Source organism: Bradyrhizobium sp. B124, from assembly GCF_038967635.1.
Taxonomy (GTDB): domain Bacteria; phylum Pseudomonadota; class Alphaproteobacteria; order Rhizobiales; family Xanthobacteraceae; genus Bradyrhizobium.
Map to the genome: position 1 here is coordinate 1,196,189 of NZ_CP152413.1, position 56,200 is coordinate 1,252,388.

General features: G+C 65.4%; 55 protein-coding genes (2 of these 55 cut by a window edge). 24 read left to right on the forward strand and 31 right to left on the reverse strand.

Going from position 1 to position 56,200, the window contains the following annotated elements:
• Positions 1-579, reverse strand: partial view of a 3-deoxy-8-phosphooctulonate synthase gene (gene kdsA / locus AAFG13_RS05495; RefSeq protein WP_342711364.1) — the 5' portion only. Its footprint begins 279 nt before the window's first position; only the first 579 of its 858 coding nucleotides appear in the window; the start codon lies at positions 577-579; its stop codon lies beyond the left edge, outside the window.
• Positions 580-745: 166 nt separating this feature from the next.
• On the opposite strand from kdsA, the gene AAFG13_RS05500 reads away from it, so the two are divergent.
• Entirely contained in the window at positions 746-1,081 is a 336-nt protein-coding gene (locus AAFG13_RS05500; RefSeq protein WP_342711365.1) for a PAAR domain-containing protein, read from the forward strand.
• A gap of 56 nt (positions 1,082-1,137) precedes the next feature.
• On the opposite strand, the gene AAFG13_RS05505 is transcribed toward AAFG13_RS05500, so the two are convergent.
• Positions 1,138-1,464, reverse strand: a complete 327-nt coding sequence (locus AAFG13_RS05505; RefSeq protein ID WP_212314741.1) for an NIPSNAP family protein — start codon at positions 1,462-1,464, stop codon at positions 1,138-1,140.
• A 255-nt stretch (positions 1,465-1,719) separates the two neighbouring features.
• On the opposite strand from AAFG13_RS05505, the gene AAFG13_RS05510 reads away from it, so the two are divergent.
• From AAFG13_RS05510 to AAFG13_RS05520, 3 genes are all read left to right on the forward strand, one after another.
• Positions 1,720-2,394 carry a response regulator transcription factor gene (locus AAFG13_RS05510; protein ID WP_342711366.1) on the forward strand — a complete coding sequence of 225 codons (675 nt, stop codon included), beginning with the start codon at positions 1,720-1,722 and terminating at the stop codon, positions 2,392-2,394.
• Positions 2,391-3,770, forward strand: coding sequence for a HAMP domain-containing sensor histidine kinase (locus AAFG13_RS05515; protein ID WP_342711367.1), 1,380 nt, complete (start codon positions 2,391-2,393; stop codon positions 3,768-3,770). The genes AAFG13_RS05510 and AAFG13_RS05515 overlap by 4 nt, the downstream gene beginning before the upstream one ends.
• Positions 3,771-3,873: 103 nt before the next feature.
• The gene (locus AAFG13_RS05520; RefSeq protein ID WP_212314744.1) at positions 3,874-4,536 is read left to right on the forward strand and encodes an rRNA adenine N-6-methyltransferase family protein; all 663 of its coding nucleotides are present in this window, start codon (positions 3,874-3,876) and stop codon (positions 4,534-4,536) included.
• A gap of 19 nt (positions 4,537-4,555) precedes the next feature.
• Here the strand turns inward: AAFG13_RS05520 and AAFG13_RS05525 are convergent, their stop codons facing one another.
• On the reverse strand, positions 4,556-6,187 hold the full coding sequence (locus AAFG13_RS05525) for a CTP synthase (RefSeq protein ID WP_097676323.1): 1,632 nt from the start codon (positions 6,185-6,187) through the stop codon (positions 4,556-4,558).
• A gap of 167 nt (positions 6,188-6,354) precedes the next feature.
• Positions 6,355-6,744: a preprotein translocase subunit SecG gene (gene secG / locus AAFG13_RS05530; RefSeq protein ID WP_092114570.1), complete on the reverse strand. Its 390-nt coding sequence runs from the start codon at positions 6,742-6,744 to the stop codon at positions 6,355-6,357.
• A gap of 204 nt (positions 6,745-6,948) precedes the next feature.
• On the opposite strand from secG, the gene AAFG13_RS05535 reads away from it, so the two are divergent.
• The gene (locus AAFG13_RS05535) at positions 6,949-7,515 is read left to right on the forward strand and encodes an XRE family transcriptional regulator (RefSeq protein ID WP_342711368.1); all 567 of its coding nucleotides are present in this window, start codon (positions 6,949-6,951) and stop codon (positions 7,513-7,515) included.
• 3 nt (positions 7,516-7,518) lie between these two features.
• Positions 7,519-8,058, forward strand: coding sequence for a GNAT family N-acetyltransferase (locus AAFG13_RS05540; RefSeq protein ID WP_342711369.1), 540 nt, complete (start codon positions 7,519-7,521; stop codon positions 8,056-8,058).
• Between the two features lie 138 nt (positions 8,059-8,196).
• Here AAFG13_RS05540 and tpiA read toward each other — a convergent pair whose 3' ends face one another.
• On the reverse strand, positions 8,197-8,949 hold the full coding sequence (gene tpiA / locus AAFG13_RS05545) for a triose-phosphate isomerase (RefSeq protein WP_342711370.1): 753 nt from the start codon (positions 8,947-8,949) through the stop codon (positions 8,197-8,199).
• A 240-nt stretch (positions 8,950-9,189) separates the two neighbouring features.
• Between tpiA and AAFG13_RS05550 the strand changes: the two genes are divergently transcribed.
• From AAFG13_RS05550 to AAFG13_RS05570, 5 genes are all read left to right on the forward strand, one after another.
• Complete coding sequence (locus AAFG13_RS05550) at positions 9,190-11,091, forward strand: SurA N-terminal domain-containing protein (protein WP_342711371.1); 1,902 nt, start codon at positions 9,190-9,192, stop codon at positions 11,089-11,091.
• Between the two features lie 70 nt (positions 11,092-11,161).
• Positions 11,162-12,175, forward strand: a complete 1,014-nt coding sequence (gene trpD / locus AAFG13_RS05555; protein ID WP_212314753.1) for an anthranilate phosphoribosyltransferase — start codon at positions 11,162-11,164, stop codon at positions 12,173-12,175.
• Between the two features lie 11 nt (positions 12,176-12,186).
• Positions 12,187-13,008 carry an indole-3-glycerol phosphate synthase TrpC gene (gene trpC / locus AAFG13_RS05560; RefSeq protein ID WP_342711372.1) on the forward strand — a complete coding sequence of 274 codons (822 nt, stop codon included), beginning with the start codon at positions 12,187-12,189 and terminating at the stop codon, positions 13,006-13,008.
• A gap of 4 nt (positions 13,009-13,012) precedes the next feature.
• Positions 13,013-13,528 carry a cyclic pyranopterin monophosphate synthase MoaC gene (gene moaC, locus AAFG13_RS05565; RefSeq protein WP_342711373.1) on the forward strand — a complete coding sequence of 172 codons (516 nt, stop codon included), beginning with the start codon at positions 13,013-13,015 and terminating at the stop codon, positions 13,526-13,528.
• Positions 13,529-13,687: 159 nt separating this feature from the next.
• A complete protein-coding gene (locus AAFG13_RS05570) occupies positions 13,688-16,420 on the forward strand; it encodes an EAL domain-containing protein (RefSeq protein WP_342711374.1) in 2,733 nt (910 codons plus the stop codon).
• Between the two features lie 178 nt (positions 16,421-16,598).
• On the opposite strand, the gene AAFG13_RS05575 is transcribed toward AAFG13_RS05570, so the two are convergent.
• The 4 genes from AAFG13_RS05575 to AAFG13_RS05590 all read right to left on the reverse strand — a co-directional run bounded on the left by AAFG13_RS05575 (position 16,599) and on the right by AAFG13_RS05590 (position 20,921).
• A complete protein-coding gene (locus tag AAFG13_RS05575; RefSeq protein WP_092114580.1) occupies positions 16,599-17,948 on the reverse strand; it encodes a S41 family peptidase in 1,350 nt (449 codons plus the stop codon).
• Positions 17,949-18,134: 186 nt separating this feature from the next.
• Complete coding sequence (locus tag AAFG13_RS05580; RefSeq protein ID WP_342711375.1) at positions 18,135-19,322, reverse strand: NADH:flavin oxidoreductase/NADH oxidase; 1,188 nt, start codon at positions 19,320-19,322, stop codon at positions 18,135-18,137.
• Positions 19,323-19,458: 136 nt separating this feature from the next.
• Positions 19,459-19,731, reverse strand: coding sequence for a hypothetical protein (locus AAFG13_RS05585; RefSeq protein ID WP_342711376.1), 273 nt, complete (start codon positions 19,729-19,731; stop codon positions 19,459-19,461).
• 173 nt (positions 19,732-19,904) lie between these two features.
• The gene (locus AAFG13_RS05590; RefSeq protein WP_342711377.1) at positions 19,905-20,921 is read right to left on the reverse strand and encodes an ABC transporter substrate-binding protein; all 1,017 of its coding nucleotides are present in this window, start codon (positions 20,919-20,921) and stop codon (positions 19,905-19,907) included.
• 57 nt (positions 20,922-20,978) lie between these two features.
• Between AAFG13_RS05590 and AAFG13_RS05595 the strand changes: the two genes are divergently transcribed.
• Positions 20,979-21,131 (forward strand): hypothetical protein, encoded by a 153-nt coding sequence (locus AAFG13_RS05595; protein WP_342711378.1) that lies wholly within the window; start codon positions 20,979-20,981, stop codon positions 21,129-21,131.
• A 42-nt stretch (positions 21,132-21,173) separates the two neighbouring features.
• Here AAFG13_RS05595 and AAFG13_RS05600 read toward each other — a convergent pair whose 3' ends face one another.
• Together AAFG13_RS05600 and AAFG13_RS05605 are read right to left on the reverse strand one after the other, a co-directional pair.
• Complete coding sequence (locus AAFG13_RS05600; protein ID WP_342711379.1) at positions 21,174-22,085, reverse strand: amino acid ABC transporter substrate-binding protein; 912 nt, start codon at positions 22,083-22,085, stop codon at positions 21,174-21,176.
• Positions 22,086-22,192: 107 nt separating this feature from the next.
• Positions 22,193-23,128: a DUF2380 domain-containing protein gene (locus AAFG13_RS05605; protein ID WP_342711380.1), complete on the reverse strand. Its 936-nt coding sequence runs from the start codon at positions 23,126-23,128 to the stop codon at positions 22,193-22,195.
• Positions 23,129-23,349: 221 nt separating this feature from the next.
• On the opposite strand from AAFG13_RS05605, the gene AAFG13_RS05610 reads away from it, so the two are divergent.
• From AAFG13_RS05610 to AAFG13_RS05650, 9 genes are all read left to right on the forward strand, one after another.
• A complete protein-coding gene (locus tag AAFG13_RS05610) occupies positions 23,350-24,759 on the forward strand; it encodes a histidine kinase (RefSeq protein WP_342711381.1) in 1,410 nt (469 codons plus the stop codon).
• Positions 24,756-25,418 (forward strand): response regulator transcription factor, encoded by a 663-nt coding sequence (locus AAFG13_RS05615; protein ID WP_342711382.1) that lies wholly within the window; start codon positions 24,756-24,758, stop codon positions 25,416-25,418. The genes AAFG13_RS05610 and AAFG13_RS05615 overlap by 4 nt, the downstream gene beginning before the upstream one ends.
• 265 nt (positions 25,419-25,683) lie before the next feature.
• Complete coding sequence (gene thrS / locus AAFG13_RS05620; protein WP_342711383.1) at positions 25,684-26,616, forward strand: threonine--tRNA ligase; 933 nt, start codon at positions 25,684-25,686, stop codon at positions 26,614-26,616.
• Positions 26,555-26,884, forward strand: coding sequence for a His/Gly/Thr/Pro-type tRNA ligase C-terminal domain-containing protein (locus AAFG13_RS05625; RefSeq protein ID WP_342713553.1), 330 nt, complete (start codon positions 26,555-26,557; stop codon positions 26,882-26,884). The genes thrS and AAFG13_RS05625 overlap by 62 nt, the downstream gene beginning before the upstream one ends.
• A 1,147-nt stretch (positions 26,885-28,031) precedes the next feature.
• Positions 28,032-28,670, forward strand: coding sequence for an HAD family phosphatase (locus AAFG13_RS05630; RefSeq protein WP_342713555.1), 639 nt, complete (start codon positions 28,032-28,034; stop codon positions 28,668-28,670).
• Positions 28,671-28,683: 13 nt separating this feature from the next.
• Entirely contained in the window at positions 28,684-29,895 is a 1,212-nt protein-coding gene (glp, locus tag AAFG13_RS05635) for a gephyrin-like molybdotransferase Glp (protein ID WP_342711384.1), read from the forward strand.
• Positions 29,896-30,126: 231 nt separating this feature from the next.
• Entirely contained in the window at positions 30,127-30,831 is a 705-nt protein-coding gene (gene lexA / locus AAFG13_RS05640; RefSeq protein ID WP_021079225.1) for a transcriptional repressor LexA, read from the forward strand.
• A gap of 256 nt (positions 30,832-31,087) precedes the next feature.
• Positions 31,088-31,516, forward strand: coding sequence for a hypothetical protein (locus tag AAFG13_RS05645; RefSeq protein WP_092114590.1), 429 nt, complete (start codon positions 31,088-31,090; stop codon positions 31,514-31,516).
• Positions 31,517-31,661: 145 nt separating this feature from the next.
• Positions 31,662-31,889: a hypothetical protein gene (locus AAFG13_RS05650; RefSeq protein WP_342713556.1), complete on the forward strand. Its 228-nt coding sequence runs from the start codon at positions 31,662-31,664 to the stop codon at positions 31,887-31,889.
• Here AAFG13_RS05650 and AAFG13_RS05655 read toward each other — a convergent pair.
• The 3 genes from AAFG13_RS05655 to AAFG13_RS05665 form a co-directional block, all read right to left on the reverse strand.
• Entirely contained in the window at positions 31,886-34,171 is a 2,286-nt protein-coding gene (locus tag AAFG13_RS05655) for a ComEC/Rec2 family competence protein (protein ID WP_342711386.1), read from the reverse strand. The genes AAFG13_RS05650 and AAFG13_RS05655 overlap by 4 nt on opposite strands.
• Positions 34,172-34,318: 147 nt before the next feature.
• Positions 34,319-34,705, reverse strand: a complete 387-nt coding sequence (locus AAFG13_RS05660) for a nuclear transport factor 2 family protein (RefSeq protein ID WP_342711387.1) — start codon at positions 34,703-34,705, stop codon at positions 34,319-34,321.
• A 35-nt stretch (positions 34,706-34,740) separates the two neighbouring features.
• Positions 34,741-36,420, reverse strand: a complete 1,680-nt coding sequence (locus tag AAFG13_RS05665) for a glutamine--tRNA ligase/YqeY domain fusion protein (RefSeq protein ID WP_342711388.1) — start codon at positions 36,418-36,420, stop codon at positions 34,741-34,743.
• Between the two features lie 154 nt (positions 36,421-36,574).
• Between AAFG13_RS05665 and gltX the strand changes: the two genes are divergently transcribed.
• Both gltX and gltA read left to right on the forward strand, forming a co-directional pair.
• Complete coding sequence (gltX, locus tag AAFG13_RS05670) at positions 36,575-37,996, forward strand: glutamate--tRNA ligase (RefSeq protein ID WP_212314785.1); 1,422 nt, start codon at positions 36,575-36,577, stop codon at positions 37,994-37,996.
• Positions 37,997-38,156: 160 nt separating this feature from the next.
• Positions 38,157-39,458 (forward strand): citrate synthase, encoded by a 1,302-nt coding sequence (gene gltA, locus AAFG13_RS05675; protein WP_212314787.1) that lies wholly within the window; start codon positions 38,157-38,159, stop codon positions 39,456-39,458.
• 32 nt (positions 39,459-39,490) lie between these two features.
• Here gltA and AAFG13_RS05680 read toward each other — a convergent pair whose 3' ends face one another.
• From AAFG13_RS05680 to lpxA, 6 genes are all read right to left on the reverse strand, one after another.
• Positions 39,491-39,826 carry a metalloregulator ArsR/SmtB family transcription factor gene (locus tag AAFG13_RS05680; RefSeq protein ID WP_173642821.1) on the reverse strand — a complete coding sequence of 112 codons (336 nt, stop codon included), beginning with the start codon at positions 39,824-39,826 and terminating at the stop codon, positions 39,491-39,493.
• A 5-nt stretch (positions 39,827-39,831) separates the two neighbouring features.
• The gene (locus AAFG13_RS05685; protein ID WP_342711389.1) at positions 39,832-40,491 is read right to left on the reverse strand and encodes an SRPBCC family protein; all 660 of its coding nucleotides are present in this window, start codon (positions 40,489-40,491) and stop codon (positions 39,832-39,834) included.
• A 258-nt stretch (positions 40,492-40,749) separates the two neighbouring features.
• Entirely contained in the window at positions 40,750-41,121 is a 372-nt protein-coding gene (locus tag AAFG13_RS05690; RefSeq protein WP_342711390.1) for a DUF1330 domain-containing protein, read from the reverse strand.
• Positions 41,122-41,291: 170 nt separating this feature from the next.
• A complete protein-coding gene (gene lpxB, locus AAFG13_RS05695) occupies positions 41,292-42,470 on the reverse strand; it encodes a lipid-A-disaccharide synthase (protein ID WP_212314795.1) in 1,179 nt (392 codons plus the stop codon).
• On the reverse strand, positions 42,470-43,327 hold the full coding sequence (gene lpxI, locus AAFG13_RS05700; RefSeq protein ID WP_342711391.1) for a UDP-2,3-diacylglucosamine diphosphatase LpxI: 858 nt from the start codon (positions 43,325-43,327) through the stop codon (positions 42,470-42,472). Before lpxI ends, lpxB begins: the two co-directional genes overlap by 1 nt.
• Before the next feature lie 19 nt (positions 43,328-43,346).
• Positions 43,347-44,141, reverse strand: a complete 795-nt coding sequence (gene lpxA, locus AAFG13_RS05705) for an acyl-ACP--UDP-N-acetylglucosamine O-acyltransferase (RefSeq protein WP_342711392.1) — start codon at positions 44,139-44,141, stop codon at positions 43,347-43,349.
• 149 nt (positions 44,142-44,290) lie between these two features.
• Here lpxA and AAFG13_RS05710 point away from each other — a divergent pair, with 149 nt between their 5' ends.
• Entirely contained in the window at positions 44,291-44,614 is a 324-nt protein-coding gene (locus AAFG13_RS05710) for a KTSC domain-containing protein (RefSeq protein WP_212314799.1), read from the forward strand.
• A gap of 75 nt (positions 44,615-44,689) precedes the next feature.
• Here AAFG13_RS05710 and fabZ read toward each other — a convergent pair whose 3' ends face one another.
• From fabZ to AAFG13_RS05765, 11 genes are all read right to left on the reverse strand, one after another.
• Entirely contained in the window at positions 44,690-45,148 is a 459-nt protein-coding gene (gene fabZ, locus AAFG13_RS05715) for a 3-hydroxyacyl-ACP dehydratase FabZ (RefSeq protein WP_016841580.1), read from the reverse strand.
• Positions 45,148-46,209: a UDP-3-O-(3-hydroxymyristoyl)glucosamine N-acyltransferase gene (lpxD, locus tag AAFG13_RS05720; RefSeq protein WP_342711393.1), complete on the reverse strand. Its 1,062-nt coding sequence runs from the start codon at positions 46,207-46,209 to the stop codon at positions 45,148-45,150. Before lpxD ends, fabZ begins: the two co-directional genes overlap by 1 nt.
• Positions 46,210-46,241: 32 nt before the next feature.
• Positions 46,242-48,785 (reverse strand): outer membrane protein assembly factor BamA, encoded by a 2,544-nt coding sequence (bamA, locus tag AAFG13_RS05725; RefSeq protein ID WP_212314801.1) that lies wholly within the window; start codon positions 48,783-48,785, stop codon positions 46,242-46,244.
• Positions 48,786-48,962: 177 nt separating this feature from the next.
• Positions 48,963-50,114 (reverse strand): RIP metalloprotease RseP, encoded by a 1,152-nt coding sequence (gene rseP, locus AAFG13_RS05730; protein WP_342711394.1) that lies wholly within the window; start codon positions 50,112-50,114, stop codon positions 48,963-48,965.
• A gap of 44 nt (positions 50,115-50,158) precedes the next feature.
• Positions 50,159-51,385: a 1-deoxy-D-xylulose-5-phosphate reductoisomerase gene (dxr, locus tag AAFG13_RS05735; protein WP_342711395.1), complete on the reverse strand. Its 1,227-nt coding sequence runs from the start codon at positions 51,383-51,385 to the stop codon at positions 50,159-50,161.
• A 4-nt stretch (positions 51,386-51,389) separates the two neighbouring features.
• Positions 51,390-52,178 carry a phosphatidate cytidylyltransferase gene (locus AAFG13_RS05740; RefSeq protein WP_249132462.1) on the reverse strand — a complete coding sequence of 263 codons (789 nt, stop codon included), beginning with the start codon at positions 52,176-52,178 and terminating at the stop codon, positions 51,390-51,392.
• Between the two features lie 80 nt (positions 52,179-52,258).
• Positions 52,259-53,017 carry an isoprenyl transferase gene (locus AAFG13_RS05745; RefSeq protein ID WP_229170547.1) on the reverse strand — a complete coding sequence of 253 codons (759 nt, stop codon included), beginning with the start codon at positions 53,015-53,017 and terminating at the stop codon, positions 52,259-52,261.
• Between the two features lie 21 nt (positions 53,018-53,038).
• Positions 53,039-53,602, reverse strand: a complete 564-nt coding sequence (gene frr, locus AAFG13_RS05750) for a ribosome recycling factor (RefSeq protein ID WP_028334007.1) — start codon at positions 53,600-53,602, stop codon at positions 53,039-53,041.
• A gap of 73 nt (positions 53,603-53,675) precedes the next feature.
• Entirely contained in the window at positions 53,676-54,392 is a 717-nt protein-coding gene (pyrH, locus tag AAFG13_RS05755; protein WP_212314809.1) for a UMP kinase, read from the reverse strand.
• Positions 54,393-54,461: 69 nt separating this feature from the next.
• The gene (gene tsf, locus AAFG13_RS05760; RefSeq protein WP_212314810.1) at positions 54,462-55,385 is read right to left on the reverse strand and encodes a translation elongation factor Ts; all 924 of its coding nucleotides are present in this window, start codon (positions 55,383-55,385) and stop codon (positions 54,462-54,464) included.
• 127 nt (positions 55,386-55,512) lie between these two features.
• Positions 55,513-56,200 carry the 3' portion of a 30S ribosomal protein S2 gene (locus AAFG13_RS05765; RefSeq protein WP_092114613.1) on the reverse strand. It continues 305 nt past the right edge of the window, so only the last 688 of its 993 coding nucleotides appear in the window; its start codon lies beyond the right edge, outside the window; it ends in the stop codon at positions 55,513-55,515.

Sequence of the window (56,200 nt, forward strand, 5' to 3'; positions counted from 1 at the left end):
CGGCAGCGCGCGCATGTCTGACACCAGCGTGTTGTAGCCGAACGACGCGCCGCGCTCGGTGACCAGCACATTGGCATTGCCGGCGCCGGTGATCTTGCTGACCACATTGGTCATGTCCCATGGCGCCAGGAACTGGCCCTTCTTGACGTTGACGACCTTGCCGGTCGCAGCCGCAGCCAGCAGCAGATCGGTCTGCCGGCACAGGAAGGCCGGGATCTGCAGCACATCGACCGCCTGCGCCGCTTCAGCGCACTGGTCGGGCTCATGCACGTCGGTCAGCACCGGCAGCCCGAGCGAGGAACGGATCTCGGCAAAGATCGGCAGCGCCTGCTTCAGCCCGATGCCGCGCGCGGCCGACGCGCTGGTCCGGTTCGCCTTGTCGAACGAGGTCTTGTACACCAGACCGATCTTGAGCCTGGCCGCGATCTCCTTCAGCGCGGACGCCACTTCAAGCGCGTGTGCGCGGCTCTCGAGCTGGCAGGGACCAGCGATGATCGAGATCGGCAAGGCATTGCCGAATTTGGCCGATCCGACGGCAACGATCGGCGCGGCGGCTGGCGCGGAAACCTGATTGGTCAAATGCTGCATCCTTTTGCCGGCGACCATGCAATCCCGCGCCGGATGGATCAAGCCATCCGGCACGATGAGGGGGTTGCGCTGACGCCGTGGGTGCGCCGTGCTATCACAATCCTGCCCCAACCGCCCCTATAGACTGGTGCGGAACAGATTCCCAATGAGGAACGAAATGCGTATCCCGCTGACGATCGGAGCTGTCGCCGCCCTGTCGGCAATGTCTGGCCTGGCCTACGGCCAAACCGGCAGCCAGCCCGGGGTCGTCACCGGCGGCGCCACCAGCGTCACCGTCAACGGCAAGCCGGCCGCGCGCAGCGGCGACACCACCAGCAATGGCGGTGCGCTGGTCGAGGGCGTGCCCAACGTCCTGATCAACGGCAAGCCGGCCGTGGTGATGGGCGACCGCACGCATTGCGGCGGCAAGACGACCTCAGGCAGCCACGGCGTCTTCATCAACGGCAAGCCGATGGTGACCCAGGGCGATCAGACCTCGGGCTGCCCGCAGTAACTGCCCGGTGACCGGGCGCGACGAGGCCTCGTCATCGCGCCCCGGTCGCTACCGCATCACTTGACCGCTGAGAACGACGTCGGCACCAATAGCTGGTTGACAATGTTGAGAACGATCTGGCCGTCCTCCTCGGTCTTGGCGCGCGCGGTGATCCATTCCGGATCGGTCGCGAACGCGGTCCACTTCTTCTCGCGCTCGGCAAGCGATTCCCAGGCCAGCAGATAGGTCAGTTCCTGGTTGGATTCGCCGACCAGCGTCGTGAAGAAGCCGGCTTGCCTGATACCGTGCTTGTCCCAGAGCTTCAGCGTGATGGTCTCGAAGCGCTTCAGCAGCGCCGGCAGCCGGCCCGGCAGGCAGCGATAGACGCGGGTCTCGTAGATCATTGGCAGTCCTCCCAGATCCAGTTGTGCGGGCGGTTATAGCCAGCGGGTTCCAGACTGTCTTGAGGGGGCGACAACATGGCACCCCTGCTCGTCGGTAGCGGCCATTTCCGCAATGTTGTTGCAATGTTACTTGCCCAAAGCATGCCCAGGAAAAGTGCGAAGCGGTTTTCCGAAATGGGGATGCTCAAGCAAAAGGCTAAAGCGCGCCTCATAGGGGCTTAGCACCGGCCGTACGGGATCTGGACCCAAAAGCACATGCGGATACTGCTGGTTGAAGACGAGGCCGAAATGGCGGCGGCGCTGGCGCAGGCGCTGAAGGGCTACGACATGGTCGTCGATCATGTGCCGACGCTTGCCGAGGCCGAGGAAGCGATTTCCGCCGACGTACATGGCGCGGTCCTGCTCGACCGCCAGCTTCCCGACGGCGACGGCCTCATGCTGATCCCGAAGCTGCGCGCCAAGGCCGCCGGAGTGCCGATCATCGTGCTGACCGCGCGCGGCGACCTCGCCGACCGCATCACCGGCCTCGACAGTGGCGCCGACGACTATCTCGCCAAGCCGTTCGCGGTCGAGGAGCTGTTGGCGCGGCTGCGCGCCGTGCTGCGCCGTCCCGCCGGCGTGCAGTTCGAGATCATCAAGGCCGGCCGCATGGCGTTCGATTGCAGCCATCGCGAGGCCAGCGTCAATGGCCGGCCGCTCGAGCTGCCGCGGCGCGAGCTGCTGGTGCTGGAGACGCTGCTGCGCCGGATGGGCCGCACCGTGCTGCGCGGGACGCTCGAGGAAGCCGTCTACAATTTCGAGGACGAGATTCAGTCGAACGCGCTCGACGCTCACGTCTCGCGGCTGCGGCGCAAGCTCGCCGACTCCGATGCCGGCGTCGAAATCCACAGCATCCGGGGCGTGGGCTACCTGCTGAAGCAGGTATCATGAACGAACCCGCCGATCACTATTGCCTGCACTCGCAACTGAGCTGGCGCCTGGTTGCACTGCAGGCTGCCCTGCTGACCGGACTCGTGCTCACGGTGCTTGGCGCACTGTGGGCCTCGGGCTTCCTGCTGGTCAATCGGGATGAAGATCGCGTCATCGACGTCGTGCAATCGGCCGTCGCGCGCGACGCGCGGGGCGAACTCGTGCTGCGCCCGACCGACGATCTCAGCAAACTGCGCGCCGAGATTCCCGATCTCTGGTTCGCGGTGCGGGACCGCGACGGACACACGCTCTCCGAAGGCGACGTGCCCTCCGATTTCGAACGGATCGGCAATGCCCTCGATCATATCAGCCAGGCGCGGCTCGGTTACCAGATGCTGGAGGACAGCCCGAGCAAGCCCGCGGCGCGGCTGAAGCGCGTCAACACCGATGCCGGAAACGTCCAGATTCTGACCGCGACGCAAGGCCGGATGACCGGAACCAAGGCGCTGCTGGTGATGGCGGCGACGTGCCTGGGCTCTACCCTGCCCGGCCTGTTGCTGATGGCGTGCGCCACCTTCATCGCGACGCCGATGGTGGTGCGGCGCGCCTTCGCCGGCATCGAGTCCGCGTCCGACGAGGCCCGCCGGATCGATTTCCGCCAGCGCGGCAGCCGGCTATCGGCTGACCATTTGCCGCTCGAAGTCGCGCCGCTTGTGAGCGCCGTCAACGATGCGCTGAAGCGGCTCGACGACGGCTATTCGCGCCATCAGCGCTTCGTCGCGGATGCCGCGCATGAATTGCGCACGCCGATCGCGATCCTCAACACGCGGCTGGAGTCGCTGCCGCCGGGACCCGAGAAAACCCGCCTGCTCGAGGACTCGGCGCGGCTTGCGACGCTCGCCGAGCAGCTGCTCGACATCCAGCGCTTCGACCAGTGCCGCAATCCGTTCGGCCGCGTCGATCTCGTCGCGGTCGCGCGCAGCGTCGCCGCCGACCTCGCGCCGCTCGCGATCGCGGCCGGTTACGAATTGTCGCTCGACACCGCAACCGGTCGGGTCGAGACGCTGGGCGACCGCGCTGCGCTCGAGCGTGCGCTGACCAATCTCGTGCAGAACGCCATCCAGCATGGCGGCCGCCGCGGCACCATCACCATCCATGTCGGTAGCGCCGCGACGATCGACGTGTCAGATGAAGGCAACGGCATTCCGAAGGATGAGCGCACGCGGATCTTCGATCCGTTCTATCGGCTTGCGCCGCTCGACCGCGGCGCCGGCCTCGGACTCAACATGGTGCGCGAGATCGCAAGACTGCATGGCGGTCACGTCTCGGTGCTTGACGGACCGAAGGGCGGCGCGAGCTTCCGTCTCACGTTACCGCCGGCACCGTTCGCGTCGTAACACACGCAACATCGCGCAATGTTGTCGCAATGCAGACCCCGCAAAGAAGAGATCGCGCCGCGCAATCGAGTCGCGGCGTTGCGACACTTTGCTGGGAATCCAAATGGCACATGATCTCCTGTCTTTCTTCACGGCGTGGATGGCAGCCCCCGGCCGCGTCGGCGCCATCGCGCCCTCGGGCACAGCGCTCGCCGAACTGATCACGCGCGACATCAGCGCCAACACCGGTCCGGTGCTGGAGCTCGGTCCTGGAACGGGCGCCTTCACCTATCAACTGTTGAAGCGCGGCGTGCGCCAGCAGGATCTCACGCTGATCGAATACGGTTCGGATTTCATGCGGCTGCTGCAGCTCCGCTTTCCCGGCGCGCGCGTGCTGTGGATGGACGCTGCGCGGCTGGCTTCGGAACGGCTGTATGAGGGCGCGCCGGTCGGCGCCGTCGTCAGCGGACTGCCGCTGCTCAACATGTCGCCGCGCAAGGTGATCTCGATCGTCAGCGGCGCCTTCAGCTACATGCGTCCCAATGGCGCGTTCTATCAATTCACCTACGGCATGCGCTGCCCGATACCGCGGCCGATCCTCGACCGGCTCGGTCTGCGCGCCACGCTGGTCGATCGCGCCATCCTCAACGTGCCGCCTGCCGCGGTCTACCGGCTGACGCGACGCCCGCAATACAAGCTGATCACGCGCGACGTCAGCCCTGCGGCCGATGCAGGCGTCTCACCGGTCAAGAAGGAACGCCGGGCCAGCGAGGACTGCGCCGTCTGACGGCGCAGTCGATGGCGGCTTACATCAGCCGGCTCTGCTTCGCTGCCGCCTCGATGAACGACGCGAACAGCGGATGCGGCTCAAAGGGCCGCGACTTCAGCTCCGGGTGGAACTGGACGCCGATGAACCAGGGATGGTCCTCGTACTCGACGATCTCCGGCAGCACGCCGTCGGGTGACATGCCGGAGAAACGCAGGCCGTGCTGTTCGAGGCGATCCTTGTAGGCGGTGTTCACCTCATAGCGATGGCGGTGCCGCTCGGATATCTCGGTCGCGCCGCCATAGACCTGCGAGACGCGGCTGCCGCGGTTCAGCGCCGCGGGATAGGCCCCTAGCCGCATGGTGCCGCCGAGGTCGCCGCTCTGCGAGCGCTTCTCGAGCTCGTTGCCGCGCAGCCATTCCGTCATCAGACCGACCAGCGGCTCCTTGGTCGGGCCGAACTCGGTCGAGTTGGCCTCCTCGATGCCGACCAGATTGCGCGCCGCCTCGATCACGGCCATCTGCATGCCGAAGCAGATGCCGAAATACGGCACGTCACGCTCGCGCGCGAACTGCGCCGCACGGATCTTGCCCTCGGCGCCGCGCTGGCCGAAGCCGCCGGGCACCAGGATGCCGTTGACGTGCTCGAGGAACGGCGCCGGGTCCTCGTTCTCGAACACCTCGCTCTCGATCCAGTCGAGATTGACCTTCACCTTGTTGGCGATGCCGCCATGCGAGAGCGCCTCGATCAGCGATTTGTAGGCGTCCTTCATGCCGGTGTACTTGCCGACGATCGCGATCGTCACCGCGCCTTCCGGATTGCGGACGCGCTCGTTGATGACGTTCCAGCTCTGCAGCGCCGGCGGAATCTTCGCCGTGATGCCGAACGCGGCCAGCACCTCGTCGTCGAGGCCGGCGGCGTGATAGGCCTCCGGCACGGCGTAGATGTTGTCGACGTCGCGCGCCTCGATCACGGCGCTCTCGCGCACGTTACAGAACAGGCCGAGCTTGCGCCGCTCTTCCTTCGGGATTTCACGGTCGGTGCGGCACAGCAGGATGTCCGGCTGGATGCCGATCGAGCGCAGCTCCTTGACCGAGTGCTGCGTCGGTTTTGTCTTGAGCTCGCCGGCACTTGGAATGTACGGCAAAAGCGTCAGGTGAATGTAGACGGCGTGCTCGCGCGGCAGCTCGTTCTTGAGCTGGCGGATCGCCTCGAAGAACGGCAGGCCCTCGATGTCGCCGACCGTGCCGCCGATCTCGACCAGCACGAAATCGTACTCGTCGTTGCCCGACAGCACGAATTCCTTGATCGCGTTGGTGACGTGCGGGACCACCTGGATGGTGGCGCCGAGATAGTCGCCGCGGCGCTCCTTGGTGATGATGTCCTGGTAGATGCGCCCGGTCGTGATGTTGTCGGCCTTGGTGGCCGGACGACCGGTGAAACGCTCGTAATGGCCGAGATCGAGATCGGTCTCGGCGCCGTCGTCGGTCACGAACACTTCGCCGTGCTGATACGGCGACATCGTTCCGGGATCGAGGTTGAGATAGGGATCGAGCTTGCGAAGGCGGACTTTGTAGCCTCGAGCCTGCAGCAGAGCGCCGAGCGCCGCCGATGCCAGACCCTTTCCGAGCGAGGAGACCACGCCGCCGGTGATGAATATGTACCGCGCCATGGGACTTTACCTTTAAGCCGACTCCAGCGATTCGCAAAACGAATCGGCTGTTCCCGGCAAACAATCCACCGGGCTGTGGGTTACATTAAATTGGAAGCGATTTCAGAGCATTGATGGGGATTTCTGATGCAGGATGCCAGCGCTGCATCCTGCATGGCGCCCCTGCTTTATTGCGACCGTGGTGCCTGCGGGCCGCTCGGAGCCTGCTGCCCCTGCTGCTCGTCGGTCTTCTTCAGCGAATCGAGGATGCCGCCGGAGGTCGGTGCAGTGATCGGCGCGCCGCTGGCCGGCTGGGTCTGCGCCGGCGCGCCGGTGCCGATGATCGAGCTCGGCTTGCGGTCGTAGCCCGCATACCAGGACAGGAACAGGCTGGTGAGGAAGAAGCCGGCCGCGAGGATCGCGGTGGTCCGCGACAGCAGATTCGCGGTGCCGCGGCTCGACATGAAGCCGGCGCCGCCGCCCATGCCAAGGCCGCCGCCTTCGGATTTCTGCAACAAAACAGCGCCGATCATGACGGCGACGATCATGAGATGGATAATGATAACGACAGTCTGCATCGCAAGCCTTCCGTCACAAGCCGCCAAGCGGCCAGACAAACGGCGCTATCGGCTTTGCGGTTTTTCGTGAAGTCGCGCCCTGTTACACGATTGGACCGGGCATTGTCACCCCCGAGATAGTCGCAATGGCGGACATCTCAAGCGGCGCCGATTGCATCGGCCCGAGGCTTGATCGGAACCGGCTCTTTCCATTATAATAGACAAATGGATACTTTGATAGACGATCTGAGCCAACGCCTGGCGCAGCGGATCCGGCTCGAGCGCGACGGCCGGGGCTGGTCGCTGGCCGAGCTTGCCGAACGCTCCGGCGTCTCGAAGGCGACGATCAGCAAGATCGAGCGCGCCGAAGTCAGCCCGACCGCGGTCGTCCTGGTGCGCCTCGCCTCGGCCTTCGACCTTACTCTGGCCGGGCTGATGTTGCGCGCCGAGGGCCAGGGCGAGCGCCTGTCGCGCGCCACCACGCAGCCGGTCTGGAGCGATCCGGAAACCGGCTATCTGCGCCGCCAGGTGTTCAGCCGTCCCGATCATCCGGTCGAGTTGGTGCGGGTGGAAATGCCGCCGAAGCAATCCGTGACCCTGCCCGCCTCGTCCTACGCCCATATCCGCCAACTGGTCTGGGTGCTGAGCGGCAGCCTCGTCATCACCGAGGGCGGCGCGCGCTATGTACTCGCGAGCGGCGATTGCCTCGGCTTCGGCCCGCCCGCCGAGACCACCTTCGCCAACGAAACCAACGCCGGCTGCACCTACGTGGTCGCCCTGGCCCGGAGCTGATGCATGTCGCAGTTCGCCATCAAGCCGCTCGAGGACGGACCGGACCTGCGCAACGCGCTCGGTGCGCTGCTGGTCGAGACCGTCGCCAGCGGCGGCTCGGTGAGCTTCATGCATCCGCTGCCGTTAAATGACGCGAAGGCATTCTGGCAGGATTCGCTTGGCGCCGCTGCGCGCGGCGAGCGAATAGTGCTCGGCGCGTTCGACGGCGACAGCCTGATCGGCACCGTGACGCTGCTGTTGAAGCTGCCGCCGAACCAGCCGCATCGCGCCGAGATCGCCAAGATGATGACGCACCTCAGCCACCGCAACCGCGGCGTGGCGACCGCATTGCTGCGCGCCGCCGAGCAGCTGGCGATCGCGCACGGTCGCACGCTGCTGGTGCTCGACACCGCCGTCGACGACGGCGCCGCGCCGCTTTACGAGAAACAGGGCTTTCAGCTCAGCGGCATCATCCCGGACTACGCGTTCAAGCCGCATGGCGGCCTCACCGGGACGATGATCTATTGGAAGCGGATCGGCGCGGCCGCCATCCCGTCGCCCTGAGGAGCGCGTAGCGTGTCTCGAAGGGTCGACGGCCACGAGCCGGGCCGTCGATCCTTCGAGACGCGCGCAAGAGCGCGCTCCTCAGGATGACGGTGCGAGAGCTCGTCAGAATGACGGTGTGAGAACTCGGCGCAACGCCTAACAGCCCGCAGCGATCGCCAAAAAGTCCGACGCCTTCAGGCTGGCGCCGCCGACCAGCGCGCCGTTGACATTGGCGACGGCCATCAGCTCGGCGGCATTCGACGGCTTCACCGAGCCGCCATAGAGGATCCTGATCCGGTTTCCCTCGCGCTTGAAGCGATCGGTGAGCTGACCTCGGATAAACCTGTGAACTTCCTCGACATCCCCAGCGGTCGGGGTCAGGCCGGTGCCGATTGCCCAGACCGGCTCATAGGCCACCACCAGATTGGCCGCGGTCGAGCCGTCGGGCAGCGAGCCCGCAAGCTGGGTGCCGCAGACGTCGAGCGTCTTGCCGGCGTCGCGCTGCTCGCGCGTCTCGCCGATGCAGACGATCGCGGTCAGCCCGGCACGCCAGACGGCCTCCGCCTTCTGCCGAATCAAGGCATCGGTCTCGCCATGATCGGCGCGCCGCTCGGAGTGGCCGACGATGATGGCGACCGCGCCGAGGTCTTTGAACATTTCCGCCGAGAGGTCGCCGGTGTGGGCGCCCGACGCCTTCGGGTGGCAATCCTGGGCGCCGACGGCGACCTTCGAGCCGCGCGCCTTATCGGCAAAGGCCCCGACCAAGGTCGCCGGCGGACACACCAGCAGATCGGCCTTCCCGGCGACATCGCCGGCGCCGGCCAGCATCGCGTCGAACTCGGCAAAGGAGGATTTCAGGCCGTTCATTTTCCAGTTGCCGGCGATCAGCGGCCGGATGGCGTCGGTCATGTCGGATTTCCCATCGTTCAAGCGTGCCCCTGCGCTATCAGAGCCGGGCGGCGACTTCCAGAGTGCGGCTTCGCGCCTGCCGTGCGACGCTTCCGCCCGCGCGCCCGAGGTTGCGGGGGGACACGAGCCACTTTATAAGCGTTTTCAATTCGGTGACGCCCTGCTGCTGGACAAAAAGTCCCAACTTTTAGTCCCACTTGGGTACGACCCGGTTCCCCTCCTGTAAAACAAGTTGGACCCATGCTTCGAGGAATGCGGAAAGCCTCATCAAACTGGCTCGGCAAGACGATTATGGCCGTCGTGATGGGCGTTTTGATCGTCAGTTTCGGAATTTGGGGCATTGCCGACATCTTCAAAGGGTTTGGCCAGTCGACCTTCGCCAAGGTGGGTGGGACCGAGATTTCGGCCGAGCAGTTCCGCCAGATCTATACCGACCGCCTGCAGCAGCTTGGCCGCCAGTTCGGCCGTCCGCTGACCCCGGACCAGGCGCGCGCCTTCGGGATTGACCGCCAGGTGCTGCAGCAGACCCTCGCGGAGGCCGCGCTGGACGAGGAAGCGCGCCGCATGGGCCTCAACCAGTCCGATGCCGAGGTGTTGCGCACGATCTACAACGATCCGAACTTCAAGGGCCTCAACGGCCAGTTCGATCCGCAGCGCTTCCAGTCCGTGATCCGCAACTTCGGCTACACCGAGGGCCGCTACATCGCCGAGCAGCGCCGCGTCGGCCTGCGGCGGCAGATCGCCGGCACCATCTCGTCCGGGATCGAGCCGACCAAGGCCGTGGTCGAGGCGCTGACCCGTTTCCAGAACGAGCAGCGCTCGATCGACTATGTCACGCTCGGCGCCGCGCAGGCCGGCACCATCGATCCGCCCTCACCCGAGGCGCTCGCCGCCTATTTCGAGGACCATAAGGTCCAGTTCCGCGCGCCCGAGTACCGCAAGATCGCCTTCGTCGCGATCACGCCGGAAGAAATCGGCAAGTGGGAGACCGTGTCCGACGAGGATGCCAAGAAGATCTTCGAGGAGCGAAAGGACCGGCTCAGCACGCCGGAGAAGCGCGAGGTCTCGCAGATCGTGTTTCCGGACGCCGGTGAGGCGCAGGCCGCCCGCGCCCGCATCACCTCGGGCGCCTCGTTCGACGACATCGCCAAGGAGCGCAAGCTCAATCCCGCCGACGTCAATCTCGGCCTGGTCGCGAAGTCTGCGATCCTCGATCCGGCCGTCGGCGACGCCGCCTTCTCCCTGCCCGCGGGTGAAGTCAGCCAGCCGGTCCAGGGCCGCTTCGGCGTGGCGCTGGTCAAGGTCGGGAAGATCGAGCCCGGCGTGACCCCGAGCTATGAGGGCCTTGCGCAGCAGGTGAAGAACGAGATCGCGACCGAGCGCGCCCGCGCCAAGGTCGCCGAGCTCCGAGACAAGATGGAAGACGAACGCGGCGGCGGCTCCAGCGTGATCGACGCGGCGCAGAAGCTGAAATTGACCGCCATCACCATCGACGCGATCGATCGCTCGGGGCGTCTGCCGAACGGCCAGGTCGCGTCAAACATCCCGCGCGGCCTCGACGTGGTGTCGCAGGCCTTCAACAGCGATGTCGGCGTCGACAACGATCCGATCCAGTTCAACAACGGCTATGTCTGGTACGACGTGCTCGGCGTCACGCCGTCGCGGGAGCGCACCCTCGACGAGGTCCGCGACCAGGTCGAGGCCAAGTGGCGCGAGGACCAGATCTCCGCCAAGCTGCGCGCCAAGGCGACCGAGATGGTCCAGAAGCTCGACAGCGGCGCCAAGCTCGCCGACGAGGCCACGGCGGCCGGCGTCAAGGTCGAGACCGCTGCGAACTTCCGCCGCGAGGCCACGCTGCCCAACGTGCCGGCCGGCGTGATCGCGGCCGCGTTCCGCACCGCCAAAGACGGCGACGGACAGACCTCCGCGGCCGGCGGCAGCCAGTGGGTGGTGTTCCGCGTCACCGATGTGACGGTGCCCCCAGTCGACTTCGCCTCCAACGAGGTCAAGCAGCTCAGCGAGGCGCTGCGGCCCTCGTTGAGCGACGAGCAGGTCGCGCAATATGTCGCGAAGATCGAGACCGACATCGGTGTGACCGTCAACCAGGCAGCCTTCGCACAGGTGACAGGCGCGAATAATTGAGCATGATCTGGACAGCGCGGCGACGCGCTGCTCGGCGACCAAGCTCCAACACCAGACCCTGAGCCAGCGAATGGATGACCTGAAATCGATCATCGGAAAAGTCGCCACCGGCGCCACGCTGACGCGTGAAGAGGCGGCGTCCGCCTTCGACAGCATGATGTCGGGCGAAGCCACGCCCTCGCAGATGGGCGGGCTGTTGATGGCGCTGCGGGTGCGCGGCGAGACCGTCGAGGAGATCACCGGCGCGGTCAGCGCGATGCGCGGCAAGATGCTGCGGGTCACCGCACCGGCGGAGGCCGTCGACATCGTCGGCACCGGCGGCGACGGCTCGGGCTCGGTCAACGTCTCGACCTGCGCGGCCTTCATCGTGGCCGGCGCCGGCGTACCCGTTGCCAAGCACGGCAATCGCGCGCTGTCGTCGCGTTCGGGCTCGGCCGATGTGCTGGCTTCGCTCGGGGTGAAGATCGACCTGACGCCGGCGCAGGTCGGGCGCTGCGTCAAGGAAACCGGCATCGGCTTCATGTTCGCGCCCTCGCATCATCCGGCAATGAAGAACGTCGGCCCGACCCGGGTCGAGCTCGCCACCCGCACCATCTTCAACCTGCTCGGGCCGCTCTCGAACCCGGCCGGCGTCAAGCGGCAGATGGTCGGCGTGTTCTCGCGGCAATGGGTGCAGCCGCTGGCGCAGGTGTTGAAGAACCTCGGCTCCGACAAGGTCTGGGTCGTGCACGGCTCTGATGGCCTCGACGAGATCACCCTCACCGGCCCGACCTTCGTCGCCACGCTCGAGGACGGCGAGATCAGGACATCAGAGGTGACGCCTGAGGAGGCGGGCCTCGGCCGCGTCGGCGGCGAGGCGCTGAAGGGCGGTGATGCCGATGCCAATGCGATCGCGCTGTCGAGCGTGCTCCAGGGCAAGCCCAGCGCCTATCGCGACGTCGCTTTGCTCAACGCGGCCGCCGCGCTGATCGTGGCCGGCCGTGCCAAGGATTTGAAGGAAGGCGTGGCGATCGGCGCCCAGTCGCTCGACAGCGGCGCGGCCGCTGCGCGGCTGAAGCATCTGGTCGCGGTTTCCAACGGTTGAGCACGCAGATCATGTCTGACATCCTGACCAAGATCGAGACTTACAAGCGCGAGGAGATCGCCGCCACGAAGCGCGCGCGTCCGCTCGCCGAGGTCGAGGCGCAGGCGAAGTCGGCCTTGGCTCCGCGCGGCTTCGTACGTGCCCTCAAGGACAAGCATGCACGCGGCGACTACGCCCTGATCGCGGAAGTGAAGAAGGCCTCGCCCTCGAAGGGGCTGATCCGTGCCGACTTCGATCCACCCGCGCTCGCGAAAGCCTATGAGGCCGGCGGCGCGGCGTGCCTGTCGGTGCTGACGGACGCGCCCTCGTTCCAGGGTCATCTCGACTTCATGGTCGCGGCCCGCGCGGCAACCAATCTGCCGGTGCTGCGCAAGGATTTCATGTTCGACACCTATCAGGTGGCGGAGGCGCGCGCCCATGGCGCCGACTGCATCCTGATCATCATGGCCGCGCTCGACGACACGGCGGCCGGCGAGATCGAGGACGCCGCGCTCGGCTATGGCATGGACGTGCTGATCGAGATCCACGACCGCGCCGAGCTCGACCGTGCCCTGAAACTTCGCTCGCCGATGATCGGCGTCAACAACCGCAATCTGCGCACCTTCGAGACGACGCTGGCGACCAGCGAGGCGCTGGCGCCGCTGATCCCCGGCGACCGCCTGATGGTCGGCGAGAGCGGCATCTTCACGCCTGAGGATCTCGCCCGCCTCGAGCGCGTCGGAATGTCGACCTTCCTGGTCGGCGAGAGCCTGATGCGCCAGCAGGACGTCACCGCGGCCACCCGCGCCTTGCTGACGCGGCGGACGGCACCGCGCGCTACCGGCACGCGCTGACGCGATGGCGCGCAAGACCAAAGCCGGATCGAAGGGACCCGTCGCCGCCCTCACCCATATCGACGCCAAGGGCGAGGCGCGCATGGTCGACGTCTCGGCCAAGCCCGCGACCGAACGGACCGCCGTTGCCGAAGGCCGCGTCCTGATGAGCAAGGCAACGCTGGCGCTGATCGAGTCCGGTCAGGCCAAGAAGGGCGACGTGCTGGCGACCGCGCGGATATCAGGCATCATGGCGGCGAAGCGCACTTCTGAATTGATCCCGCTCTGCCATCCGCTGGCACTGACCAAGGTCACGATCGATATCGCAACCGACGGCAAGCTGCCCGGCTGCATCGTCCGCGCCAGCGTCAAGGTGACGGGGCCGACCGGCGTCGAGATGGAGGCGCTGACCGCGGTTTCGGTCGCCTGCCTGACGATCTACGACATGGTCAAGGCGGTCGACCGCGGCATCCGGATCGAAGGCATTCACCTCGTCGAGAAGATCGGCGGCAAATCCGGACACTATCGCGCAGCCGAGTGATCGCGACCGATGCGCAGGGATGGCCCTTCGCGAAGACGCGCAACCATTCGTTAACCAATCTCGCTAACCCGCGCTCCATCTCGTTTGGATACGACTTTCGCGGGCCGGAGGTGCACGAAAGCTACTTCCGGGTGAAACGCCTGGAAGCGATAGCGTCAGATGAAGCAAAACGGCAGTGCCTCGTTCAACGTCACCTCGGTGATCGGCAACGGTCCGATCCGCTGGCTGATCCTTGGCGGCGCCGTGCTGATGGCCGCGATCGCGATCGGCGCCACCCTGATGGCCGAGAATTTCCGCGAGCGCGCCTTGCACAACAGCGAGCGCGAGCTCGAGAACACCGTGCTGCTGCTGGCACGGCATTTCGACCAGCAGCTCGACGACCTCGAGGTGGTCCAGCGCGACCTGATCGCGTTCATGCGCGACAACGGCATCGCGACCCCGGAGAATTACAAGCGCCGGATGTCCGCCGCCGACATCCATGCGATGCTCAAATCCAAGATGGACGCGCTGTCCAATGTCGGCAGCCTCAACGTGTTCGACGCCGACGGCGCGCTGATCAACAGCTCGGGTGCCTGGCCTTTGCCGCAGGCCAACATCGGCGATCGCAGCTACTTCCAGATTTTCAAATCGAGCCCGTATTCGCCCGACATGCAGGTCGTGCCGGTGGTGAGCCGCGTCAACGGAAGGTGGACCACCGTCATCGTCCGCAAGGTCACCGGTCCGCATGGCGAGTTCCTCGGCGTGGTCGGGCGCGGCATCGAGCCCGCAACCTTCGAGAAGTTCTTCTCGACCGTTGCGCTCGGCGAAGGCGCCGCGATCTCGATGCACCATCGCGACGGCACGCTGCTGGCGCGCTATCCCCATGTCGAGGACATGATCGGGAAGAATTTTCGGAGCGGCCCGGCCGGTCAGCAGAAGGTGTTCGAGCTGCCGCAGAGCACCTCGCGATTGACCAGCCCGGTCGACGGCAAGGACCGCCTGGTGTCGTCGCGGGCGCTCACCAAATTCCCGATCGTCGTCGTCGCCACCACCACCACGGACGCGGCGCTCGCCAACTGGCGCGAGCAGATCGGCATCCTGATCGCGGTGACCGCAGCATCGGTGCTGGCGATCGCGATCCTGCTGACGCTCGTGGTGCGCAAGCTGTTGCAGCAGCACCGCACCCAGCAGCAGCGCCTGACGCTGGAGAAGCTCCGGCTCGACACCGCCGTCAACAACATGACGCAGGGGCTGTTGCTGTTCGATGCCGCGCAGCGGCTGGTGATCTGCAACAAGCGCTATATCGAGATGTACGGATTGTCCGCCGACGTCATCCGGCCCGGCTGCAGCTTCCGCGACGTCATCGTGCATCGCCACCTGACCGGCTCGTTCCAGGGCGACGTCGAGCGCTACGTCAATCTCGTGCTGCGCGACGTCGGCATCCGCAACACCATGGTGATCGTGACGCCGGACGGGCGCTCGATCCAGGTCGTCAATGAGCCGCTGGCCGATGGCGGCTGGCTTGCGACCCACGAGGACGTCACCGAGCGCCGCCGCGCCGAGGAGCGCATCACGCATCTTGCCCACTATGATGCGCTCACCGACCTGCCGAACCGCGCGCTGTTCCACGAGGAGATCAAGCGCGAGCTGCCGCATGTCGCCCCCGACAGCCAGCTCGCGGTGCTCTATATCGACATCGACGAATTCAAGGGCGTCAACGACTCGCTCGGCCACATGGTCGGCGATGAACTACTCAAGTCCGTTGCACGGACGCTATCCGGCGTAATCGGCGACGGCGATTTCGTCGCCCGGCTCGGCGGCGACGAATTCGCGATCGTGCAGACCGGCGTGAAGAACGAGGTCGAGGTCACCGACCTCGTCGCGCGCATCTACGAGGTGATCCGCTCGCCCTATCAATGCCTCGGCCACCAGGTCACGACCGACGCCAGCATCGGCATTGCGCTGGCGCCGAAGGACGGCACCGATCTCGACCAGATACTGAAGAACGCCGACCTCGCGATGTATGCGGCGAAGTCGGCCGGCCGGCGCGTCTCGCGCTTCTTCGAACCGGCGATGGACGCCGATGCCCGCGCCCGCCGCGAGCTCGAGGTGGAGCTGCGGCAGACCATCGCCGCGGGCAGCGGGCTGGAAGTGTATTACCAACCCTGCGTCGACCTGCGCAGCAACGAGATCACCGGCTGCGAGGCGCTGGTGCGCTGGCGCCATCCGGTGCGCGGCATGATCTCGCCGGCCGACTTCGTGCCGATCGCGGAGGAAACCGGCCTGATCAACCAGCTCGGCGAATGGGTGCTGATGACGGCCTGCAAGGAAGCGGTGAACTGGCCCGATCACATCAAGCTCGCGGTCAACGTCTCGCCGGTCCAGTTCCGGACCGGAACGCTGGCGCTCAAGGTGATCGCGGCGCTGGCGGCATCGGGCCTGTCGGCGGGCCGGCTGGAGCTCGAGATCACCGAGGCGGTGCTGATCCGCGACGACGAGACGGCGCTGGCCGCGCTGCACCAGCTCCGCGCCATCGGCATCAGGATCGCGCTCGACGATTTCGGCACCGGCTATTCGTCGCTGAGCTATTTGAAGCGCTTCCCGTTCGACAAGATCAAGATCGACCGCTGCTTCGTCACCGATATCGCCGATCCGCAAGGTTCGGCTGGCATCGTCGAGGCCGTCGTCAACATCGCCGCCGAGCGCAGCATGACCACGACGGCGGAAGGCGTCGAGACCGCACAGCAGCAGCAATTGCTGCGCGAGCTCGGCTGTTCGGAAATGCAGGGCTATCTGTTCAGCCCGCCGAAGCCGGCCGCCCAGATCCGCGAGCTCTTGGCCGGACATCGCCGTGGCCCTGCTGCGGGTCCGGGCGTCACGCGCCGGCGGAGGCCTGTCGCCGGCGCGGCGTAACGCTTCTCGGACGTCGCGAGCCCGAAGCGGGCGTCTGTACAATTTCGGAATATTGGAAAAATACCCTGAAATTGCCCGACGTGTCAAATTGCCTGGTCGAGCGCCAGCCACCACCGGCTACTTTGCATGGGGTTGTTTTCGATATTTTGGCGGCTGCGTAGCCCGGATGGGTCAGGTTCTAGTTCGGCACCGGCCGCTTCTGCGCGGCCTTGTCCGCGTTCTTGGCGTCGGCGTTCACGGTGACGCCGCGCAGCTGGTTGAACGCCGCGGCCAGCGCCTTGTCGTTCTTCTCGTCCGGCGGCACGTAGGATTGCGAGCCGGTCTGCTCGGCGCCCTCGGCGGAGAGGTGGCCGCGCATCGAGGCTTCGCCCTTGATCTCGGAGCGGGTCTTGAACTCGTCCGGCACGTCCTGCAGCACCTCGATGTCGGGCTTGATGCCAAGCGCCTGGATCGAATGGCCCGACGGGGTGAAATAGCGCGCCGTGGTCAGCGCCAGCGCGCCATTGCCGGCGCCGAGCGGAATGATGGTCTGCACCGATCCCTTGCCGAACGAGCGGGTGCCGATCAGGGTCGCGCGCTTGTGGTCGTGCAGCGCGCCGGCGACGATCTCCGAGGCCGAAGCCGAGCCGCCATTGATCAGCACCACGAGCGGCTTGCCCTTGGTCATGTCGCCGCCATGGGCGGTGAAGCGCTGGGTCTCTTCCGGATTGCGGCCGCGGGTCGAGACCACCTCGCCCCGCTGCATCAGCGTCGAGGTCACCGAGACCGCCTGGTCCAGCAGGCCGCCCGGGTTGTTGCGGAGGTCGACGACATAGCCGTCGAGCTTGTCCTGCGGGACCTGCTTCTGGATCTCGCCGATCGCCTTGCGCAGGCCTTCGGTGGTCTGCTCGTTGAACGAGGTGATGCGGATATAGCCGATGTCGCCGCCTTCGACGTGATACTTCACCGGGCGGACGCGGATGATCTCGCGGGTGATCGAGACTTCGATCGGCTTGTCGGCGTCCTTGCGGATGATCTTCAGCCGGATCGAGCTGTTGGGCGCGCCCTTCATCTTGTTGACGGCCTGGTCGAGCGTCAGGCCCTGAATCTGCTCATCGTCGATCGAGGTGATCACGTCGCCCGACATGATGCCGGCGCGCGAGGCCGGCGTGTCGTCGATCGGCGCCACCACCTTGACGAAGCCGTCCTCCATCGTGACCTCGATGCCGAGCCCGCCGAACTCGCCATGCGTGGTCTCCTGCATCTCCGCCCAGCCCTTCTCGTTCATGTAGCGGGAGTGCGGATCGAGCGAGGAGATCATGCCGTTGATCGCCCCTTCGACGAGTTTGGAGTCCTCGGGCTTCTCGACGTAGTCGGTCTTGATCTTCTCGAACACCTCGCCGAACAGGTTGAGCTGCGAATAGGTGTTGTCGGCATGCGCGGCGGCATTGGCGACGGCGAACAGATGCGCCCCCTGCGGCGAGGCCACGAGCAGGGTGAGACACGCTCCCGCAACCGTCCCGAGGAAGAAGCCAACATGTTTGCGCATTATCCGCGATCCTTTTTCGCTATCGGCCGGCCACGTTCCGCAACGTTCGCCTGCCCCACCCCGACGGGGGCACCACACAACGGCTTTTTGGTCGGATCAAGGCCGCCTTGTCACTGGACCATTACGGTCCTGTCACGATGCCCTGGTCAGCCCCAAAATCAGCATTTAGTCACCCCAAAGCCGGCCTCAAGTCAGCTCCCGGTCGGTCTCTGGCCCAGCCTCCCGCAACCCGCTCTGCCAAGTCGACGGCCGGGTCCCGAATCCGCGCTTGGCCCGGGTGCCCAGCCAATAGCCAAACTGCGGAGGAACATGGCGAAATGGCCCTTCAACCCCGAGTTTCAGCGCGGCGTCCATCGGCCAGTTCGGGTTATTGAGGATCTCCCGGCCGACCGCGATCAAATCTGCTTGTTTATCGCGCAGGATTCGCTCGGCCTGGTCACCATGGATGATCAGGCCGACCGCCATGGTCATGATATCGGCATGCCGGCGGACATATTCCGCCAGCGGCACCTGATAGTTGTATTTGATCTCCTTGCCGAGGATCGGCGCCATCTCGCTGATTCCCCCCGACGAGCAGTCGATCACATCGACGCCCTTGGGCTTCAGGATCGCCGCCAGCCGTGCGCTCTGTTCCGGACCCCAGCCGGCATTGTCCTCGACCGACAGCCGCACGAACAGCGGCTTGTGATCCGGCCAGTGCGTGCGCACCGCCTCGGTCACATCGATCAGGAAGCGCATCCGGTTGGCTTCCGAGCCGCCATATTCATCGCTGCGCTGGTTGGAGCGCGCGGAGAGGAATTCGTGCACGAGATAGCCATGGGCGCCGTGCAGCTCCAGCACCTCGAACCCGGCCTCGTGCGCGCGCCGCGCCGCCTGCCCCCAGGCCGCGACGAGATCCTTCACCTCTTGCGTTTCCAGCGCGCGCGGCACCGGCCAACGCTCGCTATGGGCGATCGCGCTCGGCGCCACCGGGGTCCAGGCGTCCCAGTCCTCGATTGCGGCGCTGCGTTCGAGCGGACGGTCACCCTCCCAGGGGCGGCTTGCGCGCGCCTTGCGGCCGGAATGGCCGAGCTGGATGCCGGCCACCGCGTTCTGCTGCTTGATGAAACTGACGAGCCGGCTGAGCGGCGCGACGAACTTGTCGTCCCAGATGCCGAGATCGCCGATCGTCCCGCAACCGCGACGCTCGACCTTGGTCGATTCGACGATCACGAGGCCGGCGCCGCCGGCGGCGAACTTGCCGGCATTCATCAGGTGCCAGTCAGTCGGAAAGCCCTTCTCGGCGGAATACTGATGCATCGGCGGCACCACGATGCGGTTCTTCAGCGTGACGCCGCGGATGGTCATCGGCGAAAACAACAGCATATCGGACATCGCTTCCTCACCTCACGTCGTTACCCGGCACGCGGGACCGATCTTGTGTTTGCCGCCAACGATATACGCGCCGCGCGACGGCCGATAGAGGCGCGCGGCGCGCACCACCGAGGCGACATCGGTCAACGGGCTGTTCCTATTGTGCGGGCTTCCGGTTCGCCGACAGGTCGGTCGGGCAGTCCAGCCCGCATGCGATCGCCTTCTTCTGGTCGGCGACACGCCAGACCAGCAGCGCGACCAGGACGATGATGGTGACGGTGAGCTTGGCCAACGTGTCGTGATTCAATTTCGGCTCCGGGCAACAATCAGCATGAGCGACAATCATCCGCTGCAAACAAAACTGGCCCCGCCCCTCGGAGGCCGTGCCCGGCCCGTTGACCAGACCCGCATTCGAACTGCCCACCATCATGGTACGGACCTGGCGCGGCCTGCAAGCTTTCCGGCCTGCATGGCAGCACGGCACAAGCCGGCGGCGATCGCGCTGGAACTCTCTCGTCTGTTTTGCGATGAAGAATGCCGCGATCTCCGGGAACCTGCCCGTCGATCACCTAGCCCATATGGGCTACATCCTCACGACGGCCGTCAACTCCGCGCGAGCTTTGCTGCGCCCACAGCGATCGCGTCGTTGAAGCTCGTATCCCAGAATTTTCCGACCTCCGCGCGCGCGTCGAGCACGCCGAGCTTGAGGAAGGTGTCGGCGACCTTCTGGTGGGTCTCCGGCACGTCAGGGCTCACGCCGGCGAGCGAGAAGTCGTCGCTGCGGCGGGCGAACTGGTCGAGGATGTCCTGCAACGGCAGATGGGTCTCGGCCACCTGCGCCGCCGCATAGAGGGGAAAATTCTTGTTGGCAAACGCATAGGCGCGCTGGATCCGCAGCAACAGATCGCTCACGGCCGCGTGGCGTAGCGGATCGTCGACCGCCTTCGGATTGGCGTAGATCGGGAAGTTGCCCGAGAGATAGCCGACGCCGGTCTTGAGCAGCCGCGCGCCCTGCTTGGCGATGGCGAGCTGTCCGTTGTAGCCGTAGATCGCCCAGGCATCGAGCTTGCCGGAGGCGAACGCCGAGTAGCCGTCCGACGGCGTCAGATTGATGGCCTCGATATCGCTGAATGCAAGCCCTGCTTCCTCGAGCTGCTTGGCGAGGAAGTAATGCGCCGTGGTGGCGCGCACGTAGCCGACGCGCCTGCCCCTGAGGTCGGCGATCGAATGGATCGGCGCGTCCTTTGCCGCCACCGTGACCTGGATGTTGAGATCCTCATGGGTGACGGCGATGAAGCGCACCTTGGCGTTCTGGCGCGCGGCAAACATCGCCGGAACCTCGCTGCCCGAACCGACGTCGAGCGCATCGCCGTTCAGGGCCTCGATGTGGAGCACGCCGTTGTTGAGCTCCTTCCATTCAATCTTGTAGGGCGTCTTGTCCTCGCCGGCGGCCTGCAGCAGCGGACGCCAGCCGCCCTTGTAATAGGCGACACGCAAGGTGACGCCGCCGAGATCGGCGCCGACGCCCGCCGCGGTTTCCGCGCGCACGCCGCCGGCAACCAGACTTCCGGCGAGCACGCCGAGCACAGAACGTCGCGAAAAGACAAATGGCGTGGTCACCGGCGCAGGCTCCTGATCAGAAATCGCTACGCCGCAAGCTTAGGAGAAATCCCGCCGATGTATATGAGACGCTATTTCGTTTTTCGCCGCGCGCGCGAAATGCCGTTCCAAGGATTGACGGCTTGGCGCGAAAAACAATATCCGACGACGAAACGTAGCCCGGATGAGCGCAGCGATATCCGGGACCGCTGCATCGGCGCCCACAATTGAAACCCGCATGTCGCTTCGCTCGTGCGGGCTACGACAGCGGCGCTACTTCGCGATCTCGTACACGTCGGGATCGAAGCTCGAGCTCGGATGGGCGAACGCATTCTTCAGTGCCGGCGAGATCGGGACGTTGTAGTTGATGCCGTTCGGCGGCGTCGGCTGCTCCAGCCACTTCTTGTACATGGCCTCGATCTCCGGGCTCCGGTAGAGCTCGGCCGTCGCGCGGTCGGCGAGCGCCTTGAACGGCGCGTCCTCCCGGCGCAGCATGATTCCAAAGGGCTCGGCCTTCGAGAAGGCCTCCTCGCTGATCATGTAGAGCGCCGGCTGCTTGGATCGCGCGATCGCCACCGCAAGCTGCACATCGTCGAGCGCGTAGGCTTGGGCGCGATCGGTCTCCAGCATCAAAAACGCCTCGGCCTGGTCCTTGGCCGGCTGAACGTTGATGCCGAGCTTGCGTTCGGTGTTGACCTTGATGAGCTGGGTGAGGTTCACCGAGCCTGCAACGGCGGTGACCGACTTGCCCTTGAGGTCGTCGATGGTGTTGATGCCGGCGGACTTTTTGGCGGCAAATCGCGTCGCGCTCAGGAAGTGCGAGTTGGTGAAGGTCACCTGCATCTGGCGCTCGGCGCTGTTGGTGGTCGCCGAGCAGTGCAAATCGATCGTGCCGTTGACCATCAGCGGGATGCGGTTCGACGACGTCACCGGCAGATAGTCGACCGCGATGTCGGGCATACCCAGCTCTTTCTTCACGGCATCGACGATCTTGAGGCAGATATCGAGCGCGAAGCCGATCGGCCGCTGATTGTCGTCGAGATAGCTGAAGGGAACGGAGGCCTCCTGAAAGCCCAGCGTGACCTTCCTGGTCTCCTTGATCTTCTGCAGCGTACCCGACGGCTCTTCGGCCGCCACGGGGCTTGCAGCGAGCGTGAGCGCGAAAAGGACGGCGGGCAAACGCATCGGCGGCTCCTGTGCGGTGATCGGATGGCGGTGATAGCCCACACACAAGCCCGGCGATAGAAGATGATGTGTCTATCAGCTATCGCGCTTTGCTATGGTCCGGATCGCTACTGCTGCGCCCCATCCGCGAGCAGGCGGTCTCCGACCAGGTGAACCGCGCCGCGGGTCCAGGAATAATCGGCGCCCATCCGCAAGCCGCTGTCGCCGCGTGAGACGACCGCGCCGCTGCGGGCGTCGCGCACCTGGAAACCGACCGTGTATTCGGTCCGGCTGACCCGCCTGATCACACCGATCAGCGATTGATCAGCGCCGAGCTTCTGCGCGATCGCCGCCTCGCAGCCGTCGCAGTCGCGCAGTGCCCGCGCCTTGACGGGCTCAGCCATTGCGCCGCCGGTATCGACCAGGCGGTAGCGGCCCGATTGCGCAAGCCGGTCGCGGACGCCCTGAGTGACATCGGCCAGCGTGGCGGCATCGGAGCTGGCAAGACCGGATGACGGTGCCGCGGAATTGTCCTCGAGCTCGAACGCGAACACCGCAAGCCCGATCGGCGCCACGGCGGCGGCCTGTGCCGTCGGCAGCGCAGCGGCAAGAACGGCGCGCACCTCGCGCGACACGAACATCCGCGCATGGTCCCAGGCCTCGTCATTGTCGCCACGAAATGTGTAGAGCTTTTCGTACAGAACACGGCTCGCGCCGACATCGATGACGGCCACCTTGGCCCACTGGATCAGCGTACTCATCTTCTGCACGCCGCCGACCACCCTGATTTGGGCCTCGCCCTTGGGCGCCGGGGGCGCGACCAAGCGATAGCGCGGCTCCGCGGCAATGTCGGCGCGGAGCGCGGCCATGAACGCATCCAGCCGCTTCTGATGCGCAGCGGTCTGATCGATCACCTCACCGGAGGTGTCGACATAGCTGAAATCATCGATGCTCACGCCAAGCGGCGGAGCCGCGGCAACGCCGGCCTCGGCGTGCAGCGGACAAGATCCGGCCAGAAGGCCGATCAACGCGAGGACGTGCACGACGAGGCAGGACTGGCGCATGATCGGGCCTTTCAGGGCTGATGCGGGTCGATCGCAGCCTAGGCCGGCCAGCATCCGCGCCGCAGCGGAACGCCTCCCGGCCGTTGCCGGGAAAATTTCACGACCGTGGTCAGTCCCCAAGGCAGTGCTTCTCGATGCTTCCGTTCTGCCGTTTAATGGGCATGACGGCCCTGCCCGCAACCACGCGCCGAAGGTCGTCTGCGACCTCGGAGGATACGCCGATGTGGAATTGGTCCGGAAGCGATCTGAAGCTGCGGCTGACGTTGCGTGTGGCTGCGGTGTCGATGCTCTGCTTTGCCGCGATCTCCGGCTACTTCCTGATCGAGGCCGACCGCTCGGTGCGCGCTAGGATCGCTGCCGTTGCCGATGTCGCCGCCAGGACACTGGAGCTGCAGCAGAGCAAGATCCAGTGGCTGAACAATCCACGCTCCGATTTCCCCGATCTCGACAGCGTTGCCGCCTCGGTCATGGCGCCCGGCCTGTGCCTCGCGTTTCGCAGCAATAGCGGCGAGATCAGCCAGCGCTTCTGCGGCGGCACGCAGACCGATACGGCCGTGCCGCCGCAGGCCTTTGCGGCGCTCTATCGCCGCCTGTTCGATCCCGGCCGGGAGACCGTGCGCCCGGTGATTGCGCGCGGCCAGGCGATCGGCGAGGCCGTGGTCTGGGTCGATCCGGCCGTGCTGACGACGGAAGCCTGGCACGACGCCGGCCGGCTGATGGCGGTGCTGATGCTCGCGCTGCCGCTGCTCTGCGCCCTGGTCTATGCGGCGCTGTCGCGTGCGCTGCGTCCGACGCGGCTGATCCGCGACGGGCTCGAGCGGATCGCCGCAGGCGACCTCGCCGCACGCCTGCCGCCGTTCGATCTCGCCGAATTGTCGGCGATCGGCGACGTCTTCAACGATCTCGCCGAGCGCCTCGCCACTGCGCTCTCCGACCGCAACGCGCTGACGCAGAAACTGATCGTGGTGCAGGACGAGGAGCGCCGGCATCTGGCGCGCGAGCTGCACGACGAGTTCGGGCAATCGCTGGCCGCGATCCGCGCGCTCGCCGCCTCGGCGCGCCTGACCGCGGTGCAGGATTGCCCGCCTTTGCTCGCCGAATGCGACGGCATCGCGCGGACCGCGACCGACATGATGGAGACGCTGCGCGGCGCCCTCTTCAGGTTGCGCCCGCCCGATGTCGACGAACTCGGCCTTGCGTCCAGCCTGGAGGGCCTGATCGCCGGCTGGAACGGCCGCAGCCGGGGACAGCCGCCGTTCGAGATCGCCATATCGGGATCGTTCGAGCGCATCCCCGCCTCCACCGGCGCCAACCTCTACCGTATCGTGCAGGAGGCGCTCACCAACGCAGCCAAGCACGCCGGCGCCACGCGCGTCATGCTGCGGCTTGAGATGCGCGAGACGGCTTCGGCCGGCGGAGGCAGCGAGATCGTGCTCGCGATCGACGATGACGGCCGGCCGGGTGATCCACCGGTCAAGTCCGGCATGGGCCTGCTCGGCATGCGTGAGCGGGTCGCCGCGCTCGGCGGGCGGCTGAGCTTCGAGGCCGGACAGTCCAACGGCTCTTCGCTCCGTGTCAGCGTTCCCGTCGCGGCCGGCCGAGAGGCCACACCTGTGGAACGCGCGGCATGAGCAATACGGCGCGAACCATCATGCTGGTCGACGACCACGCCGTCGTCCGCGAGGGCTACCGGGCGATGCTGCAGAAACAGCCTGGGCTCTCGGTCGTCGCCGAAGCCTCCGACGGCGTCGAGGCCTACCGCCTTTACAAGGAAACCGGGCCCGACCTCGTCATCATGGACCTGTCGATGCCCGGCATCGGCGGCATCGAGGCCATCCGTCGCCTCAGGCAGTGGGACAAGCGGGCAAAGATCCTGGTGTTCACCATGCACCAGAACGCGGCGTTTGCCGTGCAGGCGATCCGCGCCGGCGCGAGCGGCTATGTCACCAAGACCAGCCCGCCGGAGACGCTGGTGCATGCCGTGATGGATGCGCTGTCGGGCAAGATCGCGATCAGCCCGGATATCGATCACGAGCTCGCGCTCAGCCACCTCGCCGGCGAGAGCGCCGCCGCCGACCTCCTGACTGCGCGGGAATTCGAGGTGCTGCGCATGCTGCTGGCGGAGAAGACCACCGACGAGATCGCCGAGGCGCTGCATCTCAGCCCGAAGACGGTCGCGAACCTCCATTCCCTGATCAAGGACAAGCTCGGCGTAGGCACGGATATCGAGTTGGTCCGCCTCGCACTCCGGCAAGGTATCCTGACGCAGATCGATCTGGGCGAACGGTGAGCCCGCATCGCCGAATGACTGAGGCCGCCCCACAGCCGTTCTCGTGTTACGGGCAGGTTGACGAAACCGGGGAGACAATCCAGAATAGCGACATGCGCAACATCTGTTCCATGTCTTTGACCACCGCGACGACCAGCCTTGGCGGGTCGTCTCCTGGTCGTATGCGGTAACAGACTGCACGACCAGACAAGGCCCCGCCGGCGACGGACGGGGCTTTTTTCATGCGCAAACTCGTCCGCGCTGCTTCCAATCAGGAGAGCAAGCTATGGACGATCTCGATCACAGAAGCCTCGGAACGCATCTCGATCTTTGGCACATCCAGGAGGATGCGCCAGGGATGGTGTTCTGGCATCCGCGTGGCAACACGCTTTATCGTGTGCTGGAGGACTACATCCGCCGGAAAATGCGCCGGTTGGGCTATGCCGAGGTTCGAACGCCCCAGCTGCTGCCCCGCGAGCTCTGGATTCAAAGCGGCCATTGGGAGAAATTCGGCGCGCACATGTTCGGTTTTGCCGACGGCGAGCGCGCAATGGCGCTCAAGCCGATGTCGTGTCCCTGCCACGTCCAGATCTTCAACAAGGGCCTGCGTTCCTGGCGCGACCTGCCGCTGCGCTACGCCGAGTTCGGCGTCTGTCACCGCGATGAACCGTCGGGCTCGCTGCACGGACTGATGCGCACGCGCGGCTTCGAACAGGACGACGCCCATGTGTTCTGCCGCGAGCAGGACGTGCCCAACGAAGTCGCCCGCTTCGTTGCGCTACTGTCTGAAGTCTATGCCGAGTTCGGCTTCCCGGCGCCCGAGGTGTCGCTCTCCACCCGGCCGGCCGCGCGCGCCGGCTCGGACGAATTATGGGATTGGGCGGAAGCGACCCTTGCCGCGGCCGCGCGCCGATGCGGCCTGTCGTACACGATCCAGCCCGGCGAAGGTGCCTTCTACGGGCCGAAGCTGGAGTTCGCGCTGCGCGACCGGCTGGGCCGATCCTGGCAATGCGGAACGGTTCAGCTCGACAGCGTTTTGCCGGGCCGTCTCAACGCGTCCTATGTCGGACCGGACGGCCATCGCGCGATCCCGGTGATGATCCACCATGCCGTATTCGGTTCAATCGGTCGCTTCATCGCGATGCTGCTTGAACATCATGCCGGCGCGCTGCCGTTCTGGCTGTCGCCCGACCAGGTCGCGGTCGCGCCGATCTCGTGATCACTCCGAATACGCGGTCAAGGTTCTTGATGCGCTCGAAGCTGAAGGCGTCAGAGGCGTCCTGTTCGCCAGCGCCGACACCCTGTCGCGACGGATCGTTGCCGCGCATGAGGCGAGTATTCCAGTCGTGGCGGTCGTCGGGCAACGCGAAGCGCAACAAGGAACCGTGAGCCTCCGCGAGCGCCCCGGGGCCGTCTCCGTTTTGCCGCTGGCTGACGCCGTTGAGGCGCTTCGAGCGCGTGCTCGTCCGGGCAAGGACGCCGAGTGAACTCGCTGCGCGTTGCCCGCTGTGCCGGGAGCTCCGCGACCCAAACAAAGGGCCCCAGCGAGGGGGTACACGCTGAGGCCAGAGCAACTTGGTCACACCATCCTAGACCTCGCCCCGGCGCTTTCCTTTGCTCCTTCGGAGTTACCGGATTCATACGGGTCGAAGACTGAACCTTATTGCTCGCTCGCGCGTATCCATAACGTCAGGATTTTGCCATTCCTCCTGGGGCTAGAACCAACGCCGCCCGTCGTATTTCAATGCGGGCGGCGTTGCGCGTTTCTGGCCCGGAACGAGAGGAGACCGAGCGCGCCCGCGCGGCTGACATGGATGAAAGTTCCCGGGCAGGAACCGGAACGGATATCAGCCGACGTGAGTTGGACAGCATGATCTTGAAGGATGGAGCATCATCGCCGTGAGCCGAAAAACCCTGCAGGCACGTTCAGAGCAGGCGCTCGTCGTCGTCATCCTCAGCACCGGCGCGCTCATCGCCTACCTCGGCCTGGCGCTTTCCAGGATATGAGAGGTCTGCCCGGCAAGCAGCAAGTCGCTGCGCATCGAAGCCCGTAAGCCCAATCACTGATTTGCCCGGCGCAAACCCCGCAGCAAAACTTCTTCGCTTTATCCGAAGTTCAATTCATTGCTCGGTCCCATGGGTGCCATCGGCATCCGGCTTTCCTTGCGCCCTCTTCAAGAGAGACGGCGGAACGAAGAGCAAGGCTCGGGCAAATGATGTCGCGAGAGTGCGAAGCTGCGTCCTCGCTCCAACTGTCATCGCCTGGCCTGAACACCTGACCGGGCGATCAAGTACGCTGCGGCTTCTCGATTCAAGCACCGGCGTCTCTGGAATACCGGGTCGCCCGGTCCGCACATCAAGCCGGGCGATGACACCGAGATGAAGTACGCAATGACAGTGCGTCATATCGCGCGAGAACCATCCTCATCGTCGTCCTGGCGAAAGCCAGGACCCATTACCCCAAGTGCCCATTGTTGCGCGACGCTGGGGTCACAGCCCTCATCAACAACACGCCTCTGTGGTTATGGGTCCCTGCTTTCGCAGGGACGACACCCCGCTGCCTTCGTCGCATGCCTGCCGCACAAATCGGGGACATTGCCGCCCGCCCGCAATTCTCGTACACGGTTTCACGCAATGACCTCGCAACTCTCTCCCGATTCCGTCGACGTGCTGCTGTTCGATATCGGCCGCGTCGTGCTCGACATCGACTTCGAGAAGGTGATGGCGCGCTGGGCGCGGCATGCCGGCTGCGCGCCGGCCGACCTCGCCACGCGATTTGTCGTCGACGACAGCTTCAAGCATCACGAGATCGGCCGGATCGACGACGCGGCGTTCTTCGAAAACCTGCGCCGGACGCTCGGCGTCAACCTCACCGATGCACAGTTCCTCGAAGGCTGGAATGCGATCTTCACCGGCGAGATGCCGGGGATTGCACCCCTGCTCGCCACCGCCGCCAGGCGGATGCCGCTCTACGCTTTCTCCAACACCAATCCGGCGCACGTTGCGCATTTCTCGGTCATCCATGCCGAGCTGCTCAGCCATTTCCGCAACGTTTTCCTGTCCTCGACGATCGGATTTCGGAAACCCGACGCCGAGGCCTACGATCATGTGGTAAAAGCCATCGGCGTGCCGGCGTCGCGGATCCTGTTCTTCGACGACCTGGCCGCCAACATCGAGGGCGCGCGGGCGCGTGGCCTTCATGCCATCCACGTGACATCGACGGATGACGTGGCGAGGGCTCTGACTGCACTTGGTATTGAACATTTGGATTGAAGGAGCTCCGAGCGTGGCCCTGATGCCGGTTGCCGATGCCCTGTCCGCCGTCCTCGCCGGCGCCGAACCGCTACCGGAGGAGATGGTCGCGCTCGATGCCGCCTACCACCGCACCCTGGCGCGCGACCTCGCCGCGCGGCGCACCCAGCCGCCGCAGCCGATGTCGGCGATGGACGGCTATGCCGTGCGCGCGGTCGACGCTGGTGATCTGAAGGCCCGGCTCAGGGTGATTGGCGAAGTCGCCGCCGGCCGGCCGTTCGAGCGCACGGTCGGCGCCGGCGAAGCGGTGCGGATCTTCACCGGCGGCGTGATCCCCCATGGCGCCGACGCCGTCATCATCCAGGAAGACACTGCCGTCGACGGCGACCACATCACGATCACCGAGCTAGCTGCCGCCGGACGGCATATCCGCCCGGCCGGCGTCGACTTCCGTGAAGGCGACGTGCTGCTCGATGCCGGCAGCCGCCTCTCCGATCGCGCGCTGTCGCTGGCGGCCGCCATGAACTATCCGGACCTCGCGGTGCACCGCCGTCCGAAGGTCGCGGTGCTGGCGACCGGCGACGAGCTGGTGATGCCGGGCTCGACGCCCGGCCCCGGCCAGATCGTCTATTCCAACGGCTATGCGCTGCGGGCGCTGGCGCGCGCCGAAGGCGCCGAGACCGTCGATCTCGGGATTGCCGCCGACACGGTGGAGGCCACCACCGCCGGCATCCGCCGGGCCCGAGAGACGGGTGCCGACATCCTGATCACGACCGGCGGCGCCTCGGTCGGCGACCACGACCTGGTCAAGCAGTCGCTGGAAGCCGAAGGCGTCGAGATGGCGTTCTGGCGGATCGCGATGCGGCCCGGCAAGCCGATGATGCATGGCCGGCTCGGCGCGATGCGGGTGATCGGCCTGCCCGGCAATCCGGTGTCCTCCTATGTCTGCGCCTTCCTGTTTCTGGTGCCGTTGATTCGGGCGCTGAGCGGCCGAAAAGCTGTTCATCATCGCCGCGAGAGCGCATTGCTCGGCCGCGACATCGCCGCCAACGACCAGCGCGAGGACTATCTGCGCGCCCGCCTCGAGGAGCGCGAGGACGGCACGCTGATCGCAACGCCTGTCATGCAGCAGGACTCGTCGCTGCTCGGGAATCTCGCTGCGGCACGGGCACTTCTCGTGCGTCCGCCGTTTGCGCCCGCCGCCGCCAAAGGCAGCGAATGCGAGATCCTGACACTGCCCAAGTGACAGCGCAGACCGCATCGCTTGTGCGCTCGCCGGATGCGTTCACCGGAAATTAAGTGGTTGCGGAACACATATCGAACATATAGTGTCCGTTCATGATTTGTTTCGAGTACTGGTGTGTACAAATGGGAGGCCGCGAGGGAGCGCTTGTGACGAGCACCGTGCTCCTGAGGTCTGGCCCCGCCTGAAAAGTCTCGGAATCGAACGACGCTACCAACCGGGGGAATACTCGAGATGCTCACGCGCAAACAGTACGAACTTCTGCGTTTCATCAATGAACGTCTGAAGGAGGCCGGCGTACCGCCCTCGTTCGACGAGATGAAGGATGCGCTCGACCTGCGCTCGAAGTCCGGAATCCACCGCCTGATCACTGCGCTGGAGGAGCGCGGCTTCATCCGCCGCCTGCCCAACCGCGCCCGCGCCATCGAAGTCATCAAGCTGCCCGAACTCTCGGCCGGCGGCGGCAACGGCCGCCGCGGCTTCACGCCGAGCGTGATCGAAGGCACCCTCGGCAAGCGCACCAGCACGCCGCCGATCGCCGAGGACGACGGCAACCGTCCGGTCGCGGTCCCCGTGATGGGCCGGATCGCCGCCGGTACGCCGATCGAGGCGCTGCAGACCCGCAGCCACACCATCAGCGTACCGCCCGACATGCTCGGCGCCGGCGAGCACTATGCGCTGGAAGTGCGCGGCGACTCGATGGTCGACGCCGGCATCCTCGACGGCGACATGGCGCTGATCCAGCGCAACGACGTCGCCAACACCGGCGACATCGTGGTGGCACTGATCGACGAGGAGGAAGCCACCCTGAAGCGCTTCCGCCGCCGCGGCGCGTCGATCGCTCTGGAGCCGGCCAACACCGCCTATGAAGTGCGCATCCTGCCGCCGAACCGGGTCCGCATCCAGGGCAAGCTGATCGGCCTCTATCGCAAATACTGAATTTCAAATACTTGCGGCGGCGGGGAACGAGCAACACATCGGATCGTTCTTTGAAAGATAGCGTAACGTGCAGCCTGCCCGACGCGCTCCGATACCTCTCGCGCAGCGTCGCGTGTTTGTGATCAGGGCGTTTCGTCGACCAGTCGTACAATCGCCCAGAAACGAGGAGACACTCGTTCGCTATCGTCCACTCTGGTAGAGGCCCTATGCCTCAAGGAGAGGCACGGGTCGCTACCTCGAACAGAGGAGCCATCCGATGTGTGACTATAGTCTGCACGCCGTGGCGTCGCGCCCCGCCATTGTTGGAGAGACGCTGATCACCACGACTTTCCGCGGCACGTCGACCCGCGGCTTTGCTTCGGAGACCGACCCCACTGTCGCGGTCTGCATGCTGCCGGGCACCGAGCTCGCTTTCGCCGAGAACGTTCGCTACGACAGCCGGTGGATCTGGACCAAGACGATGAACTTCCGCGTCGGCGTGTTCAACGAAGTCGAGCCCGACGTTCCCGATCGCCATCATGACGCGGTCGAATTCCCCGACGGCAGCCATGTGCTGGTGACCCAGCTCGTCGAGGGACAACGCGTCAGCGTGCTGCAATTGCCGGCGCTGCATCCGCCGGTCGAGCAGAAGCCGAAGGTTGTGGAGCGGCGGCCCTCTGCATTTGCGTCGCTGTTTTTGGGTTGAACGCATCGCCGCCGCGGAATGAGCTGTTCGGCGGCGGATGACCTAAGCGATTTCGAGCGACCCCGGACGCCGGGTTCCGGGGCGCAGCTGGAGAATTGCGTCGGCGCGCGCCTTGGCGCATCATCGGGCACGGAGGACGTGCGTGGTGGTCGACAAGGTCACATGGCAAAAGGCTGGACGCGTCACGGAGCCGGGCCGCTACATGTTCCGGTTCGGCTGGCTGACGGTGACGGCTGACGACCTGAAGGTCTGGGAGCGATTCCCCGAGGCTTCCTTCACCCTCGTCAAGAAGCCCGACGCTGGCCCTGACTCCGACGAATACCATCTCGGCCTGTTCGAGTTGCCGACCGGCCCCTCACCCGACAACGGCTAATCTTCGCCCTGCAAATCGGTCTCGGCCGGCGTCGCATCGACGACGGGCCGCGGCGCGCTGGCGGGTGCGCGCAACGTCGTCTCAACCTCACCGTCGCCGGGAACCGCCGGCGACCACGGCCGGTCGATCCCGCCGGGCTTGACCGCATCGATGGCATAGCCGTCCCTGATGCGCCGCAGCACCAGCGCGCCGTGGCGCCGCAACCGCTCGGCATCGATCACCGAAGCCGCGCAGCCCCGCGGTGCCGGCCGCGCGGTCACGATCAGCGCCGCACGCTCGCAATCATCGGCCAGCGCCTCCGGCCGTGTCGCCAGCGCGACGAAGGCGCCGCCGGGCCCCTGCGTCACGCAGCCGCTCGGATCGCAGGAGACACCCTCGCCGAGCGAGGAATCCGTGGCAGTCCGCGCGTCAGCATCCGCCGCCAGCCACTCCTTGACCAGAAATGCGTCCTTCGCGCTGTGCATCAGATGCAGCCGCCCGTCGCCGCCCCGCACCGCGACGTTGCGGCCGTCGGCGGAGACCAGCACGTCCGGCTGCGGCACCCACAGCGCCCAGACCGAGGCCACCACCAACAGCACCGCCCCCGACCAGCGCAGCGGCGTGCGCAAAAGCCCGAGCAGGATGAGGCCGGCGCTTGCCACGACCACCGGCCCGATTCCGAACGCCGCCATCCGGCCGACCGCGCCTGGGAGCGCTGCGACCCATTGCGTCACCAGGATCATCCAATCGATGCCGAACCCCATGATTGCCCAGAACACGCCGTCGAAGCCGAACGGCATGGCGAGCAGCCCGAGCAGGCCGGCCGGCATCACGACCGCCGACACCACCGGCATCGCCGCGAGGTTCGCCAGCAGCCCGTAGGGCGTCACGCGGTGGAAATGGAATGCGGCGTAGGGTGTGGTCGCGAGCCCCGCCACCAGCGAGGCCAGCATCAGCATCGTGAGCTCACGCCCGCCCCACAGCGCGACGCGCGCGGTCGCCGAATGATCGGGCGACGCCAGCAGGTTCGGCAGCCCGATCTGCACCAGCGCCACCAGCCCGAGCGTCGCCGCAAACGACATCTGGAAGCTCGGATGCACCAGTGCTTCGGGCGCGATCGCGAGCACGATCAGCGCCGCCACCGCCAGCGTGCGGAAGGTGATCGCGCGGCGGTCGACGATCACGGCGATCAGCACCACGGCCGTCATGAAGAACGATCGCTGGGTCGCGACCTCCGCCCCCGACAGCAGCAGGTAGAACGCCGCCGCGACGAGCGCGGCCGCCGCCGCCCATTTCTTGATCGGGTGCCCGGCCGTCAGCGCCGGAAACAGCGCAAGCAGCGCACGGATCGTGAAGAACACGACACCCGCGACCACGGCCATGTGGTAGCCGGATATCGACAGCACATGGCCGAGCCCCGAGATGAACATCGCGTCGTTGACCGGCGTCGTGATCGCATCGCGCCGGCCGGTGAGTAGTGCAGTTGCGATCGCGCGCTGATCCCCGTCCAGCGTGGTGCGGATGCGCGCGTCGATGGCATCGCGCAGCCACTGCATGAATGCGGCATAGCGCAACGCAGGGCCACCAGTTGCCGGCGGCTCCCTGGTCTTCACCGCGCCCATCACGAAACCGGATGCGCCGATACCCTGGAAATAGAGGTCGCGGCCGAAATCATAGGAGCCCGGACGCTGCGGCCCGAGCGGCGGCATCAGCCGCGCCTTCAATTCGACGAAGCTGCCGACCTCGGGCGCGGTGCCCTTCTTCACCGAGAGCCTGACGCGCTCGAGTTTTGGCACCTCGCGCTGGCTTTCCATCGACACGACGCGCAGCACGAAGCGGTCCGTCTTCTCCCTGACGTCGCGCGTCTCGACAAAGCCGGTCAGCGCCACGGAATATATCGGCCGCGCCAACACGCCATGGGCGATCCGCGCGGTCTTCCATGTCGCCGTCGCAAATCCCGCCGCGACCGCAGCCAGCATCACGACGGCGGGAAACACCCGGCGCCGCCGCAGCAGCAGTGCCAGCAAGCAGAGCGCGATGGCGACGGTCGCCGCGACCGAGAGCCGCGGCTCGTGCTCGGCCGCAAAATAGAATGCAATGCCGGAGCCGAACGCCACCGGCACCCACGGCAACAGCCGCCCGGCCCCCGTCTCCGCACGCGCCCATTGCCGCAATGTCTCGACGAGAGGACGCCAGATGCTGGCGCGCACCGGAATATAGCCGCCGGCCGGCGCAGCCGTGCGCGGCGGCCACGTCCCCGCGTAGCCACGTCTGCCGCCCGGCGTCGTGCCCTGTTCCGCCATTCCGCTCGCGATCCCTGCCGGGCGGCAGGCTAGCGGATGCCGCAGTCACCCGACTAGCGGAACGGAACCGAAACACGCAACCGAAGGCTGTGGCCTACGAGGACAATTGGACACTCGTTGGGCGACGAGCGCCCCAAAGCCGCGCGCCTAGATCAGCGGCGTCTGCGACGAGACGTGGTGGCAGGCGATCTTCCAGTCGCCGTCCTCGCGCGCGATCACCCAGGTGATCTTGACGGCGAGCGAGGGCGCATCGCCGTCAAGGAAAAAGGACGCGATAGCAGCCATGTTGACGAGATCGGCATTCACCCGTTCGGTCCTGATATCGCTGAACTGTACGCGCGGCGCGTGCCAGCGTGGCAGGCCATCAAAGTAGGCTTTGACCCCCTCGCGGCCGCGATAGAGCATCGGGTTCGAGCCGAAGAAGAACGCGTGCTGCGAGTAGAGCGCAGCAAGCGTATCCGCATCGAGCATGCCGAAACCCGCGGACCATCTGGCGATGATGGCGGAGACGATGTCTTCGGCTTCGTCAGGCATCGATCGCCTCCGTCTGTTGTCCGCGCCGGGTTGCACTAACCCTTGCCGCCGACTTCCTTGGCGAAGGTGTCGCGCAGGCCGATGGTGCGGTTGAACACCAGCCTGTCCGGCGTCGAATCCGCATCGCGCACGAAATAGCCCTGCCGCTCGAACTGCATCACGTCGGGCGAATTGCTCTCGGCGATCGCAGGCTCGACCCGCGCATCGCTCAGCACTTCGAGCGACTGCGGGTTGAGGTCGGCGGCGAAATCGGCGGCGTTCGGGCTCGGGTTGGCGAACAGCTGATTGTAGATGCGGATTTCCGCCGGCTTCGACTGCGCCGCCGGCAACCAGTGCATCGTCGCCTTCACCTTGCGGCCGTCGGGTGCGTTACCGCCCTTGGTCGCGGGATCATACGTCGCGCGCAGCTCGACGATCTCGCCAGCGGCGTTCTTCACGACGCTGGTGCACTTGATGAAGTAGGCATAGCGCAGCCGCACCTCATTGCCCGGCGAGAGGCGGAAGAACTTCTTCGGCGGGTTCTCCATGAAGTCGTCGCGCTCGATATAGAGCTCGCGGCCGAAGGCGACCTTGCGGGTGCCGGCGTCCGGATTGTCGGGATGGTTGATCGCCTCGATCTCCTCGACCTGGCCTTCCGGATAGTTCTCGATCACCACCTTGAGCGGCCGCAGCACCGCCATGCGGCGCAGCGACGTGCGGTTCAGCTCCTCGCGGATGCAGAATTCGAGCATGCCGACATCGACCACGCTGTTGGCCTTGGCGACGCCGATACGCTTGATGAACTCGCGCACCGCAGCCGGCGGCACACCGCGCCGCTTCAGGCCGGCGATGGTCGGCATCCGCGGGTCGTCCCAGCCCGAGACGTGGCCGTCGCGGACGAGCTGGGTCAGCACACGCTTGGACAGCAGCGTGTAGGTCAAATTGAGCCGCGCCATTTCGTATTGGCGCGGCTTCGATGGCACCGGCAGCTTGTCGAGCAGCCACTCATAGAGCGGACGGTGATCCTCGAACTCCAGCGTGCAGATCGAATGGGTGATGCCCTCGATGGCGTCCGACTGGCCGTGCGCGTAGTCGTAGCTCGGATAGATTGACCATTTGTCGCCGGTGCGCGGATGGTGGGCGTGCAGGATGCGGTACAGCACGGGATCGCGCAGGTTGATGTTGCCGGCGGCCATGTCGATTTTGGCGCGCAGCACCCGGACGCCGTTGGTGAACTCGCCGGCCTTCATGCGGCGGAACAGGTCGAGGTTCTCCTCGACCGACCGGTCGCGGAACGGCGAGTTCTTGCCGGGCTCGGTCAGCGTGCCGCGGGACAGCCGGATCTCCTCCTGCGACTGATCGTCGACATAGGCATGGCCCGCCTTGATCAGGCCCTCGGCCCAATCGTACAGGCGCTCGAAATAGTCCGACGCAAAGAAGAGGTTTTTGCCCCAATCGTAGCCGAGCCAATGCACGTCGGCCTGGATCGAGTCGATGTACTCCTGCTCCTCCTTGGTCGGATTGGTGTCATCGAAGCGCAAATTGCACTGGCCACCGAACTCCTGCGCAATGCCGAAATTCAGGGCGATCGACTTGGCGTGGCCGATATGCAGGTAGCCGTTCGGCTCCGGCGGAAAGCGGGTCACGATCCGGTTGTGCTTGTGGGAGGAGAGATCGGCCTGGACGATGTCGCGGATGAAGTCGCGCCCTGCCTCTGCCGTCGTGTCAATCGTCATCAAAGGGTTCCCTGGAGGAGTCAGCTCAACCTTCTGCCAAATTCGCGCCGTCCGGCCAAGCCTGGTTTGGCCGGCAAAAGGTCAGCCGGGGCTTTAGTTATGTTCGGTTCCTGATATACACCACCGCCCATTCCAGCATACGTCGCACTCGATCATGACCAATTCCGTCGTTACCCGCTTCGCCCCCTCGCCGACCGGCTTCCTCCACATCGGGGGTGCCCGCACCGCGCTGTTCAACTGGCTCTATGCCAAGAAGCTCGGCGGCAAGATGCTGCTCCGGATCGAGGACACCGACCGCGAACGCTCGACCAGGGAGGCGATCGACGCCATCCTGGACGGCCTGAAATGGCTCGAGCTCGATTGGGACGGCGACGTCATCTACCAGTTCAGCCGCGCCGCCCGCCATCGCGAGGTCGCCGAGGGCCTGCTCGCCGCCGGGCGCGCCTATTACTGCTACGCCACCCCGGAGGAGCTCACCGCGATGCGCGAGAAGGCGCGCGCCGAGGGCCGCACCCGCCTCTATGACGGCATGTGGCGTGACCGCGATCCGGCGACCGCGCCTTCCGACGTCAAGCCGACCATCCGCCTCAAGGCGCCGCAGACCGGCGAGACCGTGATCGAGGATCAGGTCCAGGGCCGCGTGGTCTGGCAGAACGAGAACCTCGACGACCTAGTCCTGCTCCGCGGCGACGGCACCCCGACCTACATGCTCGCGGTCGTAGTCGACGACCACGATATGGGCGTCACCCACATCATCCGCGGCGACGACCACCTGATCAACGCGGCGCGCCAGAAGCAGATCTACGACGCGCTGGAGTGGGAGCTGCCGAGCATGTCCCACATTCCGCTGATCCATGGGCCTGACGGCTCGAAACTGTCGAAGCGCCATGGCGCGCTCGGCGTCGATGCCTACCGCGCGCTCGGCTATCTGCCGGCCGCCTTGCGCAACTATCTCGTCCGGCTCGGCTGGAGCCATGGCGACCAGGAGATCTTCTCGACCCAGGAGATGATCGACGCGTTCGATCTCTCCGGCATCGGCCGCTCGGCGGCGCGGTTCGATTTCGCAAAGCTGGAGAACCTCAACGGCCACTATATCCGGCAGAGCGACGATCAATCCCTCGTGACCCAATTCGAGAGCGTGCTGGATTATGTTCCTGAAGGCGCCGCGCTGAAGGCCAAGCTCAATGACACCACCCGCGCGCAATTGCTGCGGGCGATGCCGAGCCTGAAGGAGCGCGCCAAGACGCTGATCGAGCTGATCGCGAGCGCCTACTTCATTTTCGCCGATCGCCCGTTGGAGCTCGATCCGAAAGCATCCGCGCTCCTCACGCCGGAAACGCGCGCGTTGATCGGCCGGCTGCGCACCGCGCTGGAAGCCGTCAACGACTGGACGGCCGAAACCACCGAGACCGCCATGCGGAATTTCGCCGAGCAGAACAATCTGAAACTCGGCGCCGTTGCCCAGCCGCTGCGGGTGGCGCTGACGGGACGTACGACATCGCCGGGCATCTTCGACGTGCTGGCCGTTCTGGGACGCCAGGAGTGCCTTGCCCGTCTCGCCGATCAGGCGGCGTGATCCTGCATGGACCCCCTCCAGGGTCCATCTTGCAGCGCACATTGCAATGAGCTACCCATCGCCGGACGCTTTCTCCACAAGCCGTTCCGCCCCGCCATGGGCCGCAAATTAGCGACTGGGCAAGGTCGGTTTTCGCAACGATTTCATCGGGGATCTCACGATGGACGCAAAATCCAGCAAGACAGCCACACTCACCATTGGCAACAAGAACTACGATTTCCCGATCCTGAGCGGCACGGTTGGGCCTGATGTCATCGACATCGGCAAGCTCTACGGCCAGGCCGGGGTGTTCACCTACGACCCCGGCTTCACCTCGACCGGCAGCTGCCAGTCTAAGATCACCTATATCGACGGCGACGCCGGTATCCTCGAATACCGCGGCTACCCGATCGAGCAGCTCGCCGAGAACGGCGACTTCCTCGAAACCTGCTACCTGCTGCTCTACGGGGAGCTTCCGACCCCGGCGCAGAAGAAGGACTTCGACCATCGCGTGATCCACCACACGATGGTGCACGAGCAGATGGCGCGTTTCTTCCAGGGCTTCCGCCGCGACGCGCATCCGATGGCGATCATGGTTGCTGCGGTCGGCGCGCTCGCCGCGTTCTACCATGACTCCACCGACATCAACGATCCGAAGCAGCGCATGATCGCCTCGATGCGGATGATCGCGAAGGTGCCGACGCTGGCGGCGATGGCCTACAAATACACCATCGGCCAGCCCTTCGTGTATCCGAAGAACTCGCTGTCCTTCGCCGAGAACTTCCTGCAGATGTGCTTTGCGGTGCCGTGCGAGGACTACAAGATCAACCCGGTGCTCGCCGACGCGCTCGACAAGATCTTCATCCTGCATGCCGACCACGAGCAGAACGCGTCGACCTCGACGGTGCGTATCGCCGGCTCCTCCGGCGCCAACCCGTTCGCCTGCATCGCGGCCGGCATCGCCTGCCTGTGGGGTCCAGCCCATGGCGGCGCCAACGAAGCCGCGCTCGCCATGCTGTCGTCGATCGGAACGGTCGACAAGATTCCCGAATTCATCGCCAAGGTGAAGGACAAGAACAGCGAAGTCCGCCTGATGGGCTTCGGTCACCGGGTCTACAAGAACTATGATCCGCGCGCCAAGATCATGCAGAAGATGTGTCACGCGGTGCTGGCCGAGACCGGCCATGGCGATGACCCGATGCTGAAGGTTGCGCTCGAGCTCGAGAAGATCGCACTCAGCGATCCCTACTTCATCGACCGCAAGCTCTACCCGAACGTCGACTTCTATTCGGGCATCACGCTGAAGGCGATGGGCTTCCCGACCTCGATGTTCACCGTGCTGTTCGCGGTCGCCCGCACCGTCGGCTGGATCAGCCAGTGGAGCGAGATGATCGAGGATCCGCAGCAGAAGATCGGCCGTCCGCGCCAGCTCTACACCGGCGTGGCGCGCCGCGACTATGTGACGATCGACAAGCGCAAGTAAGCTTCATCTCTGACAAGTTCGAGACGGCGCCATCATTCCTGATGGCGCCGTTTTCGTTTGCCGCGGGCGACTTCGGTCGCGAGCGCATCGAGACGCGGCAGCCAGAACGCCCTGAACCGGTCGAGCCAGGCGTCGACCTCGCGCAGCCGCCCCGGCTCCACGGCATAGATGCGGCGCGTACCGTCGGCGCGCACCGACGCGAAACCGGCGTCCCGCAGGATCCGCAGCTGCTGCGAGACCGCCGATTGGGTAATGCCGAACTCGCGCTGCACGACGGCGACGACATCGCCAGAACTGTGCTCGCCGGTCGCCAGCAATTCCAGGATGCGCCGGCGAACGGGATCGCCAAGGATGTCGAAGGCGTGCACGGTCGCTAGCCTCCACCGCCCGGCTCAGGCTCGCCGCAATAGAACGCCGTCGTGGTGGCCGCGGCCCGGCGTGCCGCCGTCTCGTCGGTTCCTGCCTTGATCGAGGCCCTGCACCAGTCCGCGCTGCTGCGGCGGATGAAATCCTTGCCGTCCTCGGAGCCGGGCCACGCCTCCGCGGTCGTCCGATCGAACTGCCCTCCAGGGCCTGCGGCGACATAGAGCGCAAGCCCGATCAAGGCGAGGTCCCAGCCGACACCGACCGCGCCGGGTCCATAGCGATCCCAGAAGTCGCCCTCGATCAGCGAGAGGTGCTCAAGCTCGAGCCGCGTGCCGCCGGCGGCATCGTCGGCCAGGGTCACGGTGAGCCAGCTGACGGCGCCCATCGCCTCCCAGGTCACCGCGAGCCGGCGCGGAGGCTCACACGTCGTGATTTCCCCGCCCGCCTGGCCCTGGAACTGATATCGGCCGCCCAACCTCAGATCGCCCGAGATCGGCAGGAACCAGCGCGGAATGCGCTCGGGATTGGTCAGCGCGTCCCAGAGATCGGCGATGTCGGTGTCGTAGCTGCGGGTCGCGATGACAGCCCGCGCCGGCTTGCCGTCGTGGTCCCGGACGGCGACTTCGCGAACAACAGCTCCGACATAGGCAACAGGATCGATCTTCATGCGAGGCTCCGTACTAATATTAGCCATAGCTAATATTAGTACGGCCTAAATCTCTGAAGCAAGCGGAACCGTTGCGGCAGTATGCCGCCCGCTGGCGGGTACTGGCCGAAATAGGCCACTCGCCAGATCAAAATCGACCACTCTCGGTGACGCCTCGTCCGAGGGACACTCCAGCCGCGATCCAAACTGGATTCGATCTCGACAAAAAATGAAAGAGGCCGCCAACTGAGCGGCCCCCAATGACGCTTCTGGCGCGGGCTATTTCAGCGAGCCCTCGACGGCGAAAATGTGGAATGTGGCGTACTTGTCTCCAATCTTGCGAGCTTCCTTGTACGCTGGCAAATCGTAAGCCGCCTTAGCTGCTTCCATACTATCGTAGAGCCGCACAGTAACGCGCGACTTCGCTGGTTCTCCGCTGATGGTAACCGGCTTTCCCGTGGCAAGCGCCTTGCCGAGATTCGCCTGAACGAGCGGTAGAAACTCCTTCGCGTAGGCGTCGGCGTTCGAAATGTCGATTTCCGCGATAACGTAGACAGGCGGCTTGGCTTGCGCGTGAAGGCCTTGAATTGCGAGCCCACCGACCGCAACGCCTGCGAGCATCGATAATGCCACTGTGTAGCGGGTTTTCATGACTTCCCCTCCATTGCCGCCGATGATCCGGCGGGAGGCAAGCAATGGTAAACTCAGATGTCGCGCGTGCCTGAGCAAAATTGCACACTCTGGAGACACGCCACCGCCGATTTCAAAACAGACCACCACGGGTCAAACCAGCCCCCACTGACGACGCGTTGAGCGAATGACTAGGTCGAACTCCGGTCCATCTCCGCCAGCACGATGTCGGCGGCGCGGACGCTCGGGGGCTGGTCGCCGGTCGACATCTTCCCGTCCATCGTCGCGAACGCCACGAGTTGCCGCAGACGGTCGGGCGAGTCCGCGATTACATCGCCCAGCGCATGCGCGAGCTTGTCCGGCGTGCAGTTCTCCTGCAGGAACTCGGGAATGATGTCGCTGCCGATCACGAGATTGGCAAGGATCACCGACGACACCCGGATCGCACGGCGCAGGATGAACGCCTCGGCGGCGCCGACGCGATAGGCCGTCACCATCGGAATGCCTGACAGCGCGAGCTCCAGCGTCACCGTACCCGACTTTGCGAGCGCCGCGCGGGCCACGCGGAATGCGGCGCGCTTCTCGGTCTCGCCGACGGCAAGCCGCGGCACCACGGGCCACGACGCGACGCCTTCGCGCACCATGGCCTCGAGATGCGGCATGGTCGGAAGCACGAGCTCGAACGGGGTTTGCTTGTTGAGCTGGCCGAGCGCCGCGCCGAACAGCGCCAGATGATGTCTGATCTCGCTGCGCCGGCTGCCGGGCAGCACCAGCAGCACCGGCGGCTGCGCATCGCGCCGCTTCTGTTCCTCCTCGTTGGGCCGCAGCGAGGTGAGCTGCTCGGTCAGGGGATGGCCGACATAGCTGCATGGCGGCCCCTGCAGCTTGCGATATTCCTCCGGTTCGAACGGCAGCAGTGCCAGCACGTGATCGACATAGCCTCGCATCGCGCGCGCCCGGCCCGGCCGCCACGCCCAGACCGATGGCGACACGTAGTTGACGATCGGAATGTTCGGGTTGCGCGCGCGAACGCGGCGCGCGACGCGGTGGGTGAAGTCAGGGCTGTCGATGATGACGAGCATGTCGGGCGCAGCATCGAGCACGGCATCGGCCGTACGCCTGATCAATTGCAGGATCTTCGGCAATTGCTTCACGACGGCGGCAAATCCAATGATCGAGAGCTCCTCGATCGGAAACAACGGATCGATGCCCTCGCCGGTCATCTGCCGGCCACCGACGCCGGAAAATTGTACGGCATCGCCGAGGCGCTGGCGCAGCACCTTCATCAGTGCCGCGCCGAGGCGGTCACCGGACTCCTCGGTCGCGATGAGGAAGATCTTGCCGCGGCGGCTGGGACTATGCGCCTGCATCAGCCCGCCAGTCCGATGACAAACAGCCCCTTGGCGTCGGCGGCCTCGATCAGGCCCTGCGGATCGGCGGCGAGCGTGTTGCCGGCGATCACGGCGATGCCGGCGATGCCCGCCGCGGCCGCGCCCTCGACCGTGCGTGGACCGATGGTGGGCAGATCGAAGCGGAGATCCTGCTTGCTCTTCGGCGCCTTCATCAGCACGCCGCGGCCGGTCTTGGCGCGGATACGGCCGTCGGCACGGAGCCGCGCCACCCGCGCCAACAGCCCATCGGTGCCTTCGATGTCCTCGACCGCAACCACGTGACCGTCGATCACCACGGCCGCCTGACCGATGTCGAACGGTCCAAGCGCATCGAGCACGCCGCGTCCGCGCGCGATGTCGGCGAGCGCGCTCGAGTCCGGCGTCGTGCGCGTCACGGCGCCCTCCGGCATCAGCAGGTCCGGCGCGACATCCTTGATTCCGACCATGCGAAATCCCTGCTGCTCGAGGATGCGGCCGACGCTCGACAGCAGGTGATCGTCACCGCCGCGGAATGCGCGCACGACATGGCCGAGCAGCCGCAGCGTGCCCCAGTCGAGCCGGATCTCCGACAGCGCGGGACGCACCAGGGTGCCGATGAAGATCAGGTCGCGGCAGCCTTCGTCGCGGAACAACCGGGTCGCGCGTCCGAGCTGGCCGACCGAGATCCAGCGGTGACGAAACCGCTGCGCGCGCGCCGGATCGCAGGCGCCACGCAGCGCGAACAGCACCGGCGTGATGCCGCGCGCGGTGAGCTGATCGGCGACCGCGAACGGCATGGCGCCGCCGCCGGCGATCACGCCGACCGGCGAGGAAAGCGAGGGAGCCGCTGACGTCATGCTGGCGGCCATCCCCTGCTCAATTGACGTCGGCGGGAAGACAGAGCGGCCGGAGCTTGCCGCCCTCGATGAAGGCAAGGATTTCCGCGATCGCAGGATCCTCACCCGCCAGCGGCTGCACCGAAGCCAGCCGCTCGGCGAAGATGCCGGGACCGTGGAACAGTTTTTGATAGAACGCGCGCACCGTCGCCAGTCGCGCCTTGGTGAACTGGCGCCGCCGCATGCCGATGATGTTGAGCCCTTCGAGCACTGCGTATTGACCGTTGGCTAACCCGAACGGGATGATGTCGCCGCGCACGCCGCAGACACCGCCGATCATCACCTGCGGGCCGACGCGGGTGAACTGGTGCACCGCCGACAGGCCGCCGATATAGACGAAGTCGCCGATCTCGCAGTGGCCGCCGAGCGTTGCTGACGTCGCGAAGATCACGCCGTTGCCGACCATGCAGTCATGGCCGACATGGCTGTTGTTCATGAAGAAGCCGCGATCGCCGACGTGGGTGAGCCCGCCGCCCTTGACCGTGCCGACATTCATCGTCACGCCTTCGCGGATCGTGCAGGCCTCGCCGACTTCGAGACGGGTTGGCTCGCCGCGATAGCTGAGATCCTGCGGCGGCCCGCCGAGCGCGGCAAACGGCGAGATGATGCAGCCGGCGCCGATCTTCGTATGCCCGCTGATCGTGACATGCGCGATCAGCTTGCAGTTCTCGCCCAGCACGACGTTGGGGCCGATGATGCAGTACGGACCGATCTCGGTGCCGGCCCCGATCACAGCGCCATCGGCAATCCGCGCAGTGGGGTCGATCATGCTCATGTCGTTACGGTCCGGAATTCGTGAGTGGCGCCAAGGCGCTATCAAGGCGTTATGCAGTCGATTTGGGCGGTCGTTAGCGCGACTTTGCCCGCCCTGTCCAGTGACGTATGATGACGACCTGTTGCAAACGAGAAGGTCGCAACCGATCCATGGTCCGGGCCGCCGCGCTGATCCTCAGCCTGTTCTCCGCGCCGATCGGGCCGGAGACCGTCGATCTCGGCAACAGCACGAGCGTCGATCTCTCGTCCTTCGACTGCCGCGACATCAACCGCAGCACGATCGTCCAGCGCGTCTGCTACAGCGCGAGCGAACGCACGCTGCTGGTCGCGGTCAGGGGCAGCTACCAGCACTATTGCGGCGTGCCCACGGAGACCTACGACGCGCTGATGATCGCACCATCGATGGGCGTCTTCCTCAATCGCGTCCTGCGCATCGCCGGCGCGGACGGCCGTTACGCGTGCAGGACGTCGTGACCTCGGCCGCCGAGGGCTTCTTTTCTTGACGCGTTTTCTTCACGTGAACCGGGGGCCACTTCGCTCGAAAACGCACTAATCCGTCAGCATCGCGCCGACATCGGCCTCGGCGACAACCTGACCGTTGACCTTGGCGTCGCCGTGAAACCACCACATCGTCTTGCGGCGGCCGAGCGAGCGCATGTGGTACTCGATGGTGTCGCCGGGCATCACCGGCTTCCTGAACTTGCACTTGTCGATGGTGAGGAAATACACCGCGCGCGGCTTCTCGGTGCCCTCGACCGACTTGATGCCGATCACGCCGGCGGTCTGCGCCATCGCCTCGATCATCATCACGCCGGGGTAAACCGGGCGATCCGGGAAATGCCCCTGGAACGGCGGCTCGTTGAAAGTGACGTTCTTGATGCCGATACCGCTGTAGTCGGTGCGGATCTTGATCACGCGGTCGATCAGCAACATCGGAAAGCGATGCGGGAGCGTCTTCAGGATATCGTTGATATCCACGAGCTCGAATTTGACCGGTGCCTCCTCCATCACTCCTGTTCCTTGCCTTTGGCTTCGTTGTCGCGCACGAGGCGCTCCACCGCGATAATTTCCCTGAACCACTGCTTGGTCGGCTTGGCGAAATGCCCGCCCCAGCGACCATTGGCCGGAATGTCGTCCTTGACCGCGCTCATCGCCGTCACCTGGGCGCCGTCGCCGATCTTGAGGTGGTTGTTGATGCCCACCTTGGCGCCGAGCGCGACATTGTCGCCGATCGTCAGGCTGCCGGCGAGCCCGATCTGGGCCGCGAGCAGGCAGTGCCGGCCGATGGTCACATTGTGGCCGATCTGGACCTGGTTGTCGATTTTAGTGCCCTCGCCGATCACGGTGTCGCGCAGGGAACCGCGGTCGATGGTCGAGGCAGCGCCGACCTCGACATTGTTCTGGATCACCACGCGGCCGGTCTGCGGCACCTTCACGTGCCCTGCCGGCCCGAAGAAGATGAAGCCGTAGCCGTCCTGGCCGATATTGCAGGCTGGGTGGATCAGCACGTTGTTGCCGATCAGCGCGAACTGAATGGTGGTCTTGGCGCCGACATTGCAGTCGCGGCCGATCTTGACGTCGGCGCCGATCACCGCGCCGGCGCCGATGATGGTGCCGGAGCCGATCTCGACCCGCGGGCCGATCACGACCAGCGGATCGACGATGACGCCGTCCTCGAGGCGCGCGGTGGGATCGATGATCGCCGACGGGGCGACGCCCTCGGTGCCGAACCAGGATTGCGGCCGCAGCGCATCGGCGTGCCATTCGCGGGCGAGCTCGACGAACACCTGGAACGGCTTCGCGGCGCGCAGCACGGCGGTGCCGTTCGGCACCTGCGCCTCGAAACGCGGGCTGACCAGGCAGGCGCCGGCCTTGGTCGCGGCGAGTTGGTCGACGTATTTGAGATTGTCGAAAAACGCGAGATGCATCGGACCGGCCTCGTCGAGCGAGGCCAGCCCCCTGATCTGAAGCGCGCCCCTTTCGGGGTCGACCAGTTGCGCCTTCGTCAGCGCGGCGATTTCAGCCAGCGATGACGAAGGAGGACTTTTGAAGAAGATCGGCTGCGCCATTCCATCCGTCGCAGTCCGGTCGAGCCGCGGTGTTAGAAAGTCGTACCGCCGCCAAACCGGAATTCTTGCACGCGGTCATACGCACCCTTGGTCAGCGGCACAGCGTAGTCGAAGCGCAGCGGACCAAACGGCGACTGCCAGATCAGGCCGACACCGACGGAGGTACGGACAACCTTGCTGTCGTCAAAACTCAGGCCAAGGCAGGTACCCGGAGACGGCGGGTTGTTCGTCGGCCTCACGCAGTTAGCCGTGTTGACTTCGCCCGTCGCCGCCCACGAGGTCGGTCCCTTATAGTCGTACAGGCCGCCGGCGTCGGCATAGACCGCGCCCTTGAGCCCGACTTCCTTCGGCAGGAACCAGAACGGCATCTGCAGCTCCGCCGACACGCCCCAGTACTTGGTGCCGCCGACCGCGTCCATGGTGCCGTAGGGATTGATGTCACGCGGACCAATGCCGTTCGGCGCAAAGCCGCGGACCAGGTTCGGGCCCATCTGGAAGTGATCCAGCATGCGCAGTTCGTCGCTGCCCAGCTTGTTCAGGATGCCGCCCTGGGCGTGGATCACGCCGACGATATCCGACACCAGCGGGGTGTAGTACTTCGCGTCGATCGCGCTCTTGATGTAGCTGACGTCGCCGCCGACGCCGGCGAAGTCCTGCTTGAAGTCGATGATCAGACCGTCGGTCGGGTTCTTGTTGTTGTCGAGCGTGTTGTAGTTGAGCGTATAGCCCAGCGCCGAGGTCAGCGTCTTGCCGCCCGCCAGCTCCTTGCGGACCGGCAGCGAGGCTTCGCCATCGCTGTAGCAGCCGAGACCGTTGGTCGACACCAGGCTGATCCCGTTCAGGTTCGCATAGGCCGGGCTCGGATTGAACGCAGGATTGGGCGTTACACCGTCAGACAGGAAGGGATTGTTGTTACAGTTGTTGAGCGTCGACGGCAGGGTGATTTCCTGCTGATAGATCGAGTAGCGCAGCTGCAACGACAGGTCTTCCCGCAGGCTGAAGCCAAGCCGCGGGCTGAAGCCGAGCGTCTTGGTGCCGTAGGCGATGTAGCTGTTGGACAGCTGCTGGCGCTGGTAGAAATCGAGGCCGAGCGCGACGCGGTAGTCGAGCAGATAGGGCTCGACGAACGACAGCGAGTAGCCGCGGGCATACTGGCCGTAGGTCACCGACGCCTTCGCGAACAGGCCGCGGCCGAGCAGGTTGCGCTCGGAGACGCTGACTTCAGCCAGCGCGCCATCGGTGGTCGAATAGCCGCCCGACACCGAGAAGTCGCCGGTCGACTTCTCCTCGAGATCGACGATCAGGATGACGCGATCGCTGGAGGATCCGGGTTCGGTGGTGATCTTCACCGTCTTGAAGAAGTCGAGGTTCTTCAGCCGGCGCTCGGCACGGTCGACCAGCGCACGGTTGTAGGCGTCGCCTTCCGAGATATCGAATTCGCGGCGGATCACGTAGTCGCGCGTGCGGCTGTTGCCGCGGATGTTGATGCGCTCGATATAGGTGCGCGGACCTTCATCGATCGCGAAGGTGATCGACACCGTGTGATTGTCAAAATTGCGATCGCCGCGCGGACGGACCACCGCGAACGCGTAGCCGCGGCGCGACGCCTCGATCTGCATCTCCTCGACCGACTTCTCCAGCGCCTCGGCGTTGTAGAGCGAGCCGATATTGACGCGCGAGAACGAGCGCAGCGCGTTCGGATCGAGCGTTGCGATCGACGACGTATAGTTGACGGCCGCGACGCGGTACTGCTGGCCCTCTTCGATCTTAAAGGTAACCAGGAAGCCCTTCTTGTCGGGATCGTATTCGGTCAGCGCGGCCACGACCTGAACGTCGGCGTAGCCGTTCTTGAGATAGAAGCGGCGCAACAGGTCACGGTCGGCCTCGACCCGGTCGGGGTCGTAGACGTCGTTGCCGCCGAGGAAGCTCAACAGGTTTGATTCGCGGGTCTTGATGACGTCGCGCAGGCGGGACGCCGAGTAGGCATTGTTGCCCAGGAACTCGATCGACCGCACACCGGTCTTCACGCCTTCATTGACCTCAAAGATCAGGTCGACGCGGTTGTTCGGCTGCTCGATGATCTGCGGATTGACCCGCACGTCGTAGCGGCCCGAACGGCGGTAGATTTCGGCGATGCGCAGGGCATCCGACTGCACCATCGGGCGCGAGAAGGTGCCGCGCGGCTTGGACTGGACTTCGGCGGTGAGCTGCTCGTCCTTGACCTTCTTGTTGCCTTCGAAGGCAACGCGGCCAATCACCGGGTTCTCGACCACGACCACAACGAGGCGCCCGCCCCGCTGATCGATATGGACGTCCTGGAACAGGCCGGTCTCGATCAGCGCCTTCAGGCCGTCGTCGATCTGGGCCTGGCCCAGCCGACCGCCCGGTCCGGGATGGAAATAGGAACGGATGGTTTCGAGCTCGACGCGGCGGTTCCCCTCCACCGTGATCGAATCGACCGTCTGCGCAAGCGCAGGCGCAGAGACAGCAACGGCCGCCAAGGTGGCCGCCACCGGCGCGGCGAACATGACCAAGGCGGCGAACAGCCCCCCCCTCACTCGCATTCCAAACATCATGCGCAACGCGCCCTTATCTTTCGCAATGCCGGACCGTTCCCCAACGACCCGACAGATTCCCAACCTGCCGCTCAGCTTGTAGCCAACTTTGCCGAGGGGGCAAACTTACTACAGCCGAACATTTCCATTTTCATACCAAGACGTTGCCCATTGGCAACGCCACAGAAAAGCCCCGTTTCAGGACCCAGCGATTCTGAGGATGTCGTTATATGTCGCAAACACCATCAGCATCAGAACCAAACCCAGACCGATTCGGAAACCCACCTCCTGCGTCCGCTCCGAAAGCGGGCGTCCACGAAGTGCCTCCGCGCTGTAGAACAGGAGGTGTCCACCGTCCAAAAGCGGAATCGGGAACAGATTCAACAGCCCGATCGAGACCGAGAGGATCGCGCAAAGATTGACAACGAACTGGAACCCGGCGCTCGCGGCCTGACCCGACAGCTTCGCGATTCCAATGACCCCGCTCACCTCGGCCGGATTGCCAGTCCCGACGAACAGCGAGCCGAGGAACTTGAACGTGCTCGAAATAATGTACCAAACCTGCTCGACACCGATCTTCATGGCTTCAAAGACGCCGACCGGAGCGCTGGATGCTTCGCCGACCTGAGCCTTGTGCTCGATTCCGAGCACGCCGATTCGGTGGGCATTGCCGAAGGGGTCCTTGACCTCCTTCAGCGCCGGCGCCGCCTTCAGCGAAACGATCGCGCCGTCCCGCTTCACTTTGAAACCAAGCTCTGAACCGGCATTCGAAGCTACGATCCGCTGCATGTCGGCGAAGCTCTGGATCGCACTGCCGTCGATATCGACGACGACATCACCGACCTTGAAGCCCGCGTTCGCAGCGACGCTCTCGGCGACCAGGCCATCGACCCGGGCGATCGTGCTGGGCTTGCCGTAATAGAGCGCCATACCCGCGAAAATCAGGGCTCCGAGGATGAAGTTCGCCACCGGACCGGCCGCGACGATCGCGGTGCGCTTGCCGACCGACTTGTGATGGAAGCTGCCTTCGCGCTCCTCTGCCGTCATGGCGGCGAGCGTCTCCGTCGACGGCGTCGACGCTTCGCTATCGTCGCCGAAGAACTTGACGTAACCGCCGAGCGGAATCGCCGAGATCTTCCAGCGTGTGCCATGCCGGTCGTTGAAGCCGGCAAGCTCCGGCCCGAACCCCAGCGAGAACGTCAGCACCTTCACCCCGGCCCAGCGCGCAACCAGGAAATGGCCGAGCTCGTGAAAGAAAACAACGATGGTCAGGACGAAGAGAAAGGGAACGATATAACCGAGGAGCCCATGGCTCAACGCATTGATACTATGAAGAAAATACTCGGGCATTCGAATTCCCCTCGACAAGAGCCATAGGCTCCGTCCCCAACCCTCTAGGTTGCCTTTAAGGCAATTTGAGGCAATAGGGCGGCAGCTTTATTTCGCGCGATATGGTCAACGGAAATCGCATCATCCGCCGAGTGCAGTGGTGGCTGATTCCCCGACCTGATCCAATCGTTCATCGTGGCCTCGACCAGCCGGGCGATCGCACCGAACTTGATCTTGCCGGCGACAAACGCCGCGACCGCGATCTCGTTCGAGGCGTTGTAGACCGTTGTCGCGCCATTGCCGAGCCGCAGCGCCTCGTAAGCGAGCCGCAGCCCCGGGAAGCGCTGGAAGTCCGGCGCCTCGAAGGTGAGCTGCCCGATCTTGGCGAGATCGAGCTTGGCGGACGGGCCGACGATCCGGTCCGGCCAGCCGAGGCAATGCGCGATCGGGATCCGCATATCGGGCGCGCCGAGCTGGGCCATCACGGAGCGATCGGAGAACTCGACCATGCCGTGGATGATCGACTGCGGGTGCACCAGCACGTCGATCTCGTCGGGCGCCAGGGCGAACAGGTAGGACGCCTCGATCACCTCGAGGCCCTTGTTCATCATCGAGGCGGAATCGATCGTGATCTTCTGCCCCATGCTCCAGTTGGGATGCTTGAGCGCCTGTTCCAGCGTCGCCTGCTCGATGTCGGCGGGAGCCCAGGTGCGGAACGGCCCGCCGGACGCCGTGATGATCACCCGCGTCAGTTCCTCGCGATTGCCGGAAGCCAGCGCCTGGAACAGCGCATTATGCTCGGAATCCGCCGGCAGGATGCAGGCGCCGGCCTTCTTGGCCCGCTCCATGAAGATGTCACCGGCACAGACCAGGCACTCCTTGTTGGCGAGCGCGACGGTTGCGCCGCGATCGACCGCGGCAAGTGCCGGCTTCAATCCGGCAGCTCCGCTGACCGCGGCCATCACCCAATCCGCCGGCCGCGCAGCCGCCTCGATGATGGCGCTCTCCCCGGCCCCGCATTCGATCCGGGTTCCAGCCAGTGCGTTCTTCAATTCGGAAAGCCGCGCCGGATCGGCAATGGCGGCGAACCGCGCGCCGAACTCCTTGGCGAGCTTGGCCAGTCCCTCGACATTGCTGTTCGCGGTCAGCGCCTCGACCCGGTAACGGTCGCGCGCGCCACGCAGCAGATCCATCGTGCTGTCGCCGATCGAGCCGGTGGCACCGAGGACGGTCACGGACCGCGCTGCGGATGCCGCCGCGGCCTTGTTGTTACGCAACGGAACTGCGCTCATCTCATCACCAAACCATAAGACCGCGTCCGACGCCATCGGCGCCACCACGGAGAAAGCCGAAAATCGCCGCCACAATGACGGCCGCGACAAATCCGTCCAGGCGATCCAAAAGGCCGCCATGGCCGGGAATGATGTGGCTCGAATCCTTCACCCCGAACCGCCGCTTCACAGCGGATTCGAAGAGATCGCCAAGTTGCGAGACCACCGACAACACGGCTCCGAGCATCAGCAGCGGCCCGGCCGTGCCGATCTCGAACGCGGCAAAGCAGGCCGCAACCAACAGGCTCGCGACGAAGCCACCGGCCGCGCCCGCCCATGTCTTCTTCGGGCTGACCCGCACCCAAAGCTTCGGCCCGCCGATGCTGCGGCCCGCGAAATAGCCGCCGATGTCGGTGACCCACACGATCAGCAACACGAACATCAGCGCGGCAAAGCCCTTCGCCGTATCGAGACGCAGCAGCACCGATGCGATCTCGGCGGCCGCAGCATAGACCAATCCCGCAATCGCCCAGTTGCGCCGCGCGCCCGAGGTCAGCGCCACGACAACCGCACCGGCGGCGAGGACCGCCAGCGCCGCATCGATGCGGCCGGCCATCAGGCAAAGTCCGGCGAGCAGCAGCGCGATAATGCCGGGCACCATGACGCGGAGTTCGCGTCCGAGCCCGGTAACCATGAGCCATTCCGCGAACAATCCGACCGCAACCAGCGTCACCAGCAGCGACCAGGCGATGCCACCCAGATAGGCCAGCGCGATCGCAACCGGCGCCAGCACCAGCGCCGCAACCACGCGCATCGCGAAGTTGCGCGACCCCTGCTCGCTTGCTGCCGTCGGCGACTGCCCGCTTGCTGCCGCCGGTGCGGCTTCGCGCTCGCTCACGAGCCGGTTTTCGCGGCGAGGCCGCCGAACCGGCGCTCACGCTTGCCGTATTCCGCAATCGCGCCTTCGAGCGCCGCCTTGTCGAAATCCGGCCAGTGAATCGGCACGAACACGAGCTCGCTATAGGCGGCCTGCCACATCAGGAAGTTCGACAGCCGCTGTTCGCCGCTGGTCCGGATGATCAGATCCGGGTCCGGAATGTCGGGCGCATCGAGATATTGGCCGAGCGTATCGGCATCGATGGAGTCGGCGTCGCGCTTGCCCTCGGCGACCTCGCGCGCAAGGCGCCGCGCGGCGGCAGCGATCTCCGCCCGCGAGCCGTAATTGAAGGCGACCACAAGGTTGAGCTTGACGTTATTCCGCGTCAGCTCCTCGGCCTCGTTGAGCAGCGCGCAGATGTCGGGATCGAGCCCGGCGCGCTCGCCGATCACGCGCACCCGCACGCCGTCGCGATGCAGCGTCGCCAGATCGTTGCGGATGAAGCGGCGCAGCAAGCCGAACAGATCGCCGATCTCGCTGGCCGGCCGCGACCAGTTTTCCGAGCTGAACGAAAAGATCGTGAGATAGACGATGCCGAGTTCATGGGCCGCACGCACCACGCGGCGCAACGCCTCGACGCCGCGGCGATGGCCCTCGACGCGCGGCAGGCCGCGCGAAGCGGCCCAGCGCCCGTTGCCGTCCATGATGATCGCCACATGCAACGGACTGCCGGAGCGATCCGGTCCGTCGGTTGCTGGGGCGGCGGCGTTCGACATCTGCTCTTTCCCGTAGCGCCTTCAGACCGTCAGGATTTCCTTTTCCTTGGCGGCAAGCAGCTGATCGACTTCGGCGATCACGCCGTCGGTCGCCTTCTGCACCTCGTTCGACAGGCGCTCCTGATCGTCCTCGGAGATCTCGTGATTCTTCTCGAGCTTCTTGATCACGTCGAGGCCGTCGCGGCGCACGTGGCGTACCGCGACCTTGGCCGCTTCCGCGTATTTGTGCGCGACCTTGACCAGTTCCTTGCGGCGCTCCTCGTTGAGTTCGGGAATCCGCAAGCGCAGCACCTGGCCTTCGGTTGCCGGCGAAAGGCCGAGGTTGGAGTCGACGATCGCCTTCTCCACCGCCTTCACCATCGTCTTGTCCCAGACCTGCACCGAGAGCAGGCGCGGCTCGGGCACGCTGATGGTCGCAACCTGGTTGAGCGGCATATGCGAGCCGTAAGCCTCGACCTGGACCGGCTCCAGCATAGAGGCCGCGGCGCGGCCGGTACGCAGACCGCCGAGCTCGTGCTTGAGCGATTGTGTGGCGCCCTGCATGCGGCGCTTCACGTCGTTGATGTCAAAACCAGCTGCGGCCATGACGCTTCTCCCTTTACTAGAAACCGGCTGTCGACGCCCTCGGGTCCAAAGTCTGGACCCGGAGGCGCGGCAATCAGCCGGCGACGACCGTGCCGTGTCCGGTACCGCGCAGAATCGCACCGATCGAACCGGGCTCCGCGATCGAGAACACGATGATAGGCAGCGACGTCTCGCGGGCAAGTGCGAAAGCGGTCGCGTCCATGACCTTGTAGCCACCCTCGATCGCCTGCGAATGGGTCAGGCGGTCGAAGCGCTTGGCTTTGGGATCCTTCTTCGGATCGGCGCTGTAGACGCCGTCGACATTGGTGGCTTTCAGCACCGCCTCTGCCCCGATCTCGGCCCCGCGCAGCACGGCGGTGGTATCGGTGGTGAAGAACGGGTTGCCGGTTCCGCCACCGAGCAGGACGATGCGTCCCTCGGCGAGATATTTGTGCGTCGCACTACGGGTGAACAGCTCGGAAATCTCCGGCATCACGAATGCCGACAAGGTCCGCGCCGGGGTCCCCTTGCGCTCGATCGCCGCCTCGAGCGCGAGGCAGTTCATCATGGTGGCAAGCATGCCCATGGTGTCGCCGGTCGGCCGGGACACGCCGCGCGAGGACACCTCGACGCCGCGGACGATGTTGCCGCCGCCGATCACGACCGCGACCTCGACACCCAGCTTGCGGGCCGCGATCAGGTCGTCGGCGACGCGGTCGACCGTCGGTTGATCGATACCGAACCCGTGGGAGCCGGCCAGATATTCGCCGGACAGCTTGATCACCACGCGACGATAGATCGGCTCAGCCATGATGCGATCGCTTTCTCATCCCGCGCAGGCAGGCCTCCGGCGCGGACGCCGGACGCCAGGTGTCAGCGGTTACTTCTTGCCGCTGGCGGCCGCGACTTCGGCGGCGAAGTCGCTTTCCTGCTTCTCGATTCCCTCACCGAGAGCATAGTTCACAAAGCCAGCGATTTTGATCGGCCCGCCGACCTTACCCTCAGCTTCCTTCACCGCCTGGGCAACGGACTTGCCGCTGTCGTGGATAAAGGCCTGATCGAGCAGGCAGACTTCCTTGTAGTAGGTCTTCAGACCGGAATCGACGATCTTCTCGATGACGTTCTCAGGCTTGCCCTGCTGGCGGTACTTGTCGGCCAGTACGTCCTTCTCGCGCTTGACGGTCTCCGGGTCGAGCCCGGCCGGATCGAGCGCCAGCGGCTTTGCCGCCGCGACGTGCATCGCGAGCTGGCGGCCGAGCACCGCGAGCTCGTCAGTCTTGCCGGTGGACTCCAGTGCCACGATCACGCCGATCTTGCCGGCGCCTTCGACGACGGCGTTGTGGACGTAGCTTGACACCACGCCCTTGCTCACCTCGAGCGAAGCGGCGCGGCGCAACGTCATGTTCTCGCCGATGGTCGCGATGGCGTCGGAGATCGCGGTCTCGACGGTGACGTCGCCGACCTTGGCCGCCTTGATCGTCTCGACATTGGCACCGTTATGCAGCGCGACCTGGGCGATCATCTTGACCAGACCCTGGAATTGCTCGTTGCGCGCAACGAAGTCGGTCTCCGAATTGACCTCGACCAGCACGCCCTTGGTGCCGGAGGTCAGCGCGCCGATCAGGCCCTCGGCGGCCACACGGCCGGCCTTCTTGGCGGCCTTGGACAGACCCTTCTTGCGCAGCCAATCCTGCGCGGCCTGCATGTCGCCGTTGTTCTCGGTCAGCGCCGCCTTGCAATCCATCATGCCCGCGCCGGTCGATTCGCGGAGATCCTTGACCATCGCTGCTGTGATCGTTGCCATCGTTCAATGTCCTTCTTGCCTGTACAGAAACCGCGGCGCCCGATGGCGCCGCTGTCAGCGACAGGGAAATCGTTGTTCGTGGAATAGAAGCGGCGGCCGGGCGAGACCCGGCCACGCCGCGTAACCTTTATTCCGCTTCGGCGAGCGTCTTGGCCTGGGCAACCCAGGCGTCGGCACGGCTCGGCAGACCGACTTCTTCGCCGATCTTGTGCGCGGTGTCATGGTCGAGCTCGGCGAGCTGCCAGTAGTGGAAGATGCCGAGGTCGTTGAGCTTCTTCTCGATCGTACCGGACACGCCGGTGAGCTTCTTGAGATTGTCGGCGGTGCCGCGCGGACCAGCGAGGCCCTGGAAGCCGGACGGCGCAGCCGCCGGGAGCTCTTCCTGCACGGGCGCAGCCGACGCACCGATATCGATTCCGGAATCGCCCTGCGCACGCGAGATGCCGTCGATGGCGGCGCGCGCCACGAGATCGCAATACAGCGAGATCGCGCGGCCGGCGTCGTCATTGCCCGGCACCACATAGGTGATGCCCTTGGGGTCCGAATTGGTGTCGACGATCGCAGCGACCGGGATGTTGAGCCGCTGGGCTTCCTGGATCGCGATGTCTTCCTTGTTGGTGTCGATCACGAAGATCATGTCGGGAAGACCGCCCATGTCCTTGATGCCGCCAAGCGAACGGTCGAGCTTGTCGCGCTCGCGCTGCAGCGTCAGCCGCTCCTTCTTGGTGTAGGAGCTGGCTTCGCCCGACGAGAGCACGTCGTCGAGATGGCGCAGCCGCTTGATCGAGGCCGAGATCGTCTTCCAGTTGGTCAGC

Bases quoted from the DNA above. Each gene is read 5' to 3' on its own strand.
- AAFG13_RS05500 (WP_342711365.1), top strand. From the start codon at position 746: ATGCGTATCCCGCTGACGATCGGAGCTGTCGCCGCCCTGTCGGCAATG.
- AAFG13_RS05505 (WP_212314741.1), bottom strand. From the start codon at position 1,464: ATGATCTACGAGACCCGCGTCTATCGCTGCCTGCCGGGCCGGCTGCCG.
- AAFG13_RS05510 (WP_342711366.1), top strand. From the start codon at position 1,720: ATGCGGATACTGCTGGTTGAAGACGAGGCCGAAATGGCGGCGGCGCTG.
- AAFG13_RS05515 (WP_342711367.1), top strand. From the start codon at position 2,391: ATGAACGAACCCGCCGATCACTATTGCCTGCACTCGCAACTGAGCTGG.
- AAFG13_RS05520 (WP_212314744.1), top strand. From the start codon at position 3,874: ATGGCACATGATCTCCTGTCTTTCTTCACGGCGTGGATGGCAGCCCCC.
- AAFG13_RS05525 (WP_097676323.1), bottom strand. From the start codon at position 6,187: ATGGCGCGGTACATATTCATCACCGGCGGCGTGGTCTCCTCGCTCGGA.
- secG (WP_092114570.1), bottom strand. From the start codon at position 6,744: ATGCAGACTGTCGTTATCATTATCCATCTCATGATCGTCGCCGTCATG.
- AAFG13_RS05535 (WP_342711368.1), top strand. From the start codon at position 6,949: ATGGATACTTTGATAGACGATCTGAGCCAACGCCTGGCGCAGCGGATC.
- AAFG13_RS05540 (WP_342711369.1), top strand. From the start codon at position 7,519: ATGTCGCAGTTCGCCATCAAGCCGCTCGAGGACGGACCGGACCTGCGC.
- tpiA (WP_342711370.1), bottom strand. From the start codon at position 8,949: ATGACCGACGCCATCCGGCCGCTGATCGCCGGCAACTGGAAAATGAAC.
- AAFG13_RS05550 (WP_342711371.1), top strand. From the start codon at position 9,190: ATGCTTCGAGGAATGCGGAAAGCCTCATCAAACTGGCTCGGCAAGACG.
- trpD (WP_212314753.1), top strand. From the start codon at position 11,162: ATGGATGACCTGAAATCGATCATCGGAAAAGTCGCCACCGGCGCCACG.
- trpC (WP_342711372.1), top strand. From the start codon at position 12,187: ATGTCTGACATCCTGACCAAGATCGAGACTTACAAGCGCGAGGAGATC.
- moaC (WP_342711373.1), top strand. From the start codon at position 13,013: ATGGCGCGCAAGACCAAAGCCGGATCGAAGGGACCCGTCGCCGCCCTC.
- AAFG13_RS05570 (WP_342711374.1), top strand. From the start codon at position 13,688: ATGAAGCAAAACGGCAGTGCCTCGTTCAACGTCACCTCGGTGATCGGC.
- AAFG13_RS05575 (WP_092114580.1), bottom strand. From the start codon at position 17,948: ATGCGCAAACATGTTGGCTTCTTCCTCGGGACGGTTGCGGGAGCGTGT.
- AAFG13_RS05580 (WP_342711375.1), bottom strand. From the start codon at position 19,322: ATGTCCGATATGCTGTTGTTTTCGCCGATGACCATCCGCGGCGTCACG.
- AAFG13_RS05585 (WP_342711376.1), bottom strand. From the start codon at position 19,731: ATGATGGTGGGCAGTTCGAATGCGGGTCTGGTCAACGGGCCGGGCACG.
- AAFG13_RS05595 (WP_342711378.1), top strand. From the start codon at position 20,979: ATGTATATGAGACGCTATTTCGTTTTTCGCCGCGCGCGCGAAATGCCG.
- AAFG13_RS05600 (WP_342711379.1), bottom strand. From the start codon at position 22,085: ATGCGTTTGCCCGCCGTCCTTTTCGCGCTCACGCTCGCTGCAAGCCCC.
- AAFG13_RS05605 (WP_342711380.1), bottom strand. From the start codon at position 23,128: ATGCGCCAGTCCTGCCTCGTCGTGCACGTCCTCGCGTTGATCGGCCTT.
- AAFG13_RS05610 (WP_342711381.1), top strand. From the start codon at position 23,350: ATGTGGAATTGGTCCGGAAGCGATCTGAAGCTGCGGCTGACGTTGCGT.
- AAFG13_RS05615 (WP_342711382.1), top strand. From the start codon at position 24,756: ATGAGCAATACGGCGCGAACCATCATGCTGGTCGACGACCACGCCGTC.
- thrS (WP_342711383.1), top strand. From the start codon at position 25,684: ATGGACGATCTCGATCACAGAAGCCTCGGAACGCATCTCGATCTTTGG.
- AAFG13_RS05625 (WP_342713553.1), top strand. From the start codon at position 26,555: ATGCCGGCGCGCTGCCGTTCTGGCTGTCGCCCGACCAGGTCGCGGTCG.
- AAFG13_RS05630 (WP_342713555.1), top strand. From the start codon at position 28,032: ATGACCTCGCAACTCTCTCCCGATTCCGTCGACGTGCTGCTGTTCGAT.
- lexA (WP_021079225.1), top strand. From the start codon at position 30,127: ATGCTCACGCGCAAACAGTACGAACTTCTGCGTTTCATCAATGAACGT.
- AAFG13_RS05645 (WP_092114590.1), top strand. From the start codon at position 31,088: ATGTGTGACTATAGTCTGCACGCCGTGGCGTCGCGCCCCGCCATTGTT.
- AAFG13_RS05655 (WP_342711386.1), bottom strand. From the start codon at position 34,171: ATGGCGGAACAGGGCACGACGCCGGGCGGCAGACGTGGCTACGCGGGG.
- AAFG13_RS05660 (WP_342711387.1), bottom strand. From the start codon at position 34,705: ATGCCTGACGAAGCCGAAGACATCGTCTCCGCCATCATCGCCAGATGG.
- AAFG13_RS05665 (WP_342711388.1), bottom strand. From the start codon at position 36,420: ATGACGATTGACACGACGGCAGAGGCAGGGCGCGACTTCATCCGCGAC.
- gltX (WP_212314785.1), top strand. From the start codon at position 36,575: ATGACCAATTCCGTCGTTACCCGCTTCGCCCCCTCGCCGACCGGCTTC.
- gltA (WP_212314787.1), top strand. From the start codon at position 38,157: ATGGACGCAAAATCCAGCAAGACAGCCACACTCACCATTGGCAACAAG.
- AAFG13_RS05685 (WP_342711389.1), bottom strand. From the start codon at position 40,491: ATGAAGATCGATCCTGTTGCCTATGTCGGAGCTGTTGTTCGCGAAGTC.
- AAFG13_RS05690 (WP_342711390.1), bottom strand. From the start codon at position 41,121: ATGAAAACCCGCTACACAGTGGCATTATCGATGCTCGCAGGCGTTGCG.
- lpxB (WP_212314795.1), bottom strand. From the start codon at position 42,470: ATGCAGGCGCATAGTCCCAGCCGCCGCGGCAAGATCTTCCTCATCGCG.
- lpxI (WP_342711391.1), bottom strand. From the start codon at position 43,327: ATGACGTCAGCGGCTCCCTCGCTTTCCTCGCCGGTCGGCGTGATCGCC.
- lpxA (WP_342711392.1), bottom strand. From the start codon at position 44,141: ATGAGCATGATCGACCCCACTGCGCGGATTGCCGATGGCGCTGTGATC.
- AAFG13_RS05710 (WP_212314799.1), top strand. From the start codon at position 44,291: ATGGTCCGGGCCGCCGCGCTGATCCTCAGCCTGTTCTCCGCGCCGATC.
- fabZ (WP_016841580.1), bottom strand. From the start codon at position 45,148: ATGGAGGAGGCACCGGTCAAATTCGAGCTCGTGGATATCAACGATATC.
- lpxD (WP_342711393.1), bottom strand. From the start codon at position 46,209: ATGGCGCAGCCGATCTTCTTCAAAAGTCCTCCTTCGTCATCGCTGGCT.
- bamA (WP_212314801.1), bottom strand. From the start codon at position 48,785: ATGATGTTTGGAATGCGAGTGAGGGGGGGGCTGTTCGCCGCCTTGGTC.
- rseP (WP_342711394.1), bottom strand. From the start codon at position 50,114: ATGCCCGAGTATTTTCTTCATAGTATCAATGCGTTGAGCCATGGGCTC.
- dxr (WP_342711395.1), bottom strand. From the start codon at position 51,385: ATGAGCGCAGTTCCGTTGCGTAACAACAAGGCCGCGGCGGCATCCGCA.
- AAFG13_RS05740 (WP_249132462.1), bottom strand. From the start codon at position 52,178: ATGCGCGTGGTTGCGGCGCTGGTGCTGGCGCCGGTTGCGATCGCGCTG.
- AAFG13_RS05745 (WP_229170547.1), bottom strand. From the start codon at position 53,017: ATGTCGAACGCCGCCGCCCCAGCAACCGACGGACCGGATCGCTCCGGC.
- frr (WP_028334007.1), bottom strand. From the start codon at position 53,602: ATGGCCGCAGCTGGTTTTGACATCAACGACGTGAAGCGCCGCATGCAG.
- pyrH (WP_212314809.1), bottom strand. From the start codon at position 54,392: ATGGCTGAGCCGATCTATCGTCGCGTGGTGATCAAGCTGTCCGGCGAA.
- tsf (WP_212314810.1), bottom strand. From the start codon at position 55,385: ATGGCAACGATCACAGCAGCGATGGTCAAGGATCTCCGCGAATCGACC.